Source organism: Micromonospora fulviviridis, from assembly GCF_014648395.1.
In the GTDB taxonomy this organism is placed as follows: Bacteria; Actinomycetota; Actinomycetes; order Mycobacteriales; family Micromonosporaceae; genus Micromonospora; species Micromonospora fulviviridis.
Genome location: NZ_BMRA01000017.1, coordinates 54,458 through 95,531, shown reverse-complemented (window position 1 = coordinate 95,531; position 41,074 = coordinate 54,458). Strand labels below are relative to the sequence as shown.

35 protein-coding genes, 1 pseudogene and 2 riboswitches (1 of these 38 only partly in view) are annotated in these 41,074 nt (G+C 74.8%); of the genes and pseudogenes, 20 read left to right on the top strand and 16 right to left on the bottom strand.

The features are described from left to right. Both IEY96_RS30730 and IEY96_RS30725 read right to left on the bottom strand, forming a co-directional pair. A partial coding sequence (locus IEY96_RS30730) for a sensor histidine kinase (RefSeq protein ID WP_189198296.1) occupies positions 1-2,174 on the bottom strand: 2,174 nt, incomplete at its 3' end. Beyond that, positions 2,161-3,339 carry a hypothetical protein gene (locus tag IEY96_RS30725; protein WP_189198295.1) on the bottom strand — a complete coding sequence of 393 codons (1,179 nt, stop codon included), beginning with the start codon at positions 3,337-3,339 and terminating at the stop codon, positions 2,161-2,163. The genes IEY96_RS30730 and IEY96_RS30725, both read right to left, overlap by 14 nt. A 377-nt stretch (positions 3,340-3,716) precedes the next feature. Here IEY96_RS30725 and IEY96_RS30720 point away from each other — a divergent pair, with 377 nt between their 5' ends. The 3 genes from IEY96_RS30720 (at position 3,717) to IEY96_RS30710 (ending at position 8,035) form a co-directional block, all read left to right on the top strand. Then, positions 3,717-6,587, top strand: a complete 2,871-nt coding sequence (locus IEY96_RS30720; RefSeq protein ID WP_189198294.1) for an alpha/beta fold hydrolase — start codon at positions 3,717-3,719, stop codon at positions 6,585-6,587. Continuing rightward, positions 6,587-7,465 carry an ABC transporter permease gene (locus IEY96_RS30715; protein WP_189198293.1) on the top strand — a complete coding sequence of 293 codons (879 nt, stop codon included), beginning with the start codon at positions 6,587-6,589 and terminating at the stop codon, positions 7,463-7,465. The genes IEY96_RS30720 and IEY96_RS30715 overlap by 1 nt, the downstream gene beginning before the upstream one ends. Before the next feature lie 120 nt (positions 7,466-7,585). Continuing rightward, positions 7,586-8,035 carry a DoxX family protein gene (locus tag IEY96_RS30710; protein ID WP_189198292.1) on the top strand — a complete coding sequence of 150 codons (450 nt, stop codon included), beginning with the start codon at positions 7,586-7,588 and terminating at the stop codon, positions 8,033-8,035. Between the two features lie 70 nt (positions 8,036-8,105). Here the strand turns inward: IEY96_RS30710 and IEY96_RS30705 are convergent, their stop codons facing one another. Both IEY96_RS30705 and IEY96_RS30700 read right to left on the bottom strand, forming a co-directional pair. Continuing rightward, positions 8,106-8,756: a DUF4232 domain-containing protein gene (locus IEY96_RS30705; protein ID WP_189198291.1), complete on the bottom strand. Its 651-nt coding sequence runs from the start codon at positions 8,754-8,756 to the stop codon at positions 8,106-8,108. Positions 8,757-8,806: 50 nt separating this feature from the next. Next, a complete protein-coding gene (locus IEY96_RS30700; protein ID WP_107078112.1) occupies positions 8,807-9,112 on the bottom strand; it encodes an ArsR/SmtB family transcription factor in 306 nt (101 codons plus the stop codon). 90 nt (positions 9,113-9,202) lie between these two features. On the opposite strand from IEY96_RS30700, the gene IEY96_RS30695 reads away from it, so the two are divergent. The 4 genes from IEY96_RS30695 to paaN all read left to right on the top strand — a co-directional run bounded on the left by IEY96_RS30695 (position 9,203) and on the right by paaN (position 14,734). Continuing rightward, positions 9,203-10,168 carry a DMT family transporter gene (locus tag IEY96_RS30695; RefSeq protein ID WP_189198290.1) on the top strand — a complete coding sequence of 322 codons (966 nt, stop codon included), beginning with the start codon at positions 9,203-9,205 and terminating at the stop codon, positions 10,166-10,168. A 91-nt stretch (positions 10,169-10,259) separates the two neighbouring features. After that, a riboswitch (SAM riboswitch) is annotated at positions 10,260-10,392 on the top strand. Positions 10,393-10,404: 12 nt separating this feature from the next. Further along, positions 10,405-11,694, top strand: a complete 1,290-nt coding sequence (gene thrC, locus IEY96_RS30690) for a threonine synthase (protein ID WP_189198289.1) — start codon at positions 10,405-10,407, stop codon at positions 11,692-11,694. A 294-nt stretch (positions 11,695-11,988) separates the two neighbouring features. Continuing rightward, positions 11,989-13,008: a GNAT family N-acetyltransferase gene (locus IEY96_RS30685; protein ID WP_189198288.1), complete on the top strand. Its 1,020-nt coding sequence runs from the start codon at positions 11,989-11,991 to the stop codon at positions 13,006-13,008. 52 nt (positions 13,009-13,060) lie between these two features. Then, a complete protein-coding gene (paaN, locus tag IEY96_RS30680; RefSeq protein WP_189198287.1) occupies positions 13,061-14,734 on the top strand; it encodes a phenylacetic acid degradation protein PaaN in 1,674 nt (557 codons plus the stop codon). Positions 14,735-14,796: 62 nt separating this feature from the next. Here paaN and IEY96_RS30675 read toward each other — a convergent pair whose 3' ends face one another. After that, complete coding sequence (locus tag IEY96_RS30675) at positions 14,797-15,315, bottom strand: GNAT family N-acetyltransferase (RefSeq protein WP_189198286.1); 519 nt, start codon at positions 15,313-15,315, stop codon at positions 14,797-14,799. Between the two features lie 224 nt (positions 15,316-15,539). Here IEY96_RS30675 and IEY96_RS30670 point away from each other — a divergent pair, with 224 nt between their 5' ends. From IEY96_RS30670 to groL, 3 genes are all read left to right on the top strand, one after another. Further along, positions 15,540-15,743, top strand: a complete 204-nt coding sequence (locus tag IEY96_RS30670; protein WP_067305333.1) for a cold-shock protein — start codon at positions 15,540-15,542, stop codon at positions 15,741-15,743. Between the two features lie 116 nt (positions 15,744-15,859). After that, positions 15,860-17,236, top strand: a complete 1,377-nt coding sequence (locus IEY96_RS30665; RefSeq protein ID WP_189198285.1) for a hypothetical protein — start codon at positions 15,860-15,862, stop codon at positions 17,234-17,236. A 274-nt stretch (positions 17,237-17,510) separates the two neighbouring features. Continuing rightward, positions 17,511-19,133, top strand: coding sequence for a chaperonin GroEL (gene groL, locus IEY96_RS30660; protein WP_189198284.1), 1,623 nt, complete (start codon positions 17,511-17,513; stop codon positions 19,131-19,133). A 64-nt stretch (positions 19,134-19,197) separates the two neighbouring features. Here groL and IEY96_RS30655 read toward each other — a convergent pair whose 3' ends face one another. The 3 genes from IEY96_RS30655 to IEY96_RS30645 form a co-directional block, all read right to left on the bottom strand. Next, entirely contained in the window at positions 19,198-19,440 is a 243-nt protein-coding gene (locus IEY96_RS30655) for a hypothetical protein (RefSeq protein WP_189198302.1), read from the bottom strand. 85 nt (positions 19,441-19,525) lie between these two features. Next, the gene (locus tag IEY96_RS30650; protein WP_189198283.1) at positions 19,526-20,455 is read right to left on the bottom strand and encodes a GNAT family N-acetyltransferase; all 930 of its coding nucleotides are present in this window, start codon (positions 20,453-20,455) and stop codon (positions 19,526-19,528) included. 43 nt (positions 20,456-20,498) lie between these two features. Next, the gene (locus IEY96_RS30645; RefSeq protein ID WP_444543430.1) at positions 20,499-22,865 is read right to left on the bottom strand and encodes a S8 family serine peptidase; all 2,367 of its coding nucleotides are present in this window, start codon (positions 22,863-22,865) and stop codon (positions 20,499-20,501) included. Between the two features lie 262 nt (positions 22,866-23,127). Here IEY96_RS30645 and IEY96_RS30640 point away from each other — a divergent pair, with 262 nt between their 5' ends. Beyond that, positions 23,128-24,942: a glycerol-3-phosphate dehydrogenase/oxidase gene (locus IEY96_RS30640; RefSeq protein ID WP_189198301.1), complete on the top strand. Its 1,815-nt coding sequence runs from the start codon at positions 23,128-23,130 to the stop codon at positions 24,940-24,942. Between the two features lie 61 nt (positions 24,943-25,003). After that, on the top strand, positions 25,004-25,513 hold the full coding sequence (locus IEY96_RS30635; RefSeq protein ID WP_189198281.1) for a hypothetical protein: 510 nt from the start codon (positions 25,004-25,006) through the stop codon (positions 25,511-25,513). 3 nt (positions 25,514-25,516) lie between these two features. Here the strand turns inward: IEY96_RS30635 and IEY96_RS30630 are convergent, their stop codons facing one another. Then, the gene (locus IEY96_RS30630; RefSeq protein WP_189198280.1) at positions 25,517-26,917 is read right to left on the bottom strand and encodes an FAD-binding oxidoreductase; all 1,401 of its coding nucleotides are present in this window, start codon (positions 26,915-26,917) and stop codon (positions 25,517-25,519) included. A gap of 58 nt (positions 26,918-26,975) precedes the next feature. On the opposite strand from IEY96_RS30630, the gene IEY96_RS30625 reads away from it, so the two are divergent. Continuing rightward, on the top strand, positions 26,976-27,302 hold the full coding sequence (locus tag IEY96_RS30625; RefSeq protein ID WP_189198279.1) for a DUF4031 domain-containing protein: 327 nt from the start codon (positions 26,976-26,978) through the stop codon (positions 27,300-27,302). On the opposite strand, the gene IEY96_RS30620 is transcribed toward IEY96_RS30625, so the two are convergent. Then, positions 27,274-27,909 carry an HD domain-containing protein gene (locus tag IEY96_RS30620; RefSeq protein WP_189198278.1) on the bottom strand — a complete coding sequence of 212 codons (636 nt, stop codon included), beginning with the start codon at positions 27,907-27,909 and terminating at the stop codon, positions 27,274-27,276. The genes IEY96_RS30625 and IEY96_RS30620 overlap by 29 nt on opposite strands. Positions 27,910-27,983: 74 nt before the next feature. On the opposite strand from IEY96_RS30620, the gene IEY96_RS30615 reads away from it, so the two are divergent. After that, positions 27,984-29,243, top strand: a complete 1,260-nt coding sequence (locus tag IEY96_RS30615) for an FUSC family protein (protein WP_229791989.1) — start codon at positions 27,984-27,986, stop codon at positions 29,241-29,243. Positions 29,244-29,252: 9 nt separating this feature from the next. Here IEY96_RS30615 and IEY96_RS30610 read toward each other — a convergent pair whose 3' ends face one another. Beyond that, complete coding sequence (locus tag IEY96_RS30610) at positions 29,253-30,515, bottom strand: aminotransferase class V-fold PLP-dependent enzyme (protein WP_189198276.1); 1,263 nt, start codon at positions 30,513-30,515, stop codon at positions 29,253-29,255. Between the two features lie 51 nt (positions 30,516-30,566). Next, positions 30,567-30,687, bottom strand: a riboswitch (SAM riboswitch). A gap of 23 nt (positions 30,688-30,710) precedes the next feature. On the opposite strand from IEY96_RS30610, the pseudogene IEY96_RS30605 reads away from it, so the two are divergent. Further along, positions 30,711-32,181, top strand: a pseudogene (locus tag IEY96_RS30605) (PrsW family intramembrane metalloprotease); the annotation flags it as partial. 32 nt (positions 32,182-32,213) lie between these two features. On the opposite strand, the gene IEY96_RS30600 reads toward IEY96_RS30605, so the two are convergent. Both IEY96_RS30600 and IEY96_RS30595 read right to left on the bottom strand, forming a co-directional pair. Continuing rightward, positions 32,214-32,381, bottom strand: coding sequence for a hypothetical protein (locus IEY96_RS30600; protein ID WP_167544578.1), 168 nt, complete (start codon positions 32,379-32,381; stop codon positions 32,214-32,216). Between the two features lie 79 nt (positions 32,382-32,460). Then, a complete protein-coding gene (locus IEY96_RS30595; RefSeq protein WP_189198274.1) occupies positions 32,461-32,808 on the bottom strand; it encodes a GroES family chaperonin in 348 nt (115 codons plus the stop codon). Positions 32,809-32,978: 170 nt separating this feature from the next. Here IEY96_RS30595 and IEY96_RS30590 point away from each other — a divergent pair, with 170 nt between their 5' ends. Beyond that, complete coding sequence (locus IEY96_RS30590) at positions 32,979-34,259, top strand: AI-2E family transporter (RefSeq protein WP_308429961.1); 1,281 nt, start codon at positions 32,979-32,981, stop codon at positions 34,257-34,259. A gap of 54 nt (positions 34,260-34,313) precedes the next feature. On the opposite strand, the gene IEY96_RS30585 is transcribed toward IEY96_RS30590, so the two are convergent. Continuing rightward, complete coding sequence (locus IEY96_RS30585) at positions 34,314-36,455, bottom strand: ATP-dependent DNA helicase (RefSeq protein ID WP_189198272.1); 2,142 nt, start codon at positions 36,453-36,455, stop codon at positions 34,314-34,316. Between the two features lie 125 nt (positions 36,456-36,580). Here IEY96_RS30585 and IEY96_RS30580 point away from each other — a divergent pair, with 125 nt between their 5' ends. Then, entirely contained in the window at positions 36,581-37,087 is a 507-nt protein-coding gene (locus IEY96_RS30580; RefSeq protein WP_189198271.1) for a DUF402 domain-containing protein, read from the top strand. Positions 37,088-37,094: 7 nt separating this feature from the next. Here IEY96_RS30580 and sigJ read toward each other — a convergent pair whose 3' ends face one another. Further along, positions 37,095-38,051 (bottom strand): RNA polymerase sigma factor SigJ, encoded by a 957-nt coding sequence (gene sigJ, locus IEY96_RS30575; protein ID WP_189198270.1) that lies wholly within the window; start codon positions 38,049-38,051, stop codon positions 37,095-37,097. Positions 38,052-38,168: 117 nt separating this feature from the next. On the opposite strand from sigJ, the gene IEY96_RS30570 reads away from it, so the two are divergent. The 3 genes from IEY96_RS30570 to IEY96_RS30560 all read left to right on the top strand — a co-directional run bounded on the left by IEY96_RS30570 (position 38,169) and on the right by IEY96_RS30560 (position 40,914). Then, on the top strand, positions 38,169-39,158 hold the full coding sequence (locus tag IEY96_RS30570) for a PPK2 family polyphosphate kinase (protein WP_229791985.1): 990 nt from the start codon (positions 38,169-38,171) through the stop codon (positions 39,156-39,158). Between the two features lie 120 nt (positions 39,159-39,278). Further along, the gene (locus tag IEY96_RS30565; RefSeq protein WP_148431186.1) at positions 39,279-39,905 is read left to right on the top strand and encodes a DUF47 domain-containing protein; all 627 of its coding nucleotides are present in this window, start codon (positions 39,279-39,281) and stop codon (positions 39,903-39,905) included. A gap of 4 nt (positions 39,906-39,909) precedes the next feature. Beyond that, positions 39,910-40,914, top strand: a complete 1,005-nt coding sequence (locus IEY96_RS30560) for an inorganic phosphate transporter (protein ID WP_189198269.1) — start codon at positions 39,910-39,912, stop codon at positions 40,912-40,914. Positions 40,915-40,957: 43 nt separating this feature from the next. Here the strand turns inward: IEY96_RS30560 and IEY96_RS30555 are convergent, their stop codons facing one another. Further along, positions 40,958-41,074: the 3' portion of a Gfo/Idh/MocA family protein gene (locus IEY96_RS30555; protein WP_189198268.1), read on the bottom strand. 852 nt of this gene lie beyond the right edge of the window; the window shows 117 of its 969 coding nt (coding positions 853-969); the start codon falls outside the window, past its right edge; it ends in the stop codon at positions 40,958-40,960.

Genomic DNA, 41,074 nt, shown 5'->3' with positions numbered 1-41,074 from the left:
CGGTGCCGGGCCGACGACCGGTGTCGGCGGGGCGGGGGTGCCGGGACGGGGCGCGGCCGGTGCCGGGGTGGCGGGCGCCACGGCGAACGGCCAGGCGGGCGGCGGGCCGTCGGTGGGGCCCCGGCCGGGGCGACCGGCTCGGCCGGCGTGCCGAAGGCGTTCCAGGACGCCCCGGTCTCGATGCTGCGGGTGGCCCGGCTCAGCAGCGCCGCGTCGAAGCCGGCCGGCAGCTCGGCGGCCGGGGTCCGGGCGGCTTCCGGCAGCGCCCGCCGCTCCCGGGGCGGCACGCTGGCCCGCGCCACGGTGGCGCCGGCCCGCTCGGGACGGCGGACCACCAGCAGTGCGCCCGGGACGTCCAGGTGGGCGGTCACCCCGCCGCCGGCCGTCGCGGCCAGCCGGACCGTCCAGCCGTGCCGGCGGGCCAACCGGCCCACCACGAACAGCCCGAGCACCTCGGTCGGGGCCAGGTCGAGCCGCTCCCGGCGGGTGAGCCGGGCGTTCTCCTCGGCGAGGCGCTCCTCGGTCATGCCGATGCCCCGGTCCACCACGGTGAGCCGGGCGCCGGCGTCGGTCTGCTCGGCGGCCACCAGCACCCGGGTGTGCGGCGGGGAGAAGACGGTCGCGTTCTCCATCAGCTCGGCCAGCGCGAGCACCAGGTCGCCGGCGGTCGCGGGTGCCGCCGAGACCCCGGGCGGGACCTGTACGTCCACCCGGGTGTAGTCCTCGATCTCGCCGAGCGCGAGCCGGACCAGGTCGCCCAGGGGGACCGGCGCGACGTGCCCGTCCGAGCCGGTGGCGCCGGAGAGCACCACGAGGCTGCCGGCGTTGCGGCGCAGCCGGCTGGAGATGTGGTCGAGGCGGTACAGGTGCTCCAGCCGCCCCGGGTCCGTCTCCTGCCGTTCCAGCCGGTCGATCAATGCGATCTGCCGGCCGACCAAATTCTGCGTACGCCGGCCGACGTGGCCGAACATCTGCGCCACGTTGCGCCGGCCGGCCACCTGCCGTTCGACCAGCCGGGCGGCGGTGTGCTGCACCCGCTCGAACGCCCGGGCCAGGTCGCCGATCTCGTCCCGCCGCTCCGCCCCGACGTCCACCGGGCCGAGGCGTACCGGCGGAACGGCCTCCGCCTCGTCGTCGACCACGCGGGTCAGCTCGGCCTCGGCGACCCGGGCGACCCGGTCCGCCGAGCGGGTGAGCCGGGTCAGCGGCCGTGCCACGGTCCGGGCCACCGCCATGCTGAGCAGCACCACGCTCAGCAGGATGAGGGCGGCCGACCCGCCGACCAGCCAGGCGGCGGCGAGCGCGTCCCGCTGGTCGTCCCGGGTCTCGGCGATGACGTCGGCGACGATCTTCTTCTCGACGAACTGGCCGAGGGTGATCATCGAGCGGACCGAGGGGAAGAGCGCGTCCAGCGGCACCGCCGCGATCGCCGCCACCGGGTCCTTGACGCTGTCCACCAGGAAGGTGGGGCTGGTCCGGGCGGCCACGGCGGCGTCGTCCAGCATGGCCAGCCGGTACTGCTCCGGCGTGATCAGTTTGCGGAACCGCTGGTTGTCCACCTGGAGCGCGGCCATGCAGGCGATGTACGAGCCGGCCACCTTCGGGTCGCCCGTCGCCTTGACCAGCACGATCAGCGTGGCGCAGGCGCCCAGCCCCTCGTCGGCGCGGAGCAGCGCGTCCAGCGCCAGCACCTGCCGCCCGGCCGAGGTGCCGGTGTCCACCTCGAACGGCAGCCGCAACGCCTCGATCAGCGCCATGTCGACGGCACCGAACGCGGTCATGATCTCGTCCGGGGTGGCCTCACCCGCCAGCACGGCGGTGCGCAGGTCGGCCAGCGCGCGTACCCCGTCGAGGGCCGCCCGGACGGGTGCCGGCAGCGACTCGGCCCGCAGGTCGGCGACCCGGTCGTCGACCGTGGCGGCCTTCTGGATCAGCTCGGTGCGGGTCACCCGGCCGAGCAGCGACCCCACCGAGAGCAGCCGTTCCTGCTGGAGGTCCTGCACGAGGCTGCCGATCCGGCTGGCCACCCGGACGGTGCCGGCGGTGTCGGCGGCCCGCTCGGCGGCGGCGACCCGGTCGAGGACCACCGGCACGGCCAGCCCGACCATGCTGAGCAGCGGGATGATCACCAGCAGGGCGAGCCTGCCCCGGATCCGGAGCCTACCGAGCAGCATCGAACGGCCTCCACCGCTCGGCTTCGCCGGCCCGTCCGGCCCCGACCGGCTGGAGGTCGCCGCCCGCCGTGACCGTGTGCGGGTCCGGGCGCGATGCCGCCGGCGGCGGGGCGGCCCCGGCGGGCTCGCGGTCCGCCTCGGCGAGCCGGCGGCGGGCCCGCCGCAGCGCGGCGAGCAGCACCCCGGCCAGCACGGCGAGCAGCACGGCGGCCACCGCGACGGCGCCCCGGGCCAGCCAGCGGTCCCGGTCGAGCCGGTCGAGCCGCTCCGCCAGCAGCGCGTCGAGCTGGTCGAGGATGACCTGGCGCAACTGGGTGGCGGCCGACTGCGCGACGCGCCGGGCGGCGCCCAGCTGGACCGGGTCGGGCCCGGCCGCACCGGCCGGCGCGGAGAACGCGGCCAGCGCCTCCACCGAGCGCTGGTAGGTGTCCAGCGGGGTGAGCACCGTGGGGCCGAGGTCGGTGCTCTCCGAGCTGTCCACGGCGGCCCGGAGGTCGTCCACGAGGTCGGTGGCCGGCCCGAGCGCGGCGACCCGGAGTTCGGCCAGCTCGGCGACGGTCTTCGGGCGGTCCGCGGCGGGCCGGCCCGGAGCGAGGGTCGCCAGGTCGGCGAGGCGGCCGGCGGCGACCATGGCCGCGGGCAGGTCCGCGCCGACGGCGTCCTGGACGAAGAACGAGTCGGACCGCGGGTCGCGGACCAGCCCGGATGCCTCCCGGACCTTGCGGTGCAGGGCCAGCAGCAGGTCGGTGACCTCGGCGTACGCCTGGAAGGCCGCCTGCGGGTCGGCGAGCGCGCGGTCCGGCAGCGCCTCCAGCTTGGCCCGTACCCCCGCCCAGCGTTCCCGGGTGCGGAGCTGGTCGCCGACCTCGCTGTCCACCTGGGTGGCCCGCTCGACGGCGGCGGTGAGTGCCGCCCGGGTGACCGGCCGGCCGGCGATCGCCGTGCTCTGCGCGTCGGTCAGCGCGTCGGTGACCGGTCCGAGCGCGCGCAGGTAGCGGACGCCGAGGCGTTCCCGGGCCGCCAGGTCGCGGTCGTCGCCGGTGTGCCGGTCGGTCTGGGCGAAGAGCAGCCCCAGCGGGGCCAGCAGCGCCAGCACCAGCAGCAGGGGCAGGGCGCGGCCCGGTACGGCGGGCCGTCGGCGGACCCGCGGCGCGGGGACGGTCATGGTCGGTCTCCTCCGGCGACGGCGGGGGACGTTCCGGAGCCGGGAGGTCGCCTGTACGCAGTCCCGTGCACCGGACCGGAAAAGTAGTCGAACCGGGCGCGGGTGTGACCGGGGTCGCCGAGTCGGCTTCACGTCACTTCGGGTCGCGTCACGTCCGGTTGACCTTGCGGCTACGCAGTGTCCGAGATGGCCGGAAGGAAGGTGGGATCGGCACCGATTTGCGGGCGTAGATGTGAATCCACGGGATCCGAATTCATCTCGCTGGGACGCTCTGGACCTTCCACGGTCGACGGAACCCGGACAACGAACGGCGCAGCCGGACGGACGTACGGCGGATCTCAGGGAACGCTCAGCCGGTGGCCCGTACCGTGTGCCGCATGAGATCACCGCTGCCCGTCGCGCGGATCCGGCGCGCCCTGGCCAGCCGCTCCCGCCGGATCGTCGCCGCGGTGGTGGTGGTCGTCCTGGTCGCCGCCGCCCTGGTCTGGGCGGCCCGCCCGCAGCGCGCCGACTTCCGGACCGATTCGGCCCTGGTGACCGTCCGCTCCGGACCGGCCGGCGACGAGCCGGTCGACCTGGACACCACGCTCTACCTCCCCGGCGACGCCTCGGCCCGGCACCGCGTCCCGGCGGTGCTGCTGGCGCACGGCTTCGGCGGCACCAAGGAGTCGGTCCGCTCCGACGCGGAGGACCTGGTCGCCCGGGGCTACGCGGTGCTCACCTGGACCGCCCGCGGGTTCGGCCGCAGCGGCGGGGAGATCCACCTGGACAGCCCCGACTACGAGGTGCGGGACGCCCAGCGGCTGCTCGACCGGCTCGCCGCCCGGCCGGACGTCCGCCTCGACGCCGCCGGCGACCCCCGGGTCGGCGTGGTCGGCGGCTCGTACGGCGGCGGCCTGGCCCTGCTGCTGGCCGCGCAGGACCGCCGGGTCGACGCGATCGTCCCGATGATCACCTGGCACGACCTGTCCCGGGCCTTCCTGCCGGAGAGCACCGGCAAGGCGCCCACCGAGGGTGTGTTCAAGAAGGGCTGGGCCGGCATCTTCTTCGGGGGCGGCGGCAACGCCGGCTCCGGCCCGGCCGGGCTCTCCGGGACCGGCGCGGCCCAGTCGGAGGGCGCCCCGGCGTCGGCCGGCGCGCCCAGCCCGCAGCCCGGCGCCGGCCCGGGCACCGGCCCCGGTCGCGCCCCGGCCGGCGCCGCCGACCCGTCCTGCGGCCGGTTCGCCGCCGACGTCTGCGCCGCGTACCTGCGGATCGCCACCTCCGGCCGGGCCGACGGCCCGGCGGTCGAGTTGCTGCGCCGCTCCTCGCCGGCCGGGGTGCTCGACCGGATCAAGGCCCCCACGCTGCTGGTGCAGGGCGAGGCGGACACGCTCTTCCCGCTCACCGAGGCGGACGCCAACGCCCGGGGCATCGCCGCGGCCGGCACGCCGGTGCGGGTCGCCTGGTTCACCGGCGGCCACGACGGCGGCGCCGGCCCGACCTCCGACTCCGACCGGGTGAAGTTCCTGACCGCACAGTGGCTCGACCACTACGTCAAGGGTGCGGGGGCGGCGCCCGGCGACAGCTTCACCTTCTCCCGGATCGCCGGGTTCGACGCGCTCGACCGGGGCCTGGTGGCCACCGGCTACCGCACGGCGGACTACCCGGGCGTGACCGGGCAGGGCCGCCGCGAGGTGACGCTGGTCGGGCCGACCCAGCCGGTCGCCAACCCGCCCAACGGCAACCCGGCGGCGATCTCGTCGGTGCCGTTCGCCGGGGCGCTCGGCTCGCTGCTGGACGGGGTGGCTGGCGACATCCCCGGCCAGCACGCCCGGTTCCAGTCCGCGCCGCTGGCCGAACCGGTCGACGTGGTCGGGGCGCCGACCGTGCGGATCCGGGCCGCCTCCGCGACCGGCGAGGCGGTGCTTTTCGTGAAGCTCTACGACGTCGACCCGCAGGGCGCGGCCACGCTGCCGGACGGCCTGGTCGCGCCGGTCCGGCTGACCGGTCTGCCGCGGACCGTCGAGCAGGCCCGGCCGGTCACGGTCACCCTGCCGGCGATCGTCCGCCGGATCGAGGCCGGGCACCGGCTGCGGGTCGTGGTGGCCACCTCCGACCAGGCGTACGCCACCCCGGCCGAGCCGGCCGTGCACACCGTGGCGCTCGGCGACGGCCCGCTGGTGCTGCCCACGGTCGACGCCTCGCCCATCCCCACCACCGCCACGGTCTGGCGCTGGGTGCTGGTCGGCCTGCTCGCCGCGATCGCGGTGGGGCTCGTCGTGGTCGTCCTGGTCGCCCGCCGCCGGCACCGCCGCCAGGACAGCTCGGTCCACCCGGCGTACGCGGGCGTCCCGCTCGCCGTCCGCAACCTGCGCAAGGAGTACGCGGACGGCTTCGTGGCCGTCTCCGACGTGGACTTCGAGGTGCACCCCGGCCAGGTGGTCGGCCTGCTCGGGCCGAACGGCGCCGGCAAGACCACCACGCTGCGGGTGCTCATGGGGCTGACCCAGCCCACCGCCGGCGAGATCCACGTCTTCGGCCACCGGCTGGTGCCCGGCTCGCCGGTCCTCTCCCGGATCGGGGCGCTGGTCGAGGGGCCGGGCTTCCTGCCGCACCTGTCCGGGTTGGAGAACCTGCGGGCGTACTGGCGGGCCACCGGCCGGCCGTGGGCGGACGCGCACTTCGAGGAGGCGCTGGAGATCGCCGGGCTGGGCGACTCGGTGCACCGGCGGACGAAGAACTACAGCCACGGCATGCGGCAGCGGCTGGCCATCGCGCAGGCCATGCTGGGCCTGCCCGAACTGCTGGTGCTCGACGAGCCGACGGACGGGCTGGATCCACCGCAGATCGCCGAGATGCGCCGGGTGCTCCAGCGGTACGCCACCGACGGGCGGGCCGTGCTGGTCTCCAGCCACCTGCTGGCCGAGGTCGAGCAGACCTGCACCCACGCCGTGGTGGTGAACAAGGGGCGGATCGTGGCGTCCGGCCCGGTCGAGGAGATCGTCGGCGAGTCGCCGAGCGTGCTGTTCGAGGTGAGCGACCCGGACGCGGCCCGTACCGTGCTCGACCGGCTGGCCGGCGTACGGGTGCTGCCCGACGGCGACGGCGCGCTGGTGGTGGACACCAACGGCACCGCCCGCAGCGAGGTGGTGGCGGAACTGGTCCGGGCCGGCATCGGGGTGGACCGGGTGGTGCCCCGGCGGCGCCTGGAGGACGCGTTCCTCGCCCTGGTGGGCGAGAACTCTCGGGGAAGCGGGGACCGGTGATGGCTCAGTCGTCTTCTGTGGGACCGGTCGGGGCGGCAACGGGTTACCGGCCGTCGGGCACCCTGCCGTTCCTGGCGGAGTTCCGCCGGCAGGCGTCGCGGCGGCGTACCCAGCTGGCGCTGGGGTTCATGGTGCTGCTGCCGCTGATCATCCTGATCGCGTTCCAGTTCGACTCGGGCAACGACGACCGGGAGGGCCGGAACGAGTTCGCCAGCCTGGTGGACCTGGCCACCTCGGGCGGGCTGAACTTCACCCTCTTCTCGATCTTCGTGTCGTCGTCCTTCCTGCTGGTCGTCGTGGTGGCCCTGTTCTGCGGTGACACGGTGGCCAGCGAGGCGAGCTGGGGCAGCCTGCGTTACCTGCTGGCGATCCCGGTGCCCCGCGCGCGGCTGCTCACGGTGAAGCTGCTGGTGGCGCTCGCGTACTCGGCGCTGGCGCTGGTGCTGCTCGCCGGGACCGCGCTGCTCGCCGGCACCCTCCGGTACGGCTGGTCCCCGCTGCGCAGTCAGGTCTCGGCCGAGCTGGCCCCGGCCGAGGGGCTGGTCCGCCTGCTCGCCGTGCTCGGCTACCTGGCGGTCGTCCTGCTGGTGGTGGCCGGCCTCGCGTTCCTGCTCTCGGTGACCACGGACGCCGCGCTCGGTGCGGTGGGCGGGGCGGTGCTGCTCTGGATCCTCTCCAGCATCCTCGACCAGATCACCGCGCTGGGCGCCCTGCGCGCGTTCCTGCCCACCCACTTCAGCAGCGCGTGGCTGGGGCTGCTCTCCACCCCGGTGCAGACCGACGACGTGGTACGCGGGGCCATCTCGGCGATCGCCTACGCCACGCTCTTCTGGGGCCTGGCCCTCTGGCGGTTCACCCGCAAGGACGTCACGAGCTGACCCGGCGGACGGTAGTATGGGAGCGTTCCCAAGAAGTCTTCCCAACCATAAGGAACCAGTAACCATCGATGCTTCATTGCCTCATGCTGGGGATATCCATCCCTATCTATGGAGGTCTCGATGGTCCCGGCACGACTGAACGGCCCCGTGCTCTCCCTGTTCCGCATGGTCACCGGCCTGCTCTTCCTGTGTCACGGCGCGGCGTCCCTCTTCGGCGTCCTGGGCGGCAACCCGATGACCGGCAAGGCGGTTCCGGTCGGCGAATGGCCGGGCTGGTGGGCCGCGCTGATCCAGCTCGTCTGCGGCGGGTTGGTGCTCGTCGGCCTGTTCACCCGGCCCGCGGCGCTGCTCGCCTCCGGCTCGATGGCGTACGCGTACTTCGTGGTGCACCAGCCGGACGGCCCGCTGCCGCTGCGCAACGGCGGCGAGCCGGCCGCGCTCTTCTGCTGGTCGTTCCTGCTCGTCGCGGTGCTCGGCCCGGGCACCTGGGCCGTGGACGCCCTGCTCTCCCGCCGTCACTCGGTGGCCACCGGGGCGAGCCTCGCCGCCCGTCCCTCGGTCCCGGCCTGACCCCCGGGATCCTGGTGGGAGGTGGACCCTCCCGGAGGCCGTCTCCCGCCAGGATCCGACGACGGTCGCCTCAGAGGCGGCTGTCGGGGGTGGGTGCGGTGGAGGGTGGGCCGCTCGGTGCGGGTGGCCGGGTCGAGGACGGGCGGTCGTCCCGCTTCCAGGCGCTCACCCCGAGCCGGCCGGTGTTGCCGAGGTCGATGGGGCCGTCGAGCTCGACCGGGTAAGCGGGCCGGCCCCGCACCGGGGCGACGTCGAGGTAGGCGCCGTTGCCGGCGACCACCGTGGGATCGGTGACGAGGTTGCGCCAGAGCAGCGCGGCGGTGGCCCGCTCGCCGGGGCGCAGGACGATCCGGGTGGGCGGGTGGTCGAACCCGGCGGTGATCGGACGCGCGCCGGGGATGACCTGGACGGTCAGCGGGTGCCGGTCGGCGTCCCGGAGCCTCGGCGCCGGATGGCCCTCCAGCGCGTACGGCCGGTCGCCGCAGTTGACCAGTTCCAGGCCCATGGCCCGCAGCCCCATGGCGGCGTCCACCCCGAGTGCGGTGATGCGGATCCCCTCGGGCGAGCAGGCGGCCGGGGGCGGTGCGGTGCTGGTGGCCGGGGCCGGCCGGGCCGGTTCGCGCGGGTGGCCGGGTGCGCGGTCGGGCGCCGGCGCGGGGGCGCACGCGGCGAGTAGCGCCGCGCCCGCCAGGGCTCCGATCCGTGCCGCCGCCGTCCGCATCCGGCGATCATTCCAGCCGGTGGCCGCCCCGTGCCGCCCGGACACCGGAGTCAGGCGCGGGCGGGCGCGGCCAGGACCGCGTCGAGCAGCCCCGGGTAGAGGCGGTCCAGCTCGTCGCGGCGCAGCCGCACGTAGCGGCTCGTGCCGGCGACCCGGGTGCGGGTCAGGCCGGCCTCGCGCAGCACCTTGAGGTGGTGGCTGCGGGTCGCCTTGGAGACGCCGAACTCGAAGGTGCCGCAGGCGTACTCGCCGCCCTGGGCCAGGGCGCGCACGATCTGCAGCCGGACGTCGTCGGCCAGGGCGGCCAGCACGGCGGTGACCGGCACCTCGCGCAGTTCGGGTTCGTGCAGCTCCATGTGACCAGCGTAACCCATGTTCGACATCCGTCGAACAACCTCCTAGAGTCGGCGTCGTTGGTTCGACAATACTCGAACATAGGAGCTGCGATGCGCTTCCGTCACGCCGCCTTCCCGCTCTTCGCCGTGGTGAGCTGGGGCGTCATGTTCCCCGTGCTGGCCAGCGCGCTCACCCGGGTGGACGCGCTCAACCTGACCACCGCCCGGTACCTGCTCGCCACCACCGTGCTGCTCGCCCTGCTGCTGGCCCGCGAGGGATGGACCGCGCTGCGGGTGCGGCGGCGTGCCACCGAGGTGGCGCTGCTCGGGGTGCTCGGGTTCGCCGGCTTCAACGTGCTGACCAACCTCGCCCTCGGCCACGCCACCCCGCAGCAGATCGCCCTCTTCGCCTCCAGCACCCCGTTGGTCACCCAGCTCGTCCGCTGGGCGCGCGACGGCGTGCGCCCCCGGCCGGCGCTGCTCGGCCTCTCCCTGGTCGCCCTGCTCGGCGTCGGTCTGGTGATCACCCGCGGCCGGCTCGACGGGCTGGACCAGTTCGGGGTCGGCGCCCTGCTCATGGTCGGCGCGGTGCTCGGCTGGGCCGTCTACACGCACGGCGCGAGCCGGTTCACCGAGTGGTCGCCGCTGCGCTACACCACCCTGACCTCCGTGGCCGGCCTGCTCGCCATGCTCGCCGTCAGCGGCGTGGCCGACCTCACCGGGCTCCAGCACCTGCCGGCTGCCGCCGACCTCGTCGCGGTTGCCCCGCAACTGGCGTACGCCGTGGTGGTCGCCGCCGTCCTCGCGGTGCTGGCCTGGAACACCGGGGTCCGGCGGCTCGGCGTGGCCGACGCGGCGCTGTTCATGAACCTGGTCCCGGTGACCACGTTCGCGGTGCAGATCCTGCGCGGCTACCGTCCCGGCGCGGTGGAACTGGTCGGCGCGGCGCTGACCATCGCCGCCCTGGTGGCCGCGAACCTGACCACCCGCACGCGGAAGGCGCCCGCCGCCCCGGCGGCGGTCGCGGTGACCGACCGCGCCGCGGTGATCGAGCCGGTCGCGGTCGTCGCGCGCTGACCCCGGGGGCGGCGAGACCGGGGGCTCACACCGTGGGAACCCGGCTCCGCCGCGCCCCGGCGCGCGCATAGACTCGGCGGCACAACTGAATACCTCATCCAGAGGGGCTGAGGGATACGGCCCGATGACGCCCCGGCAACCACCCGCGCGCTCGACGACGAGCGACGGCGGGCAGGTGCCAATTCCGTCCCCGCCGCACCCGGCGATGCGGGGAAAGATGAGAGGAACCCCTCGACATGACGTCGACGCTTCCCGCCGCCTCCGGCATCGACACCAGCCTCAGCCCGGCCCGCGCCCTGGTCTGTCGCGCCTGCTCCGCGCGCTACCCGCTGGCCGCCCAGCACGCCTGCTACGAGTGCTTCGGCCCGCTGGAGGTCGACTACGACGCGGCCGCACTGGCCGCCGTCACCCGCGAGCAGATCGAGGCCGGGCCGGACAACCTCTGGCGGTACGCCGCCCTGCTCCCCGCCGGCCAGGACCCGGCCACCCGGGTCACCCTCGACCCGGGGCTGACCCCGCTGGTCGCCGCCCCGCACCTCGCCGCCGAGCTGGGCATCACCGCCCCGCTCTGGGTCAAGGACGACAGCGGCAACCCGACCCACTCCTTCAAGGACCGGGTGGTCTCGGTGGCCCTGACCGCGGCCCGGGCGCTCGGCTTCACCCGCTACGCCTGCGCCTCCACCGGCAACCTGGCCAACTCGGTGGCCGCCCACGCGGCCCGGGCCGGGGTGCCGTCGGTGGTCTTCATCCCCAGTGACCTGGAGCAGGGCAAGGTGGTGACCACCGCCGTCTACGGCGGCGACCTGGTCGCCATCGACGGCTCGTACGACGACGTGAACCGGCTCTGCGGCGAGCTGGTGGAGACCGACGAGTTCGAGGACACCGCGTTCGTCAACGTGAACGTGCGGCCCTACTACGCGGAGGGCTCGAAGACCCTCGGCTACGAGGTGGCCGAGCAGCTCGGCTGGCGGATCCCCGCCCAGGTGGTCATCCCGATGGCCAGCGGCGAGCTGCTCACCAAGATCGACAAGGCGTTCGCCGAGCTGGTCGAGATCGGCCTGGTGGAGGCGCCGGCCGGCGGCTGGAAGGTGTTCGGCGCGCAGTCCGCCGGCTGCAACCCGATCGCCACCGCGCTGCACGCCGACACCGACACCATCGTCCCGGTCAAGCCGACCGGCATCGCCAAGTCGCTGAACATCGGCGACCCGGCCGCCGGCCTCTACGCCCTGGAAGCGGTCCGCCGCACCGGCGGCTGGATGGAGTACGCCGACGACGACGAGATCCGCGCCGGCATCCGGCTGCTCGCCCGGACCACCGGGGTCTTCGCCGAGACGGCCGGCGGCGTCACCGTGGCGGTGCTGCGCAAGCTGGTCGAGTCCGGCCGGCTCGACCCCACGGCGGAGACCGTCGTGTTCAACACCGGCGAGGGCCTCAAGACCCTCGACGCGGTCGCCGCCGAGGTCGGCCCCACCCACCGCATCAAGCCCAGCCTCCGCGCCGCCCGCGACGCCGGCCTCCTCGCCTGACCGGGTCCCCGACTCGTCCGGGCGGGGGAGGGGCGGATCGCCCGGGCGGGGGATTGGGGTGATCCGTTGAGTAACTGGCTTTTCGCTGTGAGTGTGGAAAACGCGCCGACAAGGACTTGACGGCAGGAATTGGACGGCGCAAGATGCTCCGTGCGGGAGGGCGTATCGCCGGAGACTTTGTTCTTGCGACCCAACGCCGGAGGCGTTGTGCGATCGACCCTCCCGACCAACGTGACGAACGGGCCAGCGGAAATCCGCTGGCCCGTTCGCTGTCGGCTGGGCCAGGCTCACGCCATGGGCATCGCCGTCTCCCCCCTCGACCCCGCCGACGAGGCGACCCTCGACGCCGTCTACCGGACGGCCGTCGCGGCGCAGGCCGTGGACGAGCCGGACCTCCCACCGCTGTGCCGGCGGCGGTTCGAGGCGCCGCTGCGGCACCCGATGCCGGGCGTCGACACCCGCTGGTGGGTGGCGCGCCTCGACGGGGTGCCCGTCGGCTGGCTCCGGCTGTACCTGCACACCCTCGACAACACCGACAACGCCAGCGTCGAACTGGTGGTGGACCCGGCGTACCGGCGGCGCGGGGTGGGGCGCGTGCTGCACGAGCACGGGCTTCGGCTGCTGCGTGAGCGCCGCGGCAAGCGGCTGGTCGGGTCGACCGTCACCCCGCTGCCCGGGGAGGAGGGCCGGGAGATGCCCGGGGCCGCCTTCGCCGCCGCCGTCGGCGCGAAGCCGGCGCTCGCCGACGTCCGCCGCCGGCTGGACGTCACCGCGCTCGACCGGCCGCGGCTGGCCGGCCTGCTCGCCGGGGCCCGCACGGCCGCCGCCGGCTACCGCACGGTCCGCTGGTCGAACCACAGCCCCGAGGAGTACGTCGCCGACGTCGCCTACCTGGAGGGGCGGCTGCTGGTGGACGCGCCCCTCGGGGACCTCGAATGGGAGCAGGAGAAGGTCGACGCCGAGCGGATTCGCGGCACGGAACGGGCGCTCGACGCGCGCGGGGTCCGCCGGTACAGCGTCGGGGCGGTGCACGAGGCGTCCGGCCGGCTGGTCGCGTGGAGCATGGTCAGCCTGGCCGCCAACACCACCTGGCACGCCTGGCAGCAGATCACCATCGTCGACCCGGCACACCGTGGCCACCGGCTCGGGCTGCTCACCAAGATCGAGAACCTCGACCACGCGCTGGCGCACGAACCGGAGCTGCGCGTGATCGACACCTTCAACGCGGCAACGAACACCCACATGATCGCGATCAACGAGGAGCTCGGCTACCGGCCGGCGGCCGGCTCGACCGACTGGCAGCTGACGATCTGACTTGTGACACGCCACTACTGATCTGGGGGCGTGCTGTTGCATGATGGCGGGCATGACGGAGACCCCGCACCCCCTGTACGACAGGCACGCCGAGACCCTCACCCGGGCGCTGACCGCGATCACGGAGCGCGGGTACTGGTCCGCCTATCCCGAGTCGCCCAGCCCCCGCGTGTACGGCGAGACCGCCGCCGCCGACGGCAAGGCCGCCTTCGAGGCGTACCTGGGCCGAGACTTCCCGCTCGACCAGCCGGGTGACGGCGACACGGTCGCCAGCGAGGTCAGCCCGTTCGGCCTGGCGCTCGACGTGCGCTACCCGCACGCCACCACCGACCAGCTCGTGGCCGCCGCCACCGCCGCCCTGCCGTCCTGGCGTGACGCCGGCCCGCAGGCCCGGGTGGGGGTCTGCCTGGAGATCCTCGACCGGCTGCACAAGAACATCTTCGAGCTGGCCAACGCCGTGCAGTTCACCAGCGGCCAGGCCTTCGTGATGGCCTTCCAGGCCGGCGGCGCGCACGCGCTGGACCGGGCGCTGGAGGCGATCGCGTACGCGTACGCCGAGATGACCCGGCACCCGGGCACGGCCGGCTGGGAGAAGGCCGCCGGCAAGGGCGACCCGCTGCGGATGAGCAAGACGTTCCACGTGGTGCCCCGCGGCGTCGCGCTGGTGATCGGCTGCAACACCTTCCCGACCTGGAACTCGTACCCCGGGCTCTTCGCCTCGCTGGCCACCGGCAACCCGGTCGTCGTGAAGCCGCACCCGCGCGCCGTGCTGCCGCTCGCCGTCACCGTGAAGTACGCCCGCGAGGTGCTCGCCGAGGCCGGCTTCGACCCCAACCTGGTGCAGCTCGCCCCCGAGGCGGCCGGCGAGAAGCTCGCCTCCACCCTCGCCCTGCACCCGGCCGTGAAGATCGTCGACTTCACCGGTTCGACCGAGTACGGCGACTGGCTGGAGGCGAACGCCCGGCAGGCCGCCGTCTACACGGAGAAGGCCGGCCTGAACACGGTGGTGATCGACTCCACCGACGACTTCGCCGGCCTGTGCCGCAACCTGGGCTTCACGCTGACCCTGTACAGCGGCCAGATGTGCACCACCTCGCAGAACCTGCTGATCCCCCGGGACGGCATCGAGACCGACCAGGGGCACAAGAGCTTCGACGAGGTGGCCGCCGGCATCGCGGGCGCCGTCGCCAAGCTCACCGCCGACCCGGCCCGGGGCGTCGAGCTGACCGGCGCCATCGTCAGCGACGGCGTGCTGGAGCGGCTGGAGGAGGTCACCAAGGTCGGCGAGCCCGTGCTGGAGTCGCGGACCGTGGCGCACCCGTCCTTCCCGGACGCCGTGGTGCGTACGCCGACCGTGGTGAAGCTGGACGCGGCCGACACCGCCACCTACTCCCGCGAGTGGTTCGGGCCGATCTCGTTCGCCATCGCGACCGACTCGACCGCGCACAGCCTGGAGATCCTGCGCTCCACCGTCGGCGAGAAGGGCGCCCTGACCGCCGGCGTCTACTCCACCGACGAGGCGGTGCTGGACGCGGCCGAGGCGGCGGCGATCGACGCCGGTGTGCACCTGTCCTGCAACCTGACCGGCGGGGTGTTCGTCAACCAGTCGGCGGCGTTCTCCGACTTCCACGGCTCGGGGGCGAACCCGGCGGCGAACTCGGCGCTGACCGACGGGGCGTACGTGGCGAACCGGTTCCGGATCGTGCAGAGCCGCCGGCACGTCTGAGGCTGGTCGCGGTTCGGGTGCGTCTGTTGTCGCTCCGGCAACAACGGACGCACCCGAACCCGTCAGGCGGGGCGGCGCATCTGGAGCTCGGTGAGGGTGGGGATGCGGGGGTGCGGGACGCGCACGCCGGTGTCCACGAAGCCCAGCTTCTCGTACGCCCGGCAGGCGCGGTCGTTGCCGACCACCACCTCCAGCATGAGTTCGGGCCGGCCGCAGGCCCGGGACCAGGCGGCCACCTCCTCCACGAGCGCGCCGAGCAGTCCGCAACCCCGCCAGGCCGGCGTGATGTAGACGGCGTAGATCAGGGTCAGCCCGGGCTCGTCCGGGGCCACCGTGCCGCCGGCGTGGCCGACCAGGCGCCCGCCGGGATCGGCGACGAACTGGGCGTTGTGGTCACCGTGCGAGACGGCGGCGATCCGGGCCGCGTAGTCGGCGTGCGGCCGGGCGGCGGCCTCGGCCACGGTCTCCAGGAACGCCAGCGGGGAGTCGGCCAGCATCTCCAGCCGGAGCGCCCGCATCCGGGCGGCGTCCGCCGGGCGGACCCGGCGGACGGTGGTCGTCGTGGTGGGCGCGCTGGTCATGTCGCATGCATACCGGAAGGGGCGGTACCCGCGCCGGACCGGGCGCCGACAGTGGCCGAAATATGCCCGATTTGTGGTCGTGCGCGGTCGTCACGCCTCGTGTAGCGTGCGATTTCGGTCACTCAATTCAGCGGCCGTCGCCGATCGCTGAGCCGGTGACCCACCGGTGCCGGTCCGCCGGTCTCCGGGGTTGTGGAACGCCGCGCAGAGTGAGGAAGTGCACCGTGGCACAGGGCACCGTGAAGTGGTTCAACTCCGAAAAGGGCTACGGCTTCATCGCCGTCGACGGCGGGCAGGACGTCTTCGTCCACTTCTCCGCGATCGAGATGGACGGCTACAAGGCATTGGACGACGGCCAGCGGGTCGAGTTCGAGATCGCCCAGGGCCAGAAGGGCCCGCAGGCCGAGCGGGTCCGCGTCATCGCCTGATCTTTCCTGGCCGCCGCCCGATCGGCGGCCGTTCCACCCCGACGAGGGGGCTGCGGTGCGCGCCCGCGCCGTGGAAGATCATGAGCCGTTCCAGCCGTCGCTGCTGAGGAGGGTTCATGTCCGACCTGCCCCCGTCGGGTCCCACCGAGCCGGTGCCCCCGGCGTCGCCCGGTGTCCCGGCCGACCCGACCCGGTCCACGCCGCCGGCCGCCGTGCCGGCTCCGGCGCCGGGGCACGCGGTCGACCCCACCGCGCCCGGGTCCCCCACCCCGACCGATCCGGGCCGGCCCGCCGCCGTGGCCGACCCCGCAGTGCCGGCGCAACCCGGCCCGTCCGGGTCGCCCGCCGTGCCGACGCAACCCGGCGTGCCGACGCAACCCGCCGCGGCCGCCAACCCAGCCGTGTCCGCGCAGCCGGGTTGGCCGACCGACCCGGCAGCGGCCGCCCACCCTGGCGCGGCGGCCAACCCGGGCGGGTTCGCGCACCCCGGCGGGTTCGCCGCCCCCGGCCAGCCCGGCGGGCCGCAGCCCTGGGACCCGTACCGGGCGGACCCGGCCGGGCCGCCGCAGGGCTGGACCTGGCCGGCCGGCGCTCCGCTGCCCGGCGCGGCCCACCCGCTGCCCGGCCAGCCGTACGGCTGGCACCCGGGCCTCGACCCGCAGGACCCGCTGGTCACCCCGCCGCACGCGGGCGTCGGCGGCTGGTTCAGCCGGTGCGGGGGCGCGCTGCGGCGCGGCTGGCGGCAGCTCCTGCCGATCATGCTGCTCACCCAGACGGTCCCGGCGGCGGTGATCGCCGTCCTCTCGCTCGCCTTCGCCCCGACCGACCAGCCGGTCAGCGGCCCGGACGGCGCCCCGGTGCTGCCCGACGGCTACTTCGAGAACATCTTCGCCTTCTACGGCGTGGTGCTCCTCGCCGCGCTGATCTTCGGCCCGCTCCAGAGCACCGGCTGGGCCGCCGGCACCTGGGTGGTCGCCCGCCAGGCGGCCGGTGAGCCGGTCGGGGTCGGGGCCGCCCTCCGCTACGGGCTGCGCCGCGCCCTCGGCCTCTGGGGCTGGACCATCGTGGCCTCGCTGCTGATCACGGTGGGCGCCTGCTTCTGCCTGCTGCCCGGCCTCTACGCGGCCTGCGCGTTCGCACTGTTCGGCCCGATCTACCTGTTCGAGCGGCAGGAGCCGATCGGCCGGGCCTGGCGGATGTTCCACCAGCGGTTCGGCATGGTGCTGGGCCGGGTCGCGCTGGTCATGTGCGCGCTGATCGCCGCGGCGGTGCTGGACGGCGTGCTGGGGCTGATCAACCAGCTCGCCTTCGGGGTGGACCCGATGGGCGCCCCGGGCACGGCCGCCGGCGCCGTGGCGGTGGCCGTGGTGGGCGCGGTGCTGGCCACCCCCGCCTACCTGGCGCAGCTCGTCGGGCTGGTCGCCGCGTACGCCGAACAGCGGGCGCAGGAAGGCCCGGTGAACGCCGCCCGACTGGCCGCGGAACTCGGCTGAGCGGGGACGTCGTGCTTGCACTCGGCAAGGGAGAGTGCTAAACAAGTCATTGGCACTCGCGTACGGTGAGTGCCAATGGTCGGGGCGGTAGGGCCACGGTCGCGCCGGTGTCGAAATGGCGCCGGGGTGGCACGGGGCCGGTCGTCGCGGGCTGTCCGGCCCGACCGAGGAGACGTCGTCGTCGCCAGGTGGCGACGTCCCCAAGGTGCGTACACCAGACGGCCCATCCGGGAACCCTCGGGTGGCCCGTGAGTGTCCAGGAGGACAACGCCGTATGGCCAAGATGATCGCGTTCGACGAAGAGGCGCGCCGCGGCCTCGAGCGGGGCATGAACCAGCTCGCCGACGCCGTGAAGGTGACCCTCGGCCCCAAGGGCCGCAACGTCGTGCTCGAGAAGAAGTGGGGTGCCCCCACCATCACCAACGATGGTGTGAGCATCGCCAAGGAGATCGAGCTCGAGGACCCCTACGAGAAGATCGGCGCCGAGCTGGTCAAGGAGGTCGCGAAGAAGACCGACGACGTGGCCGGTGACGGCACGACGACGGCGACCGTCCTGGCCCAGGCCCTGGTTCGTGAGGGTCTGCGCAACGTGGCCGCCGGCGCCAACCCGATGGCCCTGAAGCGGGGCATCGAGGCCGCCGTGGCCAACGTCTCGGAGGAGCTGCTGAAGCTCGCCAAGGACGTGGAGACCAAGGAGCAGATCGCCTCCACCGCCTCCATCTCCGCCGCTGACCCCAGCGTCGGCGAGATCATCGCCGAGGCGATGGACAAGGTCGGCAAGGAAGGCGTCATCACCGTCGAGGAGAGCAACACCTTCGGCCTCGAGCTCGAGCTCACCGAGGGCATGCGCTTCGACAAGGGCTACATCTCCGCCTACTTCATGACCGACCCGGAGCGTATGGAGGCCGTCTTCGACGACCCGTACCTCCTGATCGTCAACAGCAAGATCTCGTCGGTGAAGGACCTGCTCCCGATCCTCGAGAAGGTCATGCAGTCGGGCAAGCCGCTGCTGATCATCTCCGAGGACATCGAGGGCGAGGCCCTGGCCACCCTGGTCGTCAACAAGGTCCGCGGCACCTTCAAGTCGGTCGCCGTCAAGGCGCCGGGCTTCGGTGACCGCCGCAAGGCCATGCTGGCCGACATCGCCATCCTCACCGGTGGTCAGGTCATCAGCGAGGAGGTCGGCCTCAAGCTCGACGCCGTCACCCTCGACATGCTGGGCCGCGCCCGCAAGGTCGTGGTGACCAAGGACGAGACCACCATCGTCGACGGTGCTGGCGACGCCGACCAGATCCAGGGCCGGGTCAACCAGATCCGGGCCGAGATCGAGAAGAGCGACTCCGACTACGACCGCGAGAAGCTGCAGGAGCGCCTGGCCAAGCTGGCCGGCGGTGTTGCGGTGATCAAGGTCGGCGCGGCCACCGAGGTCGAGCTCAAGGAGCGCAAGCACCGCATCGAGGACGCCGTCCGCAACGCGAAGGCCGCCGTCGAGGAGGGCATCGTCCCGGGTGGTGGCGTCGCGCTGGTGCAGGCCGGCAAGACCGCCTTCGACAAGCTGGACCTGGCCGGCGACGAGGCGACCGGCGCGCAGATCGTCAAGATCGCGCTGGACGCCCCGCTGCGGCAGATCGCCGTCAACGCCGGCCTCGAGGGTGGCGTCGTCGTCGAGCGGGTCCGCAACCTCGACCCGGGTCACGGCCTCAACGCCGCGACCGGCGAGTACGTGGACCTGCTGGCCGCGGGCATCATCGACCCGGCCAAGGTGACGCGTTCCGCGCTGCAGAACGCCGCCTCGATCGCCGCGCTGTTCCTCACCACCGAGGCCGTCGTGGCGGACAAGCCGGAGAAGACCCCGGCCGCCCCGGCTGGCCCGGGTGGCGGGGAGATGGACTTCTGAGTCCAGCTCCACCAGTACGCCGAGGGGGCGGGCCGCGTCAGCGGTCCGCCCCCTTCCGCGTGTCTCAGGTCGGCAGTCGGCGTTGGTTGCGTCGCTTGTGCGCCCGGTCGTACGGCGGTGTGATCCGGGTCGGTTCGTCCACCGGTTGCAGCGGTTCCCCGGTGGCCGGTCCGGTGGCGCCGGTCATCTCCGCGAGCTGCTCGGCGTCGCCGAAGTCGAGCCGGTCGAACGGCAGCTGCCCGGGAAGCTCGCCGACCGGGCGCCAGCTCGCCGGCTGATCGTCGGTCCGTTCGTCGTCCGTGGTCATGCCCGCCTCCTCTAACTCCCGACCGTAGGGGCCGGTCGATGGCTGAGGAGGCCGAATGGCGTTATTACCGTCTATGTAACTTTCGTTACTTCTGTCCGTTCAGTGCCTTCCGGTAGAGGAAGAACACCCGCTCGATCCGGGCGCCCGCCGCCCCCGAGTAGAACGGCACCGGGCCCACCCAGCCGATCTGCGCCGCCTCGACCCCGGCCGCCGCCTGGTCGCGCAGGCAGCGCCGGAGCAGCACCCCGCCGATGCCCGAGCCCTCGGCCGCCGGGGCGGTCCCCATCGGCCCGAACCAGCTCGGCCGCGACGACCCGTACGCGGCGAACCCGAGGATCTGACCGTCCCGCTCGGCCAGGTGCGCGCCCGCGTCCGGCCGCCCCACCGAGCCGGCCAGCTCGCCGTCCCAGGCCCCGCCGAAGGTGGCCCGGGCGAAGGCGGCCAGCGCGGGCAGGTCCGCCGGCTCGGCCCGGCGTACGGTCACGCCCCGCCCGGCCAGCCGCTGCTCGGCGGCCTCGGTGGAGCGCAGCGCCGCCGAGCCCTCGGTCAGGTCGGCGGTCATGTTCCAGGCCGTCCGGTCCTGCCGGTAGCCGAGCCGCAGCGCGGCGCAGACCGCCGGGGTGTAGCGCACGTCGATGCCCGGCCAGGCGTACTGCGGCGGGTTTCCGGCCAGCAGCAGCTCGGCCGCACCGAGCCCGGCGAGCCGGGCCTCCGCCTCGGCCAGCAGCCCACCGCCGATGCCCTGGCGGCGCTCCTCCGGCGCCACCGCCAGCAGGTCGACGTGACCGAGCCGCGGATCCTGGGCGGACAGCGAGCCGACCAGCACCCCGACGAGCGCGCCGCCGCGGACCGCGCCGAGGCGCAGCACCGTCCGGTCGGCCGCCGCGCGGTCGGCGAGGGTGGCCACGATCGACGGCGCCTCGGCGGCGTCCTCCGGCAGGTCGAGGGCGCGCCCGCAGAGGTCGACGACCTCGGGCAGGCGGTCATGACCCAGCTCGATGATCTCCACGTCCATGGACGCCGACCCTAGGCCATCCGCCGGCCAATGCACAGGGTTGTTAACCGAGGTCCGCGGCCCGGGCGGCGCGGACCGCCGCGTACGCGTCGACCAGGCCGGCGCCGACCAGGTTCCGGGCGCCGCCGCAGGGTGCGTCGGCGGGCGATCCGGCCGGGGTGGCCGTGTCGGCCAGGATGCGGCGGGTGCGGTCCAGGTCGCCCACCAGCGCCGGGTTGGCCGACCACATGAGCGCCACCACCCCGGCCACCTGGGGGGTCGCCATCGAGGTGCCGTCCAGGGTCGCGTAGCCGCCCCCCGGGAAGGCCGACGGCACCCCGGCGCCGGGCGCGACCAGGTCCGGCTTGGCGGCGCCCCCGACCGCCGGCCCCCGGCTGGAGAACCGGGTGAGCTGGCGGGCCCGGTCGACCGCCCCGACCGTGAGCACGTCCGGGTACGGCGCCGGCGGGTCGGCGATGGAGCCGCAGTACGGGCCGGTGTTGCCGGCGGCGGCCACCACCAGGATGCCGGCCGCGGCCAGCGCGGCGGTCGCCGGGCGCAACGCCCCCGGGTCGCAGCCCTCCACGGGCGGGCAGCCCCACGAGTTGGTCAGCACGTCCGGCGCCCGTTGCGGCCGCCCGTCGGTGAGCGGATCCCCGCCGCGCGGGAACGGGGCCAGCATGAACTGGAGGCAGTCCAGGTAGCGGGCCGGGCTGCCCAGGTTGCGGTCCAGGTTGACGCATCCGACCCAGCTCGCGCCGGGGGCCACCCCGATCCCGTTCCGGCCCACCGCGCTGCCCACCGTGTGGGTGCCGTGGCCACCCCGGTCGGCCGGCGTCCGGCGGTGCTCCCACGGGTCGTACCAGGAGTCGTCGCCGCCCCGGAAGCCCGCGGCCAGTGCCGGGTGCCGACCGTCCACCCCGGAGTCCGAGCTGCCCACCACCACGCCGGCGCCCGTGACGCCCAGCTCCGACCAGACCCGGTCCGCGCCGATCAGCGAGACGTTCCAGGTCGGACCGGTCGGCGCCGGCACCTGGCCCCGGGCCGGGGGCGCCGCCGCGGGCAGCGGGCGCAGCCGCTGGCTGACCAGCACCCGGGCCACCTCCGGGCGACCGGCGAGCCAGGCCCGGACCGCCGGCCCGCCGTCCGTCTCGATGGCGTTGACCAGGTAGTACGGCGTCGGGTGCAGGCGCAGCCCGGTCAGCTCGCGACGCAGGTCGCCCTGGGTCCGCTCGGCCGTGGCCACCAGCCGTCGGTAGACGTCGGCCGCCCGGGCGTCCCGGCCGGCCCGACCGGGCGCCCCGGCGGGGATGCCGGTCAGGTCGGCCTGCTCGCGGAGCACCACCAGCAGCCGTTCCCCGTGCAGGCCGGGCTGGCCGGGGACGGCGTAAACCACCACCACGGCGGCGAGCAGGGCCGCGGCGGTGAGGCCGGCCACCCCGCGCCGGGGCGCGCGGGCGCGGGGACGGGCGAGCAGCACGCCGTACCCGACGGCGAGCAGGACCGCGACGGCGAACGCGGCGCCGGTCGCGACCCCGACCCAGAACGGGACGTCGCGGGTGGTCGCCAGCAGGACGGTGACCTCCTCCGGGTCGGTGAACGCCAGCGGCCCGACCAGCGCGAGGCCGACCAGCCAGCGCATCGGCCCGCGCCCCGCCGGCCGGCCGGCGTGCCGGGCCGTGGCCTCCAGCGCGGCCAGCACGAAACCGAGCGGCGGCAGCAGGAGCAGCGCCGGCAGCTGCGCCCCGGACTGGCCGGCCCCGGCGCCCAGCAGCGCCAGGGTCACCCCGGCGACCAGCCCGCCGACCAGCACCAGCCGGGCCGGCCGGGGCGGCGTGCCCACCGCGAACGCGGCCCAGAACGCGGGGCCGAGGAGCACCCCGGCGAGCGCCCCGAGCGCGGCGGCGGCCAGCCCGGCGAGCAGGGTCTCCAGGGCCCCGCCCAGCGCGCCCACCCAGACCCAGGGCAGCAGCGACGCCAGCCCGGCGGCGATCGCCAGCAGCGTCACCGGCCCGAACCGCCCACCCCGGCCACCGCCGCCGGCCGCACCGCCGCCCGGGCGTCCCGGCTCGCCGCCGGGAGCGGCCGTACCGTCGCCCGACCCGCCCGGGGCGCCAGCGGGGCCGGCCGTACCGTCGCTCGGACCGCCCGGCGCGCCGGCCGGAGCCGGCGGGGCCGACCGGCGGCGGGCGATCCGGTCGAGGGCCAGGGCGAGCAGCGCGGCGGCCGCGGCCAGCGCGGCCAGGTACGCCTCGTGGTGCACCGGCGGCAGCGCCCGGAGCAGGGTCAGCGCGCCGAGCGCGAGCGTGCCGGCCAGCCAGGCGCGGCCGGTCGCCCGGATCGCGGGGGAGCGGGGGATCAGCGCGAGCGCCAGCGTGGGCGCGCCCACCAGCAGCACGGTGACCAGCGCGACCACCGGCCAGACGGCCATCGTGCGGTCCAGGCCGGCGACCAGCACGAGCTGGTCGACCGCCCAGCCGACGAGCTGGCCCGGCACCGCGACCAGCACGGCCCAGACGCCGGTGGCCGCGGCGGCGACGACCGGCCACGGGCCGGTGTCGCGGCGGGCGGGACGAGGCGGGGGGACGGGAGCGGTGGGCGGGCCGGCCTGCATGGCCCTCACCGTACGGCCCGGCGGGGGCGTGCCGCCGGAGTGCGGGGCCGGTTACGGTGGACAGGTGCGCGACCCCAACGTGTCCCGATCCGTGGCCGGTCAGCTCTCCGTCGAGCGCCGCGCCGATGACCTGCGCCGACTCCGCGCCGAGCGGTTCGACGTGCTGGTCATCGGCGGTGGCGTGACCGGGGCGGGCGCCGCGCTCGACGCCGCGTCCCGTGGCCTGAAGGTGGCCCTCGTGGAGGCGCGCGACTACGCCGCCGGCACCTCCAGCCGGTCCAGCAAGCTGATCCACGGCGGCCTGCGCTACCTGGAGCAGCTGGAGTTCCACCTGGTGCACGAGGCGCTGACCGAGCGCGGGTTGCTCGCCACCCGGCTCGCCCCGCACCTGGTGCGCCCGGTGCCGATCCTCGTCCCGCTCCCCGCCGAGGGCGGGGTGCGCGACCTGGCCGGCCGGTTCTTCCGCCGCTCCTACTACGGCGCCGGGGTGGCCGCCTACGACGTGTTCGCCGGGGTGTTCGGCGGCGGGCGGGGCATGCCGCTGCACCGGCACCTGAGCCGGGAGGGCGCGCGCCGGATCTTCCCGAGCCTGCGTCCCGACAAGCTGGCCGGTGCGATCCGCTACTACGACGGGCAGGTCGACGACGCCCGCCTCGTGGTGACCCTGGCCCGCACCGCGGCCAGCCTCGGTGCGACCGTGGTGACCAGTGCCCGGGCGGTCGGCCTGATCCGGCAGGCCCGGGAGGTCACCGGGGTCCGGGTCCGCGACCTGGAGGCCCCCGCCGGCTCGCCGGACGCCGAGTTCGAGGTACACGCCCGCACGGTGATCGCCGCGACCGGCGTGTGGAGCGACGACATGTCCCGGATGCTCAACGACGTGGGGCTGCGCCCCGGCTTCCGGGTCCGGGCCTCCAAGGGCGTGCACCTGGTGGTGCCGCGCTCGGCGATCACCGGCGAGACCGGGCTGATCCTGCGCACCGCCAGCAGCGTGCTCTTCGTCATCCCGTGGGGCGGTCACTGGATCATCGGCACCACCGACACCGACTGGCGCCTGGACCGGTCCCACCCGGCGGCCACCGCCAAGGACATCGACTACCTGCTGGAGCAGGTCAACGCGGTGCTGGACCGCCCGCTCACCACCGACGACATCGAGGGCGTCTACGCCGGGCTGCGCCCGCTGCTGGCCGGCGAGGCGGACTCCACCTCGAAGCTCTCCCGGGAACACGCCGTCGTCGAGCCGATGCTCGGGCTGCTCCTGGTGGCCGGCGGCAAGTACACGACGTACCGGGTGATGGCCTCGGACGTGGTCGACCGGGCGGTGCACCGGCTCGGCTGGACCCGGCCGTCGCGCACCGCCGACCTGCCGCTGCTCGGCGCCGACGGGTACGCGGCCATGTGGCGGGACCGGGCCGACCTGGCCCGCCGGCACGGGGTGCCGGTCGGGGTGGTCGAGCACCTGCTGGAGCGCTACGGCACCCTCACCCTCGACCTGCTCGCCCTGGTCGACGCCGACCCGCTGCTCGGCTCGCCGCTGGCCGGCGCCCCGGAATACCTGGCCGCCGAGGTGACGTACGCGGCCCGCGCCGAGGGGGCGCTGCACCTGGAGGACGTGCTCACCCGGCGTACCCGGATCTCCATCGAGACCAGCCACCGCGGCCTGGAGTCGGCGGAGCACGCCGCGGAGCTGATGGGTGCGGTGCTCGGCTGGGACGAGGCGACCCGCGCCCGCGAGGTGGCCCACTACCGGGCCCGGGTGGAGGCGGAGCGGCAGTCGCAGCTGATGGCGGACGACGTCGCGGCCGACGCGGCCCGGCTGGGCGCGCCGGACGTCCGCGGCTTTGCGGCGGACCGGGGCACCGACGGCGACAGCGCCGAACTTCCGTCTTCCCGGTGACCCGTCGGTAACGTCCCTCCGGAGGGTACCGGCCTTACCTACGGAAGTGTAGGTTTCCCGCGTGGTTCGCCCATCCTGGTCGTGCGTCCCTGCTTTGTCCCTCGGCGTCCTGCTGGCGACCGCTCTCACCGGCTGCTCGCTCTTCGGCCGCGCCGAGGGCGCCACCACACCGGACAAGGCGGGCGCCGTCTCGCCGACCCCGGTCGGGCGGCGGGTCTCCCTGGTGCAGCAACTCGGCCCGGACAGCCCGACGCGCACGCTGGAGGTCGACCCGACCGGGCGGTGGCAGTGCCGCGACTGCGCGGGCGACGGGGTCGACTCGACCGGGGTGCTCAGCCCCGAGCAGACGCAGCGGTTGCAGCAGATGCTCACCGACCCGGCCCTGGCGAAGGAGACCGACGAGGCCCGGCATTACAAGCAGGGCTGCATCGACGCGCTGACCTCGACGATGCTGGTCCCGCCGGGGCTGACCATCACCATTCAGGACTGCCCGGGCGAGCCGAAGCCGCCGGTGGCCTACCAGGTGCTGCTGCTGATCACCCAGGCCACCCCGGCCGAGGACAAGGGCTGAGCGTCAGCACACCTTGCCGGGGTTGAACAGCCCCGCCGGGTCCAACGCGGCCCTGATCGCCTGGTGCACCCGCACGCCCACGGGGCCGATCTCCCGGGCCAGCCAGTCCCGCTTGAGCAGGCCGACGCCGTGCTCGCCGGTGCAGGTGCCGCCGAGGTCCAGCCCGAGCCGCATGATCTCGTCGAAGGCCCGCCGCCCGCGCTCCAGGCTGGCCGGGTCGGCCCGGTCGACCACGATGTTCGGGTGCATGTTGCCGTCTCCGGCGTGCCCGACCACGCCGATCGGCACGGCGCACTCCTCGGCGATCCGGGCCACCCCGTCGAGCAGCGCCGCCAGCGCGCCCCGCGGCACCGCCACGTCGTCGATGACCAGGCCGCCGTTGCCGCCGGGGAAGGCCTCCGCGGCGAACCTCTCCATGGCCGGGTGGGCGAGGCGCCGGGCCTGGAGCAGGGCGGCGGCCTCGGCCGCGTCGGTGGCCGCGTAGACCTCGTCGGCCCCGGCCGCCGTGCACACCTCGGCGAGCCGGGCCAGGTCGTCGGCCGCCCGGGAGCCGGTGTCCACGGCCGCCAGCAGCAGCGCCTGCGCGTCGGTGCGCAGCCCCATCGGCCGGTACGCCTCGATGGCCCGCAGGTGGGTCCGGTCCAGCAGTTCCAGCAGGCTCGGGGTGAGCCCGCGTTCGGCCATCCCGGCGACCGCGGTGCCGGCCGCCGCCGTGGTGGGGAAGACGGCGACCAGGGTCAGCGACTCCTCGGGCGCCGGGCGCAGCGCCACGGTCACCTCGGTGATCACCCCGAGGGTGCCCTCCGAGCCGACGAAGAGGCGGGTCAGGTCGTACCCGGCGACGCCCTTGGCGGTGCGCCGGCCGGTCCGCAGCACCTCGCCGGAGGCGAGCACCACCTCCAGCCCGAGCACGTACTCGGTGGTCACGCCGTACTTCACGCAGCACATGCCGCCGGCGTTGGTGGCCACGTTGCCGCCGATGGTGGACGACTCCCAGGAGCCGGGGTCCGGCGGATACCAGAGGCCGTGCTCGCGGACCGCCCCGGCCAGCGTCGCGTTGACCACGCCGGGTTGCGCCACGGCGATCCGGCTGACCGGGTCGACCTCCAGGATCCGGTCCATCGCCACGGTGCTCAGCACCAGCGCGCCGTCCACCGCGTTCGCCGCCCCGGCCAGCCCGGTCCGCGCCCCCTGGGGCACCACGGGTACGCCGTGCCGGCCGGCCGCGCGGACCACCGCCACGACCTCCGCGGTGTCGCGCGGGCGGACCACGACCAGCGGGGTGCCCGCCGCGCACAGGTCGGCCTCGTCCCGCGCGTGCGTCGCCAGCAGGTCGGGGTCGGTCAGCACGGCGGCGTCGCCGAGGGCGGTCCGCAGCTCGTCGAGGAGGGGATGGGCGGCCATGCCGGGAAGGCTAGGTCGTGCCGGCGGGGTTGACCAACCGGGCGTACCGTTGGTCGCCATGCTCTACCTGGACCCGCCCGCGGTGCCCTGGCGGGGGCGGCTGTGGTCGCACCTGATCAGCGACCTCTCGTATGCCGAGCTGCACGCCTTCGCCGAGGCGCTGGGCGTGCCCCGGCGCGGCTTCGACCGCGACCACTACGACGTTCCGGCCGAACGCGTCCCGATGGCCGTCTGGCTGGGCGCCCGGCTCGTCCCGTCCCGCGAGATCGTCCTCCGGCTCCGCGCCGCCGGCCTGCGCCGGCCCAAACCTCCCACGGTCCCCGCTCCGGCTCGGCCGGCGGCACGGGCTGCCGGGCTCAGCGCAGGGTCGCGAGTTCCCGGGTGAGGTTGGCGCGGGCGCGGGACTCCCAGCGGGCGTGCGGCTCGGGGAGCCGGTAGAGGGCGGGTAGGGCCAGCAGGTTCGCCAGGACGGCGGCGCGGCCGGCGCGGAACGCCGGGTCGGGGACGTGCGCGTACTCGCGGCGGACGGCGGCGGCGTAGCGGTCGTAGTCGGCTGGCGGGGCGGCCAGGACCGCCAGGTCGGCGTCGCAGAGCAGGGCGCCGTCCGGGTCGTCCGGCCCGACCGCGTGGCCGGCGGTGAGCAGCACGAGGCGGCGTACCCCGGTCACCGCCGCCGCCGGCAGCCCGGCGGCGGTGAGGAGTTCCCCGGCCAGTTCGGCGCTGGCCCGCTCGTTGGCGTCGCCGCCGGCCCGGGGGTCGTAGACCGCGTCGTGGCACCACGCCGCCAGCCGGACCAGGTCCGGGCGGCGGGCCGACCCGGCGTACGCGTCGACCACGTCGAGCACCGCCCGCAGGTGGGTCACCGTGTGGTAGTGCCGGTGCGGCTCCCGCCAGCCGACCAGCAGCCGGGCCCCGGCCGATTCGACGCCGGCCGGGTCGGTCGCGCCCGCCGCCCGGGCCGCGTCCCGCCACCGTTCCGTCAGCTCGTCCACCCGGTGGAGTCTGCCCCACCCCGGCCGGTCCGGAGGATTCACCGGGGGCGGGACGGGTAGTCCCGGCCATGGCCGTGGCCCGGGACCGACGACCGCCGTTCCTCCGGCGTACCGCGTTGCGCGAAGGACTGGTCGACGTCGACGGGGCGCGGATCTCGGAGGCCATGGAGCAGCTCCGGCACCGGAGCAAGGCCACGCTGCACGACCGGCTGCACCGGGTGCGCACGGCGACCGGCCTGGCGGTCCAGGCGGGCCTCGCGGCCGGGCTGGCTTATCTGATCTCCCACGTGGTGCTGGGCAATCCGCAGCCGGTGTTCGCGCCGATCTCGGCGGTCGGCACCCTGGCCGCCTCGGTGGGCCAGCGGTTCCGCCGGACCATCGAGCTGATCATCGGGGTGGCGGTCGGGGTCGCCGTCGGCGATCTGCTGATCTACTTCCTGGGCACCGGCGCCTGGCAGCTCGGCCTGGTGGTCACCGCGGCGATCCTGCTGACCGTCTTCGCCGGGGCGAGCGTGGCCATCGTGATCCAGGCGGCGGCCACCGCGGTGCTGATCGTGACGCTCAGCCCGTCCACGCAGAACCTGGAGATACCCCGCTTCGTCGACGCCTTCATCGGCGGCGGCATCGCGTTGGTGGTCACCGCGATCCTGCTGCCGCTGAACCCGCTACGCGTGATCAACCGGGCGGCCCGGCCGGCGCTGGACCTGCTCGCCGGCCAGCTCGACGCCTGCGCGGAGGCGCTGCGCAACCGGGACCGGGGTGCGGCCCAGCAGGCGCTGTTCCGGCTCCGGGAGAACAAGGAGGAGCTGGCCGCGCTCTCGGAGGCGATCGAGGGGGCCAAGGAGACCATCACCATCTCCCCGGCCCGCTGGCACCGGCGGGACGAACTCACCCACTACGCCGAGGCGGCGGACCCGATCGACCGGGCGATGCGGAACAGCGGCACGCTGATCCGCCGCTCGGTCACCATCATCGAGGACGAGGAGCCCGTCCCCGAGACGATGCCCGACTCGGTCGCCCACCTGGCCGAGTCGGTACGCCTGCTGCGGCACGAGTTCGCCGCCGGGGAGGAGCCGGAGAAGGCCCGGGAGCGGTCGCTGCGCGCGGTCAGCGAGGCCGGGCGGGCGTACGCCGAGGGGGTGGGTTTCTCCGGCAGCGTGGTGATCGCCCAGGTGCGGACCACGGCGAGCGACCTCATGGTGGCCTCCGGCATCGAGCAGGAGGAGGCGAACCGCCTGGTCCGCCAGGCGTTCGGCGACCGCGAGCAGCGCTCCGGAGAGACCACCGAACAGAGCCCCGCCCCCAAACCACCCACCGCGCCCCCGGTCGGCTGACCGCTCGGGTCAGGGGAGGGTGGACAGGGCGGTCAGCAGGGTCTCCACGTCGGTCTCGGTGGTGCCGAGGCCGAGGCTGGCGCGGAGGGCGGTGGGAGGCAGGTCGTCGCGGCCGCTGCGGGTGGCCGCCTCGGTGAGCAGGCGGCGGGCGAGCGGGTGGGCGCAGAACAGGCCGTCCCGGACGCCGACCCGGTGGGCGGTCGCCAGGTGGGCGGCCACCTCGGCGGAGTCCCGGCCCGCGACCACGAAGCTGACGATGCCCACCCGGGGCGCGTCCGGCCCGAAGGTGCGCAGCTCCACCACGTGCGGCAGGGCGGCGATGCCCGCCCGGAGCCGGGCCAGCAGCGCCTGCTCGCGGGCGTGCAGCGCGTCCCGGTCCGCGGCGGCCAGCGCCGCGCAGACCGCCGCCAGGGCCACCGCGCCGAGCAGGTTCGGGGTGCCCGCCTCGTGCCGGGCCGGGCCGGTGGCCCAGCGCACCTCGTGGGTGCCCGCCCCGACGTGGCTGGTGGCCCCGCCGCCGGCCAGGTACGGGGGTGCCGCGTCCAGCCAGTCCGCCCGCCCCACCAGCACGCCCGCGCCGAACGGGGCGTACAGCTTGTGGCCGGAGAGGGCCAGGTAGTCGACGTCCAGCGCGGCCAGGTCCACCGGCGCGTGCGGGGCGAGCTGGGCGGCGTCCACGAGGATCCGGGCGCCGTGCCGGCGGGCCACCCGGGCCAGCTCGGCCACCGGCCAGCGTTCCCCGGTCACGTTGCTCGCGCCGGTCACCGCGACCAGCACGGGCAGCCCCGGCCGGGCGTCGCGGGACAGCTCGGCCAGCGCGGCGTCGAGGGAGCGGACCGCGCCGCCCGGGCTGTCCGGCACCGGGAGCCGGACCGAGCCGCGCGGCCAGGGGAGCAGGTTGGCGTGGTGCTCGCCGGCGAAGGTGACCACCGTGGTGCCGGCGGGCAGCGCCCGGGCCAGCAGGTTCAGCGCGTCCGTGGTGTTCCGGGTGAAGATCACGTGGTCGTCGGGGCGGGCGCCGAGGAAGTCGGCCACCGTCTGCCGGGCCCGCTCGTAGGCCAGCGTGCAGCGCCGCGACAGCGCGCCGGCGCCCCGGTGCACGCTCGCGTACCAGGGCAGCAGTTCGGTCACTGCGTCGGCCGCGGCCCGCGCGCACGGCGCGCTGGCCGCGTGGTCCAGGTTGATCTCCCCCGGTACGCCGAGCACGCCGAGCGGGTCCGGCCGGCTCGGAGTGGACAGCGTGGGCAGCGAGGGTACGAGGGTGACGGTCATGCCGGAGCCTCCCGGGTCCAGGGGACCCCGGGTGGGTGGGCACCGGGACGGGGTCCGCGCTTGCCCAGCACGCGGTTCGGGCTGGGCCCGGTCATCACCCGGGGCACCCCACCGCGAACTCGACGAGGGTTGCCGGCCAGCAAGCCGGGGCTTGACGCTGGCACTCGTGACCTGTCCGGCAGCATAGCGGCCGCGATGCGGCCGGACCAGTGGGTCGCGGGTGACTACGCTGACCGCATGGCCGTCACCCCGCCCGGCGGAGCCCTGCCGCCGCCGCCGACCGCGCCCGCCGTCCCGCCGGGGTCGCCGGCCCCCCGGATGCCGCTGCGTCGGCTCGGCTGGCGGCGGTTCCTGGCGCTGGCCGGGGTGGTGCTGCTCATCGCCGCAGGCGCGCTCTTCATGGTCTTCACCCTGGGTGAGAGCCTCGGCGCGGAGGCGCTGCTGGTCGGCGTGATCGCGGCGATCCTGCCGGTGCCGGTGCTGGTCTCCTGCTTCCTCTGGCTCGACCGCTACGAGCCCGAGCCGCTGAAGTACCTGATCTTCTGCTTCGCCTGGGGCGCGTTCGTCTCCACCGCCATCTCGCTGCTGGTCAACGAGACCGGGGCCCGGCTGTTCAAGGACTGGGGACTGCCGGCGGCACTGACCGCCGTGCTGGTCGCCCCGTTCATCGAGGAACTGACCAAGGCGGCCGGCCCGCTGCTGCTGCTGATCTTCCGCCGCCGGGAGTTCTCCGGGGTCACCGACGGCCTGGTCTACTGCGGTCTCTCCGCGGTCGGCTTCGCCATGGTGGAGAACATCCTCTACCTGGGCGGGTACGGCTACCGCACCGGCGTCGAGGAGTACGGGCCGGCCACCGGCGCGCGCCAGGTCATCGCCATCTTCATCGTGCGGATCCTGCTCTTCGGGTTCGCCCACCCGCTGTTCACCTCGATGACCGGTGTGGGCCTGGGGGTCGCCGCGCGTGCCGCCGACCGGCGGGTGCGCTTCCTGGCTCCGATCGCCGGCCTGCTGCTGGCCATGATGTTGCACGGCACCTGGAACCTGCTGCCCTCGCTGGCCGCCGCCACCGGGCAGCCGCTGATCGCGCTCTACGGCTACATCGGCGTGATGGTGCCGATCTTCTTCGGCATGGTGGGGCTGGCCGTCTGGCTGCGTGCCTGGGAGGGGCGGCTCACCGAGCGCACCCTGCCCGACTACGTCCGGGCCGGCTGGCTCACCCCGCCCGAGGTGGCGGCGCTGGGCAGCCTCGGCCGGCGGCACGCCGCCCGGATTTGGGCCCGGCGGGTGGCCGGTGACGGCGGGGTGCGGGCGATGCGCGGCTACCAGTTCGCCGCCACCCGGCTGGCGCTGCTGCGCGACGGGATGCGCCGGGGGCTGGACCGCAAGCCCGCCGAGCGCGACCGGACGGCGCGGGAGGAACGGGAGCTGCTGGACGCGATCGGGGCGTACCGGGCGTTCTTCGTGGGCCGTGACCCGCAGGCGCCGGTCGGGGTCTGGGACGGGCAGCGCTACCACCTGCGCTTCCCGGACGGGTCGCAGCGGGTGGTCGAGGCCCCGGACGAGCCGGTGGTGCCGATCCCGGTGGTGCTGGCCCCGCCGCCTCCCGCCTTCCCGCCCGGCTACGGCCCGTCCGGCTGGCACGGCGCCCGCTCCACCGCCCCCTGGCCGCACGCCTGATCGTGCGGCAAGGAGAGCGGGTCAGGTCATCAGGCCGGTGAGGAAGTCGCCGAGGCCCTGGGCGATGGCCATGAGGGCCGCCCCGATCCCCTTGAACAGCTGGGCCGCGCCGTCCGGCCGGAACGCCATGAAGTAGATCAGGAACGCGAGGAATCCCCAGGCAAGTATCTTCTTGATGACTACCGGCATGATCCCTCCCCAGGGCGCTGTCGTGCCTGGGGCTTCCCGCCGGGCAGCGGTGCAAACGGCGCCCGCGACGGGGCGGCGCCTACAGGTAGAGGCCGGTCGAGCCGGTCGGCTCGTTCTCCACCCGCTCGGCCGCCACGGCGTGCACGTCCCGCTCGCGCAGCAGGACGTACGCCCGGCCGTGCAGCTCGACCTCCGAGCGGTCGTCCGGGTCGAACAGCACCCGGTCGCCGGAGACGATGGAGCGGACGTGCGGGCCGACGCCCACCGCGGTGGCCCAGGCCAGCCGCTTGCCGACCGCCGCGGTGGCCGGGATGACGATGCCGGCGGTGGAGCGGCGTTCCCCCTCGCCGTTCTCGGTGCGCACCAGCACGCGGTCGTGCAGCAGGCGGATCGGTAGGCCGGTGTCGAGGTCCTGGTCGGCGGTCACGCGAAGACGCTACCTCGTGCCCGGTGGTCGGTCCCGGTGTGGTTGGGCTGAGCGGCAGGGGGGCAATGTGTGGCGCAGTCGCCCTAGGGTGGGGCGGACGGACGTATCCTGTCCCCTTGCCTCGGGGGCGGACCAGTTTGCGGGAGGTGCGCTTGAGCCGCTTCGAGCGGATGCGTGGACGGCTCCGCCGCGCGTACGAGTCCGGCCGCGAGTCGGCGCGGGCCCGGCGGACCGATCCGGACCGGTCGGCGGAGGAGTCGGGCCTGGCCTCGCACTCCTCGCCGGGTCCGGCCGCACCCCCGACGGCGACCGTGGTGGGCGCGGAGCCGCCGGCCGTCATGCACGCCACGACCACCAGCCGGGACGACGTGGAGGTGCCGCACGCGCTGCGGATCGCCGCGGCCTGGTGCTGGCGGCTCATCGTGGTCGGCATCGTCACCTGGTCGCTGCTCAAGATCGTCGGCACGATCCGCATCGTGATCATCCCGCTGGCGGTCGCGCTGCTGCTCTCCGCGCTGCTCGCCCCGGCGGTCGGCTGGCTGCTCCGGGCCCGCCTGCCCCGGTCGCTGGCCACCGGCGTGGTGCTGGTCGGCGGCCTGGCCGCGGTGATCGGCACGCTGACCCTGGTGGTGAACGAGTTCATCCAGGGCGTGCCGGAGCTGAGCGAGAAGTCGTCCCAGGGCGTCCGGCAGATCCAGGACTGGCTCAAGACCGGCCCGCTGCACCTCTCCGACGGCCAGCTCACCCGCTACATCGACGAGGCGCAGAGCTGGATCAACGGCAACACGGAGAAGTTCACCAGCGGGGCGCTCAACACGGCCGCCACCCTGGCCGAGGTGCTCACGGGCACGGTCCTGGTGCTCTTCGCCACCTTCTTCTTCCTCCGGGACGGCAGCAAGATCTGGCGGTTCCTGGTCCGGCTGCTGCCGGTGAACGCCCGCTGGAAGGTGGACGACGCCGGCCGGGCCTCCTGGTCGACGCTCGGCGCCTACGTACGGGCCACCGTGCTGGTCGCCTTCATCGACGCTTTGGGCATCGGCATCTTCCTGGTCGTCTTCGACATCCCGTTCGCGTTCCCGCTGGCCGCCCTGGTCTTCCTGGGCGCGTTCATCCCGATCGTCGGCGCCTTCCTGTCCGGCGTGGTGGCCGTGCTGGTGGCGCTGGTCGACAGCGGCCCGGTGACCGCGCTGATCATCCTGGGCGCGGTGATCGGCGTGCAGCAGGTCGAGGGGCACGTCCTCCAGCCGCTGATCATGGGCCGGGCGGTGGCCATCCACCCGCTCGCCGTGATCATCGGCATCGCCGCCGGCGTGGTGCTGGCCGGCATCGCCGGCGCGCTGGTCGCGGTGCCGCTGATCGCCGTGCTCAACACCGCCGTCCGCCGGCTCGCCGCCCGGACCGTGCCGGACACCCCGCCCGACGCCGTGGTGGTCGCCTCCCAGGCGCCCTGACCCCGACCGACCCGTCGACGCCCGCGTCGCCCCCGCCGGGGGGAGGCGCGGGCGTCAGCTCTTGCCGAGCCGCTCCAGCGCGCCCCGGGCCACGTCCGGGCGGGTGGTGTACCAGAACGGGGGCAGCGACCGGCGCAGGAACGGGCCGTAGCCCCGGGCGGTCTCCAGCCGGGAGTCGAGCACCGCCACCACGCCCCGGTCGCCGGTGGCCCGGATGAGCCGGCCGACCCCCTGGGCCAGCCGGACCGCCGCGATCGGCACGCTCACCGCCGCGAAGCCGGAGCCGCCGCCGGCGTCGACGGCCGCCGCCCGGGCCGCGGCGAGCGGCTCGTCGGGCCGGGGGAAGGGCAGCCGGTCGATCACGACGAGCTGGCAGGAGTCGCCCGGCACGTCCACCCCCTGCCAGAGCGACATCACCCCGAACAGGCAGCTCTCCCGCTCCTCGCGGAACCGGCGGACCAGCAGCGGCAGCGCCTCCTCGCCCTGGAGCAGCACCGGCAGGTCGGTGCGCGCGCGGAGCAGCTCCGCCGCCTGCTGCGCGGCCCGCCGGGAGGAGAAGAGCCCGAGGGTACGCCCACCGAGCGCCCCGACCAGCGCCAGCAGCTCCTCGCCGGCCGCCTCGGGCAGCCCCGAGACGCTGGGCCGGGGCAGGTGCGCGGCGACGTACAGGATGCCCTGCCGGGCGTAGTCGAAGGGCGACCCGACGTCGAGCGACGTCCAGCCGGGTCCCTCGGTGGCCGGCACCGTGCCGATGGCCGCCCGGCTGCCGTCGGTGCTCGCCACCGGGGGCGTGGTGCCGGCGCGGCCGGCGGCGGCCGCGGTGGCCAGCGCGGCGGCGGCCGGCGAGGGCGGGGCGGGCGGCGGCGCGTCCAGCCCCAGCGCCCGGGCCACCGTGTCGAACCGGCCGCCCAGCGCCAGGGTGGCCGAGGTGGCGACCACGGTGCGCTCGTCGTAGAGGTGGGTGGCGAGGGTGCCGGCGACCGACAGCGGCGCCACCACGAGCGCCCGGCGGCTGCCGTTCTCCGGCTTCTCCACCCAGGCCACGTCGTGGTCGGCCTCCTCCAGCAGGCGCTGCGCGGTGGTGGAGAGCTCGTCCAGCGCGGCCTTGGCCTGCTGCTTGCGCACCGGGTCCGGGTCGTCGGCCTTGATGTCGCCGATCGACTCCAGCGCGGCGCGGGTGGCCGCGTCGAGCAGGGTGCACGCCTCCCGCAGCGCGGGCGGCAGGCCGGCGGTGAGCCGCCCGGCCGGCGCCTCGGCCAGCCCCACGGCGAGCGCGTCGCCGGCCTCGGTGAGCCGTTCGGCCAGGTCGGGGCGGAGCAGCGGCCGGGCCCGGCGGGCGGACCGGTCGATCAGTTGCGGCTCCAGCTCGGCCTGGGCCGCCGAGGACACCCGGTCGGCCAGCTCGTGCGCCTCGTCCACCACGAGCAGCTTGTGCGGCGGCACGATGTGCCGGCCGGCGAGCATGTCGACGGCGAGCAGGCTGTGGTTGGTCACCACGATGTCCGCCTCGCGGGCCCGGGCCCGGGACGCCTCCGCGAAGCACTCCTGGCCGAACGGGCAGCGGGTGGCGCCCACGCACTCCCGCGCCGGCATCGAGGCGCTCCGCCACACCTGGTCGTCCACGCCCGGGTCCAGCTCGTCGCGGTCGCCCGTGGCGGTCTTCTCCGCCCAGTCGCGCAGCCGCTGCATCTGCTTGCCCAGCCGGCCCGCCTCGCCGAGCCACTTGGTGCCGCCGCCGGGGCGCGGGGCGTCGAAGAGGGTGTCCTCCGGCTCCTCCTCGACCGAGTTGTCGAGCCGGGCCAGGCAGAGGTAGTGGTGCCGCCCCTTGAGCACCGCGAAGGTGGGGCGGCGGCCGAGCACCGGCTCGACCGCGTCGGCCAGCCGGGGCAGGTCGTGGTCGACCAGCTGGGACTGCAACGCCAGGGTGGCGGTGGAGACCACCACGGGGCCGTCCACGGTCAGCGCCGGGGCCAGGTAGGCCAGCGACTTGCCGGTGCCGGTGCCGGCCTGCACGAGCAGGTGCTCGCCGGAGGAGATGCTCCGCTCGATCGCCTCGGCCATCTGCTGCTGGCCGGGGCGGGCCGCGCCGCCGGGGACCGCGCCGACCGCGGCGGCCAGCAGCTCGCCGCCGCCGGGCCGGCCGCCCCGGCGCTTCTTGGGAACGGCGGGGCCGGTGGCGGTGCGGGGCGGGGTCACCGTGCGACCGTACCCGTCGCCGCCGACAGCAGGTGGGTCGCTCCGCCCGCGTGGCGTGGCCGGCGGGTCGCGTCCGGTTACCTGCCGATCGCGTCGCGTGGCCGGAATCGGTTAGGGTGCCAATCATGCCGAGCGACGTGGTCCGCGTGATCTACCGCAAGTACGACGGCAGCGCCCACCGCGACTACCCGGCCCGCCGGCTCGCCGAGGACGACCTCGGTGTCTGGCTCGGCGTGCCGGCCGGCACCGAATCGGTCTACCACGGCCGGCCGTCCGTGGAGCAGATCCCGTTCGTCCTGCTGGTGCCCCGGCACGGCTGGTGGACCGGCATGTTCAACCCGCCGCCGCGCACCAGCGAGGTCTACTGCGACATCGCCACCCCGGCCCGCTGGGAGGGCGAGGAGACGGTCCACCTGGTCGACCTCGACCTGGACGTGGTGCGCCGCCGGGAGACCGGCCGGGTCGAGCTGCGCGACGAGGACGAGTTCGCCGAGCACCGGGCCCGCTGGGCCTACCCCGACGACGTGGTGGCCGAGGCGGAGGCCGCGGCCCGCTGGCTGCTCGGCGCGCTCGGTGACGGCACCGAGCCGTTCGCCACCTCCTACCGGAAGTGGCTGGCCCTGGTGGTCTGAGCCGGCCTCAGATCCGCGGCGGCCAGTCCTCGTCGGCCCCGACACCGCCCAGGTGGGCCACCTTCTCCGGGTTGAGCTGGTTGAACACGCCGGTGATCCGCCCCTCGTGCACGGCGAACGAGGTGACCATCCGCAGCGGCCGCCCGTCCCGGAACACCGTCTCCGCCTGCCAGCCCAGCGCGCCGTCGACCAGCACCGGCCGGGCGTGCAGGGGGCTGTTCCAGCGGGCGGCCTGGCCGAAGAGACCGAGGATGAAGCGGCCGGCGAGTTCGGCGCCGACCACCGGCCGGCGGGCGGCCGGGAAGTGCCCGCCGCTGTCGCCGATCACCACCACGTCCGGGGCGAGCACCTCGACCAGCCGGTCCAGCTCCCCGGACTCGACCGCCGCCACGAACGCGGCCAGCACCTTGTGCTGCTCGGCCAGGTCGGCGGTGTGCCGGGGGACGTCCGGCGCGGTGACCGCGCGGCGGCCCCGGGAGGCGAGCTGCCGGGCGGCCGCCGGGGTGGTGCCGAGCACGTCGGCGACCGTGGCGAACGGCACCGCGAAGACGTCGTGCAGGACGAACGCCACCCGCTGCTCCGGGGTGAGCCGCTCCAGCACCACGAGCAGGGCGGTGCCGAGCTGGTCGGCCCGGACCGCCCGCTCGGCCGGGTCGGGGGCGAACCCGTCCGCCGTGGGCGCCGCGCTCACCACCGGCTCCGGCAGCCACTGACCGGGGTACGCCTCGCGGCGTACCCGGGCGGAGCGGAGCACGTCGAGGCAGATCCGCGAGCAGGTGGTGGTGAGCCAGCCGCGCAGGTCGCGGATCTGTGCCCGGGCGGCCGGGTCGGCGAGCGCGCCCGCGTACCGCAGCCAGGTCTCCTGGACCGCGTCCTCGGCCTCGCTCCGGCTGCCCAGCATCCGCTGCGCCACCGCCAGAAGGTGCCCGCGTTCCGCCTCGAACTCCGCCGCCAGCTCGTGCACGTCGTGCTCCTCCCGCCCGGAGTCCCCATTCTCCCCGTACCCCTGGATGCGCCGCCGCCCCCGGGGTGTGACATCGCTCGGGAGGCGGTGGCGGGCGGGGTGGGTGAGGATCTGGGGATGAGCGGTGTCGACGAGGTGGTGCGGCCCGAGGGCGGGTCGATGCGGGAGCTGCTGCGGGCCGGGCCGGGCGCGGTGGACCTGGCGGCGGTCGATCCCCGGTCGACCCCGGGGCTGCCCGCGGCGGCCGGGCGCGGCAAGGGGCGCAAGGAGTGGGCGCGGGGGCAGGTCGAGCTGCTCGGTGCGGAGCTCGGCCGGCAGCAGGAGATGCTGTACGCGTCCGCGAAGGGCGCCGCCGGCCCGGGGAGCCCGACCAGCGCCCCCACCCAGGCCGGCGCCCACCTCGACGGCGACCGCCCGCGCCGGGTGCTGCTGGTGCTCCAGGCCATGGACTGTGGTGGCAAGGACGGCACGGTCAAGCGGGTGGCCGGCGCCATGAACCCGCTCGGCCTGCACATCCGCTCGTTCGGCCCGCCCACCGAGGAGGAGCGGCGGCACGACTTCCTGTGGCGGATCCGCCGGGCCCTCCCGCCCCCCGGCTACGTGGGCGTCTTCAACCGCTCGCACTACGAGGACGTGCTGATCGCCCGGGTCGAGGGCCTGGTGGACGAGGCCACCTGGCGGGGCCGCTACGAGTCGATCAACGACTTCGAGCGGGAGCTGGCCGACAACGCGGTCACCGTGGTGAAGGTCATGCTGCACATCTCCTACGCCGAGCAGGGCGAGCGCCTGATGGAGCGGCTCACCGACCCGACGAAGTACTGGAAGTACAACCCGAGCGACCTGGACACCCGGGCACGCTGGGACGAATACCAGGCCGCGTACGCCGAGGCGATCGAGCGGTGCGGCCCGGACGACGCGCCCTGGTTCGTGGTGCCGGCGGACCGGAAGTGGTACCGCGACTGGGCCGTCGCGCACCTGCTCAGGGAGACGTTCGACGGGTTGGATCTGGGGTATCCGCCTGCCGATTTCGACATCGCGCGGGAGCGGGACCGGCTGCGGAGCGAGGGCGGGACGGGGCAAGGTGAACGGCAGGTGAACGAGCGGTGAATCGGGCCTGACCAGGGGTGGGCCGGCGGCTGCCCGGTTCCACGGGGTACCTAGCATTCGCAGAGCAGACGCCTTCCGGGGCGACGGCCACCCTTCCACCGACACGACGAGGTCCGTGCTGTGAAGTTTTCCTTCCGTCCCACCGAGGGCGCCTTCTACGAGCTCTTCACCAGGGCCGCGCAGAACCTGGTGAAGGGGACCGAGCTGCTCAACGAGCTGGGTCTGCCGGATGTCGAGGTCCAGTCGGTGAGCGAGCGGCTCACCGAGGTCGAGCACGACAGCGACCAGATCACCCACGAGCTCTACAAGAAGATCAACTCCACCTTCATCACCCCGTTCGACCGGGAGGACATCTACCGTCTGGGCTCGCTGCTCGACGACGTGATGGACCACCTGGAGGCGGTCGGCAACCTCCTCTACCTCTACGGCCTGACCAAGCTGCCGTCGCTGCCGCGCGAGATGCACGAGCTGGTGAACGTGCTCGACCAGCAGGCCAAGCTGACCGCCGAGGCGATGCCCCGGCTGAAGTCGATGAAGGATCTTGAGGACTACTGGATCGAGTGCAACCGGCTCGAGAACGACGGTGACCAGGCGTACCGGATGCTGCTGGTCCGCCTCTTCAGCGGTGAGTACGACGCGCTCACGGTGCTGAAGATGAAGGAGGTGGCCGACGAGCTGGAGGCCGCCTGCGACGCCTTCGAGCACGTGGCCAACACCGTCGAGACCATCGCGGTCAAGGAGTCCTGATCCTGTGAGTCCCGAACTCATCGCCGTGCTGGCGGTGATCGTGGTCGCCATGGCGTTCGACTACACGAACGGCTTCCATGACGCGGCCAACGCGATCGCCACCAGCGTGTCCACCCGGGCGCTGACACCCCGGGTCGCCCTCGCGCTGGCCGCCGTCGGCAACTTCGTCGGCGCGCACTTCGGCGCCGGGGTGGCCAAGACCGTCGGCGACGGGCTGGTCACCCTGCCCACCGGGGTCGAGAGCCTGGGGGTGGTCTTCGCCGGGGTGCTCGGCGCGATCGCCTGGAACCTGATCACCTGGTACTTCGGCCTGCCCTCGTCGTCCTCGCACGCCCTGTTCGGCGGGCTGGTCGGCGCGACCCTCTTCGCCGCCGACGGCGTCGTGCAGTGGGGCAACATCCTCGAGAAGGTCATCATCCCGATGGTGCTCTCGCCGGTTGTCGGCCTGGTGCTCGGCTTCCTCGTGATGCTGGCCATCCTGTGGCTGTTCCGGAAGGGCCAGCCCGGCAAGCTCAACCGGGGCTTCCGGTGGGCGCAGACCCTCTCGGCCGCCGCCATGTCGGTCGGCCACGGTATGCAGGACGCCGCCAAGACCATGGGCATCATCGTGCTGGCCCTCTACACCGGTGGCTTCCAGGAGTCCAAGACGCACATCCCCGGCTGGGTGTTCTGGACCTCGGCGGCCATGCTGGCGGCTGGCACCTACGCGGGCGGCTGGCGGATCATCCGCACCCTGGGCCGGAAGATCATCGACCTGGGCCCGCCCGAGGGCTTCGCGGCCGAGACCGTGGCCAGCGCCGTGCTCTACTTCAACGCCCTGGTGTTGAAGGCCCCGATCTCCACCACCCACACGATCACCTCGGCGATCATGGGTGTCGGCGCGACCAAGCGGCTCTCCGCGGTCCGCTGGAACGTGGCCGGCAACATCGTGATCGCCTGGATCATCACGTTCCCGGCCGCCGCGGCCATCGCCTGCCTGGCGTACCTGCTGGTCCGCCCGTTCTTCTGAGCGCCTGACGCGTGAGGGGTCCCCCGCCGTGGCGGGGGACCCCTCACGCGTAGGAGACGCCGATCCGGCCCTTGATGTCGTCCAGCAGGCCCATCACCTCCAGGGTGGCGGCGTGCGGCACCAGCGGGCTCTCGATCAGCCCGGCCGCCAGGCAGCGCTG

Bases quoted from the DNA above. Each gene is read 5' to 3' on its own strand.
- IEY96_RS30610 (WP_189198276.1), bottom strand. From the start codon at position 30,515: ATGACCGTCACCCTCGTACCCTCGCTGCCCACGCTGTCCACTCCGAGC.
- IEY96_RS30675 (WP_189198286.1), bottom strand. From the start codon at position 15,315: ATGACCAGCGCGCCCACCACGACGACCACCGTCCGCCGGGTCCGCCCG.
- IEY96_RS30665 (WP_189198285.1), top strand. From the start codon at position 15,860: ATGTCCGACCTGCCCCCGTCGGGTCCCACCGAGCCGGTGCCCCCGGCG.
- IEY96_RS30685 (WP_189198288.1), top strand. From the start codon at position 11,989: ATGGGCATCGCCGTCTCCCCCCTCGACCCCGCCGACGAGGCGACCCTC.
- IEY96_RS30700 (WP_107078112.1), bottom strand. From the start codon at position 9,112: ATGGAGCTGCACGAACCCGAACTGCGCGAGGTGCCGGTCACCGCCGTG.
- IEY96_RS30710 (WP_189198292.1), top strand. From the start codon at position 7,586: ATGGTCCCGGCACGACTGAACGGCCCCGTGCTCTCCCTGTTCCGCATG.
- IEY96_RS30705 (WP_189198291.1), bottom strand. From the start codon at position 8,756: ATGCGGACGGCGGCGGCACGGATCGGAGCCCTGGCGGGCGCGGCGCTA.
- IEY96_RS30650 (WP_189198283.1), bottom strand. From the start codon at position 20,455: ATGGACGTGGAGATCATCGAGCTGGGTCATGACCGCCTGCCCGAGGTC.
- thrC (WP_189198289.1), top strand. From the start codon at position 10,405: ATGACGTCGACGCTTCCCGCCGCCTCCGGCATCGACACCAGCCTCAGC.
- IEY96_RS30695 (WP_189198290.1), top strand. From the start codon at position 9,203: ATGCGCTTCCGTCACGCCGCCTTCCCGCTCTTCGCCGTGGTGAGCTGG.
- groL (WP_189198284.1), top strand. From the start codon at position 17,511: ATGGCCAAGATGATCGCGTTCGACGAAGAGGCGCGCCGCGGCCTCGAG.
- IEY96_RS30570 (WP_229791985.1), top strand. From the start codon at position 38,169: ATGAGCGGTGTCGACGAGGTGGTGCGGCCCGAGGGCGGGTCGATGCGG.
- IEY96_RS30630 (WP_189198280.1), bottom strand. From the start codon at position 26,917: ATGGCCGCCCATCCCCTCCTCGACGAGCTGCGGACCGCCCTCGGCGAC.
- IEY96_RS30625 (WP_189198279.1), top strand. From the start codon at position 26,976: ATGCTCTACCTGGACCCGCCCGCGGTGCCCTGGCGGGGGCGGCTGTGG.
- IEY96_RS30580 (WP_189198271.1), top strand. From the start codon at position 36,581: ATGCCGAGCGACGTGGTCCGCGTGATCTACCGCAAGTACGACGGCAGC.
- paaN (WP_189198287.1), top strand. From the start codon at position 13,061: ATGACGGAGACCCCGCACCCCCTGTACGACAGGCACGCCGAGACCCTC.
- IEY96_RS30600 (WP_167544578.1), bottom strand. From the start codon at position 32,381: ATGCCGGTAGTCATCAAGAAGATACTTGCCTGGGGATTCCTCGCGTTC.
- IEY96_RS30715 (WP_189198293.1), top strand. From the start codon at position 6,587: ATGGCTCAGTCGTCTTCTGTGGGACCGGTCGGGGCGGCAACGGGTTAC.
- IEY96_RS30655 (WP_189198302.1), bottom strand. From the start codon at position 19,440: ATGACCACGGACGACGAACGGACCGACGATCAGCCGGCGAGCTGGCGC.
- IEY96_RS30720 (WP_189198294.1), top strand. From the start codon at position 3,717: ATGAGATCACCGCTGCCCGTCGCGCGGATCCGGCGCGCCCTGGCCAGC.
- IEY96_RS30725 (WP_189198295.1), bottom strand. From the start codon at position 3,339: ATGACCGTCCCCGCGCCGCGGGTCCGCCGACGGCCCGCCGTACCGGGC.
- IEY96_RS30590 (WP_308429961.1), top strand. From the start codon at position 32,979: ATGCGTGGACGGCTCCGCCGCGCGTACGAGTCCGGCCGCGAGTCGGCG.
- IEY96_RS30645 (WP_444543430.1), bottom strand. From the start codon at position 22,865: ATGGCCGTCTGGCCGGTGGTCGCGCTGGTCACCGTGCTGCTGGTGGGC.